The following is a 56,255-nucleotide window of genomic DNA, read 5'->3' on the forward strand; positions in this document are numbered from 1 at the left end:
GTAATGCCACGTCGATCACTCCAATTCCCCACTCAATGTCATGAGTAGGATTGTGAATTAAACGTGGGTCAGTTTCGTGTGCAAATTATGCGGCAAAGTGGGTCAGTTTTGGATGCAAATCAACAGTAAAATCCCTCGGATGTCCTGACCAATGCCCAATTTTCCGAGTGTCTATCCTGGTTCGCAATCAACGCGTCGAACAAAAGGTAACCAATAAAGACCCCTAGCGGTGAGTGTACGCCTTCTATGGGCTGGTACGCTTGAGGAGGCATAATAATATCTGCCGCCTGATGCAGAAATTGGAAGACGCGTGTGGCAAGGTGATTGCGTAGCGCGTAATTGTTTACTTTTTCGTCCGCGTTGGCAACGGTGACCTTCCCGCCTACCAATTCGTTACCGTGTATTAGCCTCGCACCGTCAGGAACTACAGAGGGGCATATGACGCCGTGGCGAATAACACCATCTCGCCCCTGCCACTGCGCTAACTCATAGTGTGCATGTGGTATACCGAGTAGCTCTGCAAACTCGCACGCGAGTTTTTCGGCCCAATTCTCACCTGTGCCTGGGCGCCCTTGTTTGAAGAGAGTTTTACCGTAGACCTCGTCTTGGTACCAAAATTTGAATTTGGTCCCCATTTGCTCAGACAATTCATCTGCCCCAGGCGGGACCACCACGATTTCAAACATAGAGTCCAATTTTGGTTGGAGAATGAGCGGAAATGCCTACACAGTGCCTACACGGAATATCAGAACAAGAAAAAAGGACTCAGATTTTCATCTAAGTCCTTGTTTTTATTGGTAGGCCCTCGCGGAGTCGAACCGCGCACCAAAGGATTATGAGTCCTCTGCTCTAACCAAGCATGAGCTAAGGGCCCGAAGAACACGGGAGCATATAGGCTCCCCCTATCTCAGTCAAGCCTTAGTTACCTTCCAGGAAACTCTTCAGCTTGTCCGAACGGCTCGGGTGGCGCAGCTTGCGCAAAGCCTTGGCTTCGATCTGGCGAATCCGCTCACGCGTGACGTCGAACTGCTTACCGACCTCTTCCAGCGTGTGGTCGGTCGACATTTCGATGCCGAAGCGCATGCGCAGCACCTTGGCTTCGCGCGGCGTCAACGAGTCCAGCACATCCTTGACCACGCCACGCATCGACGCGTGCAGCGCAGCGTCGGACGGCGCCAGCGTGTTGTTGTCCTCGATGAAGTCGCCCAGATGCGAATCGTCGTCGTCGCCGATCGGCGTTTCCATCGAGATCGGCTCCTTGGCGATCTTCATGATCTTGCGGATCTTGTCCTCGGGCATTTCCATCTTGATGGCCAGCGTTGCCGGGTCCGGCTCGGCGCCGGTCTCTTGCAGGATCTGGCGCGAGATGCGGTTCATCTTGTTGATGGTCTCGATCATGTGCACCGGAATCCGGATGGTGCGCGCCTGGTCGGCGATCGAGCGGGTGATGGCCTGACGGATCCACCACGTGGCATAGGTCGAGAACTTGTAGCCGCGGCGGTATTCGAACTTGTCCACCGCCTTCATCAGGCCGATGTTGCCTTCCTGGATCAGGTCGAGGAATTGCAGGCCGCGGTTGGTGTATTTCTTGGCGATCGAGATCACCAGGCGCAAGTTGGCCTCGGTCATTTCGCGTTTGGCCTTGCGCGCCTTCATTTCACCGGCCGCCATCTGGCGGTTGATGTTGCGCAAGTCCGGCAGCGGCAGCACTACGCGCGCTTGCAGGTCGATCAGGCGCTGTTGCAGCTCCTTGATGGTCGGGATGTTACGGCCCAGGATGGCGCTGTAGGCGTGGCCGGCGGCCACTTCGCCATCGACCCATTCCAGGTTGGTTTCATTGCCCGGGAATACTTTGATGAAGTGAGCGCGCGGCATGCCGCACTTGTTCACCGCCACGTCGAGGATTTGCTTCTCGATGTGGCGCACTTCGTCCACCTGGCCGCGCAGCGTGTCGCACAGCTTCTCGACCACTTTGGCGGTGAAGCGGATGCCCAGCAGTTCCGAGGAAATCGCTTCCTGCGCCTTGACGTAGGCCTTGGAGTTGTAGCCTTCCTTCTCGAAGGCGCGGCGCATCTTGTCGAATTGCAGGGAGATGGTGTCGAATTTATCCAGCGCAGCGTTTTTCATCGCTTCCAGCTGTTCGGCCGAGTAGCCGGCGGCAGCACCGGAAGCGCTGGCTTCTTCCTCTTCCTCTTCTTCCTCTTCCTCTTCTTCCTCTTCTTCTTCGTCCTCGTCGCTGGCGGCGGGCGCCGGCGCCGGTGGCGCATCTTCGTTATCGTCTACCAGACCGTCGACAATTTCGTCGATCTTGATCTCATCGGCACGGATGCGGTCCGACGCGGCGATAATTTCCGCAATCGTCACCGGGCAGGCCGAGATCGCCTGGATCATGTCCTTCAGGCCATCTTCGATGCGCTTGGCGATTTCGATCTCGCCTTCGCGGGTCAGCAGCTCGACCGAGCCCATTTCGCGCATATACATGCGGACCGGGTCGGTGGTGCGGCCGAAATCGGAATCGACGGTGGACAGCGCCGCTTCGGCAGCAGCCTCGGCTTCGTCATCGCTGGTCACGGTGGCGACATTGTCGGACAGCAGCAGCGTCTCGGCATCGGGCGCGTGCTCGTAGACGGCGATGCCCATGTCGTTGAAGGTGCCGATAATGCCTTCGATCGCTTCCGGATCGACGATATTGTCTGGCAGATGGTCGTTGATCTCGGCGTACGTGAGGAAGCCGCGTTCCTTGCCGAACTTGATCAGGGTCTTGAGTTTCTGGCGGCGGCGTTCGAGCTCTTCCTCGGTCGCTTCCGTATCCGACGAGAACGCATCTTTGAGCAGCGCTTTTTCCTTGGCCTTGCGGTCCTTGGCCTTGGCCTTGTCGACTGCCTTCAGTTCGGCGCGTTCGACCGCGTTGAGCGCGGCGACTTCGTCGTTCTCAGGTTGGAATTCTTTAGGTTTGCGCCCGCGCCGGCCCGGCACTTTGACCGAAGGCAACACGTAGCCCGACGTGTCGATGGCTGCCAGCGTGGCCGCGTCGGTGGTCTGGTTGACCGCCGGCGGATTGCTGGCAACACGCGTCTCCGGCTTGTCAGCCGTTTTAGCGGATTTTGCGCTCACTTTAGTCGGCTTTTCAGCCGCTTTGGATTCAGGTTTCTTGATTGGCACAGGCGCTTTCGATTACGGATAAAGTTTCGATCCTTAGATCACTACGTCTTCGAACTTGCCGACTACACAAGTCCGACAATACTACGACTTACTTACACCTGGGTCAGGCCGACCGCCCTCTATAGAACTCCAAGGAATTCTACTGCATCAGACACGTGCGCGGGGGCAAGAAACCGTGACTCGGTGAGATAGCAAACAGACTATTTGCTCAACCGTAGCTGGCCCTGGCCGCCGACACCCATCCTTCTGCGTCGATCAAGAGCCTAACTCACTGAAAACAAACACACTCTGAACAGAAAAACGATGCCAAAACATACAACACTTAGCGTTTTATTATAGCACGTCACTTTTCAATTTCCAGAGGGAAGACCGGTACTTCCCGCGTTGGAATAATGACAGAAACGTTACGCTACAAAACGAACAACAACTTAACGGGTGGGCAACTCCGCTTGCGCCTCGCGCAACAGCTGATCTTGCTGTGCGGTCAACTCGCGGTAGCGCACCCCAATCTCATCGGACGACAGCCCGGCCGCAAACAACTGGCTCAACTCATGCTTGAGCGCATCGTGCTTGACCTGGCGGATCGCCGCCCGCAATACCACGCGCTCGGTATCGCGCTCGGTCTCCGGTTCCTTGACGATTTCGGCGATGAGGCTGTCGTAATCGTCGCCCAGCGACTTCAGGTGCTGGGCAAAGGCGGCAAACGCCCCGCCCTCGCCCATCTCGCGCGCCGTCGCCACCAGCTGCGCCAGCCGCTCGGCCGATTCCTGGCCGAAGAAACTGAAGGCCGCCTGCGCCGCTGCGTCGATCTCCAGCGCCAGCGCCGGATGCGCCACCAGCACGCGCATGATTTGCAGCTCCAGCCCTTTCGGCTGCGGCCGGCCGCCACGTGGCGGCGCAATCTTGTTCAGCGCCACCGGCTTGGACAGCTCGAACAGCACCTCGATTTCCGACGGCGAAGTCTGCGTCAACTGCGCCAGTCCGCGCACGATCTGCAGGCGCAGCGCCGTCGGCGTCATCGCCTGCAACATCGGCTTGGCGTCGAACTGCGCGCGGGCGCGGCCTTCGAGACTGTTCATATCATGCTCGCCGCACGCTTCCTTGATCAGGAATTGCGACAGCGGCATCGCCTCGTAGATTTCCTGCTCGAACGCTTCCTTGCCGTGTTCACGCACATAGCTGTCCGGGTCGTGCTCGGTAGGCAAGAACAGGAACTTGATGGTCTTGTTGTCGGTCACATGCGGCAGGCACGCTTCCAGCGCGCGCCGCGCGGCGCGGCGGCCGGCCTTGTCGCCGTCGAAGCTGAAGATCACCGTGTCGGTCTGGCGCAACAGCTTCTGCACGTGATGGGTGGTGCAGGCGGTGCCCAGTGTCGCCACCGCTTGCGGGAAGCCCATCTGCGCCAGCGCCACCACGTCCATATAGCCTTCCGTCACCAGCACATAGCCGGCGTCGCGGATCGCCTGGCGCGCCTCGAACAAGCCATATAGCTCGAAGCCCTTTGAAAATAAAGGCGTTTCGGGAGAATTCAAGTATTTGGGTTCACCCTGATCCAGCACCCGGCCGCCGAAGGCGATCACCTGGCCCTTGGTATTGCGGATCGGGAACATGACGCGTTCGCGGAAGCGATCATAGCGCTTGCGGTTGCCGCCATCCTCGTCCACCTTGTCGATCACCAGGCCGGACTCGGCCAGCGCCACCACCTCGTAGTCGGGGAACACCGAACGCAGATTGTCCCAGCCGTGCGGCGCATAGCCGAGGCCGAAGCGGGCAGCGATTTCGCCGGTCAGGCCACGGCGTTTCAGGTAGGCGATGGCTTCCGGCGCGCTGCGCAGTTGCAGCTTGTAGAAGTCGGTGGCGCGCGTCATGGCTTCGGTCAGCGCCAGGCTCTGGGCCTGCATTTGCGCGCGTTGCGCCGGCGGAATCTTGTCATCCTGGTCCGGCACCACCATGCCGACGTTCTGCGCCAGCTCCTTGACGGCATCGACAAAGCCCATGCCCGAGTATTCGATCATGAAACCGATCGAGGTGCCATGGGCGCCACAGCCGAAGCAATGGTAAAACTGCTTGGTCGGGCTGACGGTGAAGCTGGGCGACTTCTCGTTGTGAAACGGGCACAGCCCCATGAAGTTCGCGCCGCCTTTTTTCAGCTGCACGTAACGGCCGACCACGTCGACGATATCGACGCGGTTCAGCAAATCGGCGATAAAAGATTGTGGTATCACTGGGCTGGACGGTCTCGGAGTGGATCAGACTATACCGCCGCCGCCGATGCGCCTTGATGCACATCAAACGGCGGCGGCGGTGTTGCTTACGCTGGGGTCAGCGCTTTCTTGACCAGGGCGGACACCACGGTCATATCGGCACGGCCGGCCAGCTTCGGCTTGACGATGCCCATCACTTTGCCCATGTCCTGCGGACCGGCGGCGCCCGAGGCGGCCACGGCAGCAGCCACTTCGGCGGCGATTTCCTCGTCCGACAGACCGGCAGGCATGTAGGTGACCAGCACGCTCAGTTCGGCTTTTTCGATATCGGCCAGGTCAGGACGGTTACCCGCTTCAAACTGGGTGATCGAATCCTTGCGCTGCTTGATCATTTTTTCCACGATGGCCACAACCTGCTCATCGCTGACTTCGATCTGCTCGTCCACTTCCTTGCGCTTGATGTCGGCCAGGATCAGGCGAATCGTCGCCAGACGACCGCTGTCCTTGGCGCGCATGGCGTTTTTCATGTCTTCGGTAATTTGTTCTTTCAAGCCCATGAGGTTTCCTTGAGAAAATGTGGCGGTGAAAAAGCGAAAACCCGCTGCGGACCAAGCCGGAGCGGGTATCTCTTAGATGCCGCTAAACACAACCGGCGTGTGCCAGGTTGGCCTGCGTAAGCAATCTTAGAAGAGTTTTTTCGGCAGCTGTTGGCTGCGAATGCGTTTGTAGTGACGCTTTACGGCTGCAGCCAGCTTGCGCTTACGTTCAGCCGTTGGCTTCTCGTAGAACTCGCGTGCACGCAGTTCGGTCAGCAGACCGGTTTTTTCGATGGTGCGTTTGAAGCGACGCATTGCGACTTCGAACGGCTCGTTTTCTTTAAGGCGAATAGTGGTCATGTAAAAATTCAAACCGTTGGAGGTTATAGGGAGACAGAGACTATAGCAGGTTTTTCTCAAAAATGGAAGCCATGGACTGTCGGGAACAGCCCGCCATGCGGCTTTCGCAGGAAAAACAACAACGTGCAGGCGCTCAGTATATCAGACCGCCTGTCCCGCCGCCACTCCAGACGCCCACGCCCACTGGAAGTTGTAGCCGCCCAGCCACCCGGTAACGTCGACCGCTTCACCAATGAAATACAGGCCCGGCACCTTGGTCGCCATCATGGTCTGCTGCGACAGTTCGCGGGTGTCGATGCCCCCGCGCGTAACTTCGGCCTTTTTGTAGCCTTCCGAGCCGTTCGGCGTCAGCGTCCACTGGTTGATCACGGCGCCCAGCTTGCGCAGCTGCGCGTCCGGCATGTCGGCCAGGCGGGCGTCCAGCGCAAAACCATGGGCCAGCAGCAAGCCTTCCGCCAGGCGCGTCGGCAGCCATTGCGACAACACATTGCCCAATTGCTTCTTGATGGTGCCCTTGCCTTCGATCAGCGTCGCGGCCAGATCCAGCTCCGGCAGCAGGTTGATGACGATCGGCGTGCCCGGCAGCCAGTACGAAGAAATCTGCAAGATCGCCGGGCCGGACAGGCCGCGGTGGGTGAACAGCAAATCTTCGCGGAAGCGCGCACCGGTCGGGTTGCGGCCTTTCAGCGAACCGGTCTCGACATTGACTTCCAACGCGATGCCGGCCATTTCCACGAACGGCGCCCACTGCTGCGGGTCGAAAGTCAGCGGCACCAGGGCCGGACGCGGCTCGACCATGCGCAGGTCGAACTGCTGGGCGATGCGGTAGCCGAAGTCGGTGGCGCCGATTTTCGGGATCGATAGGCCGCCGGTGGCGATCACCACGCTGGTCGCTTCGATCTCGCCGCTATCGGTCTGCAACACGAAACCTTGTTCGCCCTGCTCCACGCTCTCGACCTTGCACGGCATGCGCCAGTGGACGTCGCCGCCGGCGCACTCGTCCTTGAGCATCTCGATGATCTGCTCGGCGGACTCGGTGCAGAACAGCTGGCCCTTGTGCTTCTCGTGGTAGCCGATGCGGTGGCGTTTGACCAGCGCGACGAAATCGGCCGGCGTGTAGCGCGACAAGGCGCTTTTGCAGAAATGCGGATTTTCCGACAGGAAGTTGGCCGGGCCGGCGTTCACATTGGTGAAGTTGCAGCGGCCGCCGCCGGAGATGCGGATTTTCTCGGCCAGTTTGGTGGCGTGGTCAATCAGCACCACGCGCAGGCCGCGCTGGGCGGCAGTGGCCGCGCACATCATGCCGGCCGCGCCTGCGCCGATTATCGCTACATCAAACTTTGCCATGGGATTCCCGTCGTTTCAGTGAAGGGGCGAGATTCTACTCTATCGGCTCGCTCACATGCTGGCGCGAGGCCACCGTCCGCGCCACCAGCAGGCATTGCGCCACCTGTTCGGCGATCGGCGGCGGCACCGGCACGTCGCCGTTCAGCACCGACTGTATCCATGCCGCCGTGGTCGCCGCATTCTTATTTTCCGGCAGCAGCGGCAGTTCGCCGACCAGCGTTTGCTTCGGCACCAGCGTGGTGCGCAGGCCACCGTGGAACCAGTCGATCTGCTGCGCCTTGTTGGCGTTGGCCACCGTCTCGCCTTCCGTACCGCGCATCAGGAAGGCATCGCCGCGCTCGTGCAGCGCCGCCGTGGTGAAGTATTCACCCAGCATTTCCAGGTATTCCGGATGGGTGTACGACACCAGCCGCAGCGCCGGACCGGCAAACGGCTGCATGATCTTGACCAGCGTGTGGGTCGAGTTGCGCACGCCCAGCTTGCGGCGCAGCGACAGCAGGTACGCCAGCTTGGGCGCCATGGTGTCGATGGTGATGAAGGCCGGTTTGCCCTGCGACATGGCCTCCTCCGCCTCCGAGCGGTGACGCGCCGTCACCACGCCCAGCTCGGCCAGCACTTCGGCCGACGCCACTCGTCCCAGGTCGGTGGCGACGCCGTGCAACAGCACCGGCACACCCTCGCGTGCCAGCAGCAGGGCCAGCAGCGGCGTCAGGTTGGCCATCTTGCGCGCGCCGTTGTACGACGGAATCGACACCGGCGCAAACTGGCCCGGCGGCGCGTTGAACGGTTCAAATGATGCCTCGGCCGCGTCGAGGAAGCCGGCGATCTCGTCCACCGACTCGCCCTTGATGCGCATCGACAGCAAAATACCGCCCAGTTCCAGGTCGGAAACCCGGCCGTCCAGCATGGCCTGGTACAAATTATGGGCGTCGTCGCGGCTCATGCTGCGGGCGCCGTCCTTGCCGCGGCCGATTTCTTTGATGAAGCGCGCGGCGGGGAAAGGTTCGGTATGAATAATGGTCATGGCAGCAAGCTTAAACCACTGGCGCGCATTTCGGCTACACTATCTGTCCCCAGAAATAAAACCATTGTAGAGATCATGATTTCCCCAGACATTGAAAACGTCAACGTCACCTCGTTTGCTCCGATGCCGTCGCCGGAAGCCTTGCATAGCAAGCTGCCGCTGACCGATCTGGCCTCCGAGACCGTGATGCAGGGCCGCGAAGCCCTGCGCAACATCATCGACCGCCAGGACAAGCGCCTGTTCGTGGTCGTCGGCCCATGCTCGATCCACGACCCGGTAGCCGGTCTGGACTATGCGCGCCGCCTGAAGGCGCTGCAGGCCGAAGTGGCCGACACCATGCTGCTGGTGATGCGCGTGTATTTCGAAAAGCCGCGCACCACCACCGGCTGGAAGGGGTATATCAACGATCCCGACATGGACGATTCGTTCCGCGTCAACGTCGGCATGGAAAAGGCGCGCCAGTTCCTGCTGGACGTGTGCGAACTGGGCCTGCCGACCGCCACCGAGGCGCTCGACCCGATTTCGCCTCAATACCTGGGCGACCTGATCGCCTGGACCGCCATCGGCGCCCGTACGACTGAATCGCAGACCCACCGCGAGATGTCGTCCGGCCTGTCGACCCCGGTCGGCTTCAAGAACGGCACCGATGGCGACATCAGCATCGCCGTCAACGCCATCCTGTCGTCGGCGCACCCGCACTCTTTCCTGGGCATCAATGCGCAGGGCAATGTGTCGATCGTGCGTACCCGCGGCAACGCCTACGGCCACGTGGTGCTGCGCGGCGGCGACGGCCGTCCGAACTACGATTCGGTGTCGATCGCGATCGCCGAGCAGGCGCTGGCCAAGGCCAAGCTGCCGGCCAACCTGGTGGTCGATTGCTCGCACGCCAACAGCTACAAGAAACCGGAACTGCAACCGCTGGTGATGGCGGACGTGATCCATCAAATCGTCCAGGGCAACAAGTCGCTGGTCGGCGTGATGATCGAGTCCAACATCGTCGGCGGCAACCAGAAGATCCCGGCCGACCTGAGCCAGCTGAAGTACGGCTGCTCGGTCACCGACGGCTGCATCGACTGGGACACCACCGAGCAGATGCTGCGCGACGCGCACAAGCAACTGCTGGGCCGTCCATAAGCACTCAGTAGCAGTAGGCCACCAGGCTGGTGGCCACGCCAAACGTCCCCGCCAGCGCCGCCTCGGCCTTGCTGGCCGGGGCGCTCAGTTCTTCCAGGTCCAGATAGACCCGGCAATTCTCCACCTTCACCGAATACCGGCGCGCGCCACTGAAGCGGGCATCGGCGCCCTGGCATTCCAGCACCGCATGCACGCTTTCCTCATCGGAGCGGTATAGCGCCACGCCCGGCAACTCTTGCCAGCCCAGCCCGCGCGGCACCAGGCGCACGCCGCCGTCAAGGGGCACTTCCTTCACTTTGCAGATCAATTTCCATTGTGCGGACATGGTTTCCTCCTACGCTTTGCCTACTTTATAAGCAAAAGCGATGCCACGAAAAAACGCCCGAATTTCTGTCCATTTGGCAAAATTCCGCACCCGGCCAGTGCGGTGTGGCGCAGTGCTGGTGCATGCTTGCACGCACTTTCCTTTACAATGGCGGATTCCCCTTTAGACTTGTGCTGCTTCCATGATCGTTCTTGGCGTTGAATCTTCCTGTGACGAAACCGGCCTGGCGTTGTATGACACGCAACACGGCCTGCTGTCCCACGCCCTGCACTCGCAGGTCGCCATGCACGAAGAATACGGCGGCGTGGTGCCGGAACTGGCCTCGCGCGACCACATCCGCCGCGCCATCCCGCTGCTGACGCAAACGCTGGCCGGCGCCGGCAAGACGCTGGACGACATCGACGCCATCGCCTACACCCAAGGCCCGGGCTTGGCCGGTGCGCTGCTGGTCGGCTCCTCCGTGGCATGCAGCCTCGGCCTGGCGCTGGACAAGCCGGTGCTGGGCGTCCATCACCTGGAAGGCCATTTGCTGTCGCCGCTGCTGGCCTCGGAGCCGCCGGAATTCCCGTTCATCGCGCTGCTGGTGTCGGGCGGCCATACGCAACTGATGCGGGTGGACGGCGTCGGCCAGTACACGCTGCTGGGCGAAACGCTGGACGATGCGGCCGGCGAAGCCTTCGACAAGTCGGCCAAACTGCTGGGCCTGGGTTATCCGGGCGGCCCGGCGATTTCGCGTCTGGCCGAGTTCGGCGACCCGCTGGCCTACAAGCTGCCGCGTCCGATGATGCACACCAAGGATTTCAACTTCAGCTTCTCCGGCCTGAAAACGGCGGTGCTGACGGTGGTGAAGAACCACGAAGAGAAAGTCGTTGCCAACATCTGCGAGCAGGACAAGGCCAACATCGCCCGTGGTTTCGTCGATGCGATTGTGGAAGTGTTGACGGCGAAGTGTGTCTCGGCGCTCAAGCACACCGGCCTGAAGCGGCTGGTGATTGCCGGCGGCGTCGGCGCCAATGCGCAGCTGCGCGCCTCGCTGAACGCGGCGGCGGCCAAGAAGAAATTCAAGGTCTACTATCCTGAGCTGGAATTCTGCACCGACAACGGCGCGATGATCGCCTTCGCTGGCGCGCGTCGCTTGATGATCAATCCAGACGCGGCCAAGAAGGATTACTCGTTCAACGTGCGGCCACGCTGGCCGCTCGACGAGCTGAAAGTAATTTAAGCCTGGGCGAACGCCATGCCGGCTAGCACGGCAAGGCCGACCAGCGGAATCAGGTACTTGGCTTTGCCCTTGCTCAAGCTCACGCCACGCGCGGCGATGCGCTCGCTGCGCAGACGATGTTCGTCAACTGGCGACTCATGCGCCACGGTTTTATTGTCTTTTTCAGTTACGGTATTCATAACAGCCTCCATGTGAATCGATCATCGTCCTTTCTGGAGGGCAATGCAATTGTTGTGCCAACCAAATAGGCAGTAAGTCGCCTAGTCAGCTCGATTCTAGGCGCTTTTGTGGTGAACTTGCCACACGATATAACGTTTCTGGCACTAAAACCGTGCACAAACACACACTATCTTGCTTTGGCCGCATTGACAGCCCGCCGCTGCCCTTGCAGCCGTGGCGGCGCGTGTTCCGCCACATAATCGATGAAATGCCGCACCCTTAGCGGCATCTGGGTGCGCTGCTGGTAGTACATAAACACGCCGTTGTTGACCGTGATGGTCGGCGTCAACAACGGCACCAGCGCGCCGCTGGCCAATTCCTGCTCGATCATGAACACCGGCACCTGGCCGATGCCAACGCCGCTGAGCACCGCCATCAACTCGCCTTCCACCGTATTGAAACTGGCCACCGCCGGCACATCCTGGTAGACGGTAGCGCCGTCCACATGGAATTCCCACGGCAACAGGCGGCCGGTGTTCGGCTGGCGGAAGCCGGTGCAGCGATGCCCGGCCAGATCGGCCACGCGCTTCGGCGTGCCATGTTGCGCCAGATAGGCCGGCGACGCGCAGGTTAGCAGCGTGATCTCGCCCAGCTTGCGCGAGATGAGGTTGCGCTCGGGCGGACTGCCGGCGCGGAAGCCGACGTCGATCTTGTTTTCCACCAGATCAGTGAAGTGGTCATCCAGTTGCAAATCGAAATGCGCGCCGGGATAGAGTTGCTGGAAACCCTGCAACAGCGGCACGATGATGGCGTTGCCGATCGACGTTGGCGCCACCAGCCGGATCAGGCCATCGACTTCCAGCCGGCTGCTCTGCACCTGTTCCAGCGCCTCGTCCAGCAGCCGCAGGCCGGGATTGGCCAGCTCGAACAGCCGCGTGCCGTCGTCGGTCAGACTGAGGCTGCGCGTGGTGCGATGAAACAGCCGCACGCCCAGATGCTCCTCCAGCTGCCGCACCGCTTTGCTGACCGCCTGCGGCGTCAATCCGGCCTCCACCGCAGCCTGGCTGAAGCTCTTGGCGCGCACCACGCCGATGAACAAACTGATGACCCGCGCTTTATCCATGCATTTTCATTTACAACTAAAAGGTGAAAATCAAACAGCTTTCCTATGGCTAGTGTAGCAGGTGACGGAAGCCTAAACTGGCCTTCATCAACTCACACACCGAAAGGAAATCATCATGAATAGCACTGCACAAAAAGTATGGTTCATCACCGGCGCATCGCGCGGCTTCGGCGCTCTGACCGCACAAAAAGCGCTGGAACGCGGCGACCTGGTGGTGGCCACCGCGCGCGATCCGCAAACCGTCATCGCCGCGCTGGGCGAGCATCCCAACCTGCTGGCGCTGCGGCTGGACGTCAAGCTGGAAGCGCAGACCATCACCGCCGCGCAGCAGGCCGTGACGCGCTTCGGCCGCATCGATGTCCTGGTCAACAACGCCGGCTACGGCCTGCTGGGCGCGGTGGAAGAAGCTAATGCCGAGGAAGTACGGGCACTGTACGAAACCAACGTCTTCGGCCTGCTCAACGTCACCCGTGCAGTGCTGCCGGTGATGCGCCGCCAAGGCAGCGGCCATGTGATGAACATTTCGTCGGTGGGCGGCTACGCGTCGTATCCCGGCTGGGGCGTGTACTGCTCGACCAAGTTTGCGGTGGAAGGCTTGAGCGAAGCCATGTCGGCCGAGCTGGCGCCGCTGGGCATTCATGTCACGGTGGTGGAACCGGGTTTCTTCCGCACCGACTTCCTGGATGCGTCGTCACTAGTGGCGATGCGTAGCCAGATCGACGCCTACAGCGGCACGGCCGGCGCCACGCGTGAATTTGCGGCGGGCGCCAATCACACCCAGCCCGGCGATCCGGCCAAGCTGGCCAGCGCCCTGCTGCAACTGGCCGACAGCGCCACGCCGCCGGTACGCCTGCAACTCGGCTCGGACACGGTGCAGCGCGTGCGCGCCAAGAACCAGTTCGTCGAGCAGGAGATGACGCAATGGCTCGACGTCGCCCTCTCTACCGACCGTGACGACGCGGTGAAGCAGGCCGCCTAAAACAAGTCGGCACGCGGATAGCCCCATGCCGGCACGCCCGATGGGCATGGGGCCGGCGTAATATGCAGCGTGGTGAAGTTACCGCGCGGCGTGCTGGCAAAGCGATAGTCGGACAACGCGTCCTTCGCCAACTCCGGCATGCGGCCGAAGCGCAACCACGCATCGGCTTCGCAGTTGGACGCCTTCAGCGCGCGCAATTGCGACAGGCTGGCATCCGCGCTACCGTGTTGCAGCACCCCCGCTCCCAGCGCCTGCGCCGGCTTCTTCTCCACCAGTCCTGCGGGACAAGCCGCAGGCGCCAGCCAGTCCGGCGCGATGCTGGCAACGCCGCGCCGCAAGCGATAGCGGTCTGCCGCCGGATTGCTCTCCACGCTGGCGTAGGCCCAGCACAAAGGCTGCGAAGGAAACGCCGTCATCGCCACATCCAGCATGCGCGACGCAGGGTCGATGCGCTGCAAGTCAGCGGTAATTTGCGCTCGGCCGATATGCGACGCCACGCCCTGCACCGCGATAAAGCCAACGCTGATCCCCAGCGCCAGCAGCAGGCCGCCGCGTCCCTGTGGGCCGGAACGCATTTGCGCCCAGCCGCACACCAGACCAATCACAAACAGCGCCACCAGCGACGGCCAGCCCAGATAGCCGAACGCCGTAAACGCCACCAGCGCCGCAACCAGCAGCGCCAGCCCGGCGATGCGCAAGCCGCGCCAGCGCATGATCAGCGCCATCGGCACCGCAATCGCCACCCAGAACAACGGCTCGACGATAAACACCATATCGCCATACAGCCAGCGCGCATCAAGCGGATACCACGGATGCAGGCCATACGAATTGGTGTAGTCCATCAGCAGATGCAGCGCAAAGCCGATGCCGATACTCAGTGCAAGCCCCAGCCTAGCCGTGCGACTGGCCGCCAGCAGCCTGCGCGCCGACGGCCAGCATAACCACAGCAATGCCGCCAGCAGTAACGCCTGCGGCACCGCCCACGCCACCGTATGCGTGTGGCCGCGATGATTCAGCAGATAACCCAGCGGATCGGGTAGCAGCTTGGTCAGGAACAGATCCAGATCGGGAAAATTGCTGGCCAGCGGGCAAGCCACCAGTAGCAGTCGATGCCGAACGCGCTGCGCCACGGTGTCCGCTTCCGCCGGCAGGCTGCGATGTACTACCTCGCCAACGCCAAAACCGATAATGCTATGGGTGATGTTATCCATCCGAGTCCGGGGCAAGCAGCTGTTGCAGCCGCTGTGGGTAGTGGTTAAGAAAATCGCGCGTGATCGCGTAGTGCTCCGTGTCTTCGTAAGTCACCTCGGTGAGGCCGGTGCCGTCGAACAGCATGATCTTCGCGTTGGGATACGCCAGCAGAATCGGCGAGTGGGTGGCGATGATGAACTGCGAATCCTGCTGCACTAGCTGGTCAATCACGCGCAGCGCCGCCAACTGGCGATTGGGCGACAGCGCCGCCTCCGGCTCATCCAGCAGATACAGGCCATGGCCGCGAAAAGTATTCAGCAGCACCGACATGAACGCCTCGCCATGCGAACGCGCATGCAGCGAATCGCCGCTGGACGCGCCGCGACCGTAATATTGATCCATGCGCGTGGCGACATTATGGAAGCTCTCGGCGCGGAAGAAGTAGCGGTCGCGCGGCGTCTTGAAGCTCTTGGACAGCCGCAGCGACTGGAACAGCGGCGACGCCTCCTGCGCCGTGTTCAGGTTGCTGACATTGCGGCTGCCGCCATCGATGCTGAAGCCCAGCGCCAGCGCGATCGCTTCCAGCAGCGTCGATTTACCGGCGCCGTTCTCGCCGATGAAAAAGGTCACGTCCGGATGAAAATCCAGCGATGACAAATCGCGCACCGCCGGCACGCGATAAGGGTGGCGCTCCCAATCCACATCGTCACCGAACAGCGCGGTGATCCTTTGCAGATAGGGCCTGGCCTGCAATCCCACTAGCGCTGCACCTCGACGCCGCGCCAGAACGCCACGTGGTCCTTGATCTGCGCCGCCTTCTCGGAAGGCTCCGGGTAGTACCACGCGGCGTTTTCGTTGACCTTGCCGTTGACGTTGAGCGAGTAGTAGCTGGCCAGTCCCTTCCACGGACAGCGCGAGGTGTGGCTGCTGTCCTGCAGGTACTCGCGCTTCACGCTCGACGGCGGGAAGTAGACATTGTTCTCAACGATTTCAACCTCGTCGTCATTCGCCTGCGCGATGACGACGCCATTCCAGCTAGCGGTAGGCATGACCAGTCTCCTTTATGTAGTGCCGCACTCCACGCGATTGCGGCCGCCGTGCTTGGCGCGATACAGCGCGGTGTCGGCCTGCCGCAGCAGGCTTTCCGCATCATCGATTTCCATGTGATCGAACGAGCCCACGCCCAGGCTGGCCGTGATGTGTAGCGGCCGCGTGCCGGCGTAGTGCACCTGCGCCTCGATCTTGGCGCGCAGCGCTTCGGCGAACTTGCAGGCGCCGTCCAGCGGCGTATTCGGCAGGATCACGCACAGCTCCTCGCCGCCGTAGCGGCCGGGTATGTCGATCACCCGCACGTTATCGCGCAGCAGCCGGCCCAGCGCGGTCAACACCTGGTCGCCCACGGCGTGGCCATGGTCGTCGTTGACCTTCTTGAAGTGATCGAGATCGATCATCACCGCCGACAGCGGCGCGCGGAAACGCTTGGCGCGCGCGGTTTCAAACTTCAGGCGGTGCAGCAGCGAGCGGCGGTTGTGCAGGCCCGTCAGATCGTCGGTGGTGGCCAGCAGCTCCAGCTCGCGCACCGTCGCCGACAGCGTTTTTTCGTTGGCGCGCAGTTCGATCAGCGCCATCACCTGGCGCGCCAGCTTGACCAGCATGGCGCGCTTGTCGGCGCTCAGGCCACCCGGCTTGGTATCCAGCACGCACAAGGTGCCGATGGCGAAACCGTCCGACGACGTCAGCGCCACGCTGCTGTACATGCGCATGAACGGCGCGCTGACCGTCAGCCGCATGGTGGTGGTGCGCGGGTCCAGCCGCAGGTCGGGGATTTCGGTGGCGGCATCGCCCAGCACCGCCAGCGAGCAGTAGCTCTCGCCGCGCGGCAGTTCGCCCATGTGCATGCCGGCGCAGGACTTGATCCACACGCGCTCGGCGTCCACCAGCGAAATGAAAGCGTAAGGCACCTCGCAGATTTTGGTCGCCAGCTCGGTGAGGAAGCTGAAGTCTTCGCAGGCGGGAGTATCGAGGATGTGATAGCGGTGCAGCGCGGCCAGGCGGAAATTGTCGGCCGGCGAGTGGGCGGTGATCAGCGTGTGTACTTTTTCTTCGGCCAGCATGGGCTTCCCTGGGTGGTAACGACGTGTTCTTTACCCAAGGAGTTTATAGCAAAACAAGACCGGTGGGAGCGCTCCCTCCCACCCGGCAGGTACTTTTTATGCCGATTTGGCCATAATCTCGCGCAGCGCTTTTTCAAACACCCCCGCCGGCTGGCCGCCGGAGATCAAGTGGCGCTCGTTGATGATCACGGCCGGCACCGAGTTGATGCCGTGACGGTGGAAGAATTCCTCCGCCTCGCGCACCTCGGCCGCATACTCGTTCGAATGCAGCACCTTGCGCGCCGCCTCCTTGTCCAGTCCCACTTCGCCGGCCACGTAGATCAGCACCTCGTGCGCGCTCGGGTCCAGACCCTGCGTGAAGTAGGCCTTGAACAGCCCTTCCTTCAGCGCCTTCTGCTTGCCTTCCAGCCCGGCCCAATGCAGCAGGCGGTGGGCGTCGAAGGTGTTGTAGATGCGGGCGCGCTTGTCCATCGCGAAGTCGAAGCCGACATCGGCGCCGCGCGAACGGATCATCTCGCGCGCCTGTTGCTGCTGCTCCGGCGTCGAACCGTATTTCTCGGTCAGGTGCTCGGTGATGTCCTGGCCTTCCGGCGGCATCGCCGCATTCAGCTCGAACGGCTGGAAGTGGATCTGCACTTCCGCGTCATCGCCGATGGCGGCCAGCGCCTGGTTCAGCGAACTCAGGCCGATCGCGCACCATGGGCACGAGACGTCCGAGACGAAATCAATTTTTATTGGAGTTGCCATGTTTGCCTTTCGATTTGCTGCCGATGCGGCTTTCTTTACCCGCGATCAGATTCGAGATATTTTTGCTGTGACGGAATACCAACAGCACGCTCATGATGAACACGGCGGCCAGCTGCGGCTCCACGCCAAACAATAAACCATAATAGAACGGCGCGAAGATCGCTGCCACCAGCGCCGCCAGCGACGAATAGCGGAAGGCGAACGCCACCACGGCCCACGTCACCAAGGTGGCGACGCCCAGCCAGACATTCAAGCCCAGCAGCACACCGGCCGCCGTCGCCACGCCCTTGCCGCCGACAAAGCGGAAGAACACCGGCCACAAATGGCCGAGGAACACGGCAATCGCCACCAGCGCGATGGTTGCATCGCCGACATTCAGGCGTTCCTGGAAATGCAGCGCCAGCCACACCGCCAGCCAGCCTTTGACGGCGTCGCCGAGCAAGGTGACGATGGCGGCCGCTTTATTGCCGCTGCGCAACACATTGGTGGCGCCGGGATTTTTCGAACCGTAGGTGCGCGGATCGGCCAGGCCGAACAACTTGCTGCTGACAACGGCAAATGAGATCGAGCCGATCAGGTAGGCGGCTACGGTCATCCAAACTGTATTCATCTTTTCCTCTAGTTATCGTTCTGGGCCCACATTAACGGGGCCGCTGAATATACAGCCTTACTCGGCCAGTGCGCAACGCACCGGCTTGGCATTGAGCAGCTCGGTCAGCACCTGCGGCGCGATGCCGACCAGGTAACCGCGCCGCCCACCATTGATATAAATCGTTTCCAGCGCAAGAATGCTATCCTCTACATACACCGGCATGGTTTTCTTGGTGCCGAACGGCGAAGTGCCGCCGATCATGTAGCCGCTGTGGCGCGACGCCACTTCCGGCTTGCACGGTTCGACGGACTTGCAGCCGATGTTGCGGGCCAGGTTCTTGGTGGAGACCTTGCAATCGCCGTGCATCAGCACAATTAAAGGTTTAGCGGCCTCGTCTTGCATCACCAGGGTCTTGACCACGTGATGTTCGTCGACGCCCAGTTCGCGCGAGGACACACCGGTGCCGCCGTGCTCCTCGTAGTTGTACGGGTGCTCGGAGAACGCCACCTTGTGCTTGCGCAGTAGTTGAGTGGCAGGGGTTTCGGAGATATGCTCTTTTTTAGCCATGGTGCGATCGGAGTTGTTCATTATGCAGCAGGAAATTCGCTTTGCTACTTTCAATGTTTGCAATCTTTCCCAGCCTGGGGCGAAATTGTACGACAATCTGGCGCCCCTGACCGAGGCCGAGTATGAAGCGAAAGTCGCCTGGACGGCGCAACAGCTGGACCAGCTCGACGCCGATGTCATCGGCTTGCAAGAAATTTTCTCGCTCGACGCGCTGCGCGATGTGCTGGCCCACAGCCGCCGCTACCGCGAGGCCACGCTCACCGGCTTCACGCCGCCGCCCGATCCGGCCACCGGCCTGCCGCGCATGACGCCGGAACTGGCGCTGATTTCGCGCCTGCCGCTGGCGGCGCCGGCCCAGGCTTACATCATGTTCCCGGATGGCATTGCCCTGCCCGACGGCCACCGCGACGCCGACCGCTTCGCCCGCGCGCCGCTGCACGCGCAGGTAATGCTGCCGGACGAACGGATTGTCGACGTCATCGTGGTCCACCTCAAGTCCAAGCGGCCCGACTACAGCAGCGGCGACACCGGCGATGACCCGATGCTGCACGCGCAGGCCAACCTGCGCTCGCTGATCCGGCGCGGCACCGAGGCGGTGGCGCTGCGCTCGCTGCTGAGCGCGATGGACAAAGGCCCGCGCCGGCCGCGCGTGGTGCTCGGCGATTTCAACGACACCGTGGACGCAGTGACCACTCACATCGTCATGGGCGCCGGCGCCGCCTGCGAGCCGGGCGAGGAATTGCACGGCCAGTTGTTCGACAGCCGCCAGATCCAGTCAGGCCGCGAACGCCGGCGCGACAGCGGCTACACCATCGCCCACGACGGCCGCCACGCCACCATCGACCACGTGCTGGTGTCGGAGGAATTCCATCCGGCCTCGCGCCATGCGATCGGCGAAGTGGCCGAGGTGACCTACCTCAACGAGCATCTGGCGCTGGCCACGCCGGCCGCCTCCGACCACGGCCAGGTGCTGGTCAGTCTGCGGCTGTACTAAGTCACCCACGCTATTCTGCATTTCAGCCGTGCTTTTGCACGGCTTATCGCATTTTTCTGGCCCCTGCCCATGAAACTACATAAAGTGGCAAGGTGCGCAAACCTCTTCAGGCCAGAAAAACGATATGAGACTAGAAACTTTACCCCCACAAACGCAGCCTACCGTCCGCACCCGGCGCTGGCGCACGCCGGCGGCCATCCTGATTGTGGTGGCACTGGCCGGCGGCGGCTGGACCGTCTTGCGCAGCAAACCGGAAGCCGCGCCCGCCCCTGCCACCGCCGCAGCCAAGGAAAAGAAAGACATCTTCGAACTGTCGAGCGGCGACGTCGCCGCCGTCAGCTCCCGATCATTGGCGGTCAGCTTGCCCTTGTCCGGCTCGCTGGCGCCCCTGAGTTCCGCCACCATCAAGTCGAAGGTGTCGGGTGTGGTGGAAGCGACGACTTTGCAGGAAGGCATGGCGGTGCACGCCGGCCAAGTGCTGGCCCGCGTCGACCAGGCCGACCTGCGCGCGCGCCTGCAACAGCAGCAAGCCCAACTGGACGAGGCGCAAGCCAAGCTGGCCATGGCCAACAAAAATGAGACCAACAGCCAGGCGCTGCTCAAGCAAAAATACATCTCGCAAAACGCCTACGATTCCACCCAGAATTCGGTCGACCTGGCGCGCGCTTCGGTCAAGTCCGCCAGCGCCATGGTGGAGCTGGCCCGCATCGCCCTCAACGACGGCGTGATCAAGGCGCCGATCGATGGCGTGATCAGCAAGCGCCACGTGCAGGCCGGCGAAAAGCTGGCGCTGGACATGCCCGTCTACAGCATCGTCAACCTGGCGGAAATGATTTTGGAAGCGCAAGTGCCGGCCTCGGAAATCCCGCGCATCAAAGTCGGCCAGGACGTCAAATTCCGCGTCGAAGGCTACGCCCTGCGTGACTTCCACGGCAAGGTGGCGCGCATCAATCCGGCCACCGAAGCCGGCTCGCGCGCCATGCTGGTCTACATCGCCGTACCGAACGGCGACAACGCGCTGCGCGCCGGCATGTTCGCCAAGGGCAGCATCGTCACCGACCGCTCCGCCGTGGCGCCGATCGTGCCGCTGGCCGCCGTGCGCAGCGACAAGGACGGCAAGCACCTGGTCTACAAAGTGGAACAGGGCAAGCTGGTGGCGCAGCCGGTCAAGATCGGCCTGCGCAACGAAGATGAAGGCTATGCCGAAGTGACCGAAGGCCTGCAGCAAGGCGCCAACGTCATCGTCTCGCGGCTGGACAACCTGAAGCCCGGCGCCGCCGTCAAGCTGCCGGCCGCCGCTAGCGGTAGCGACGCGCCGCCATCGGCCCAGGCCAAGGCCGCTGAACCGACGAAGGGCTGATTATGTGGATCACTAAAGTCAGCATCCAGAACCCGGTGTTCGCCACCATGGTGATGGTGGCGCTGATGGTATTGGGGCTGTTCTCGTATCGCGGCCTCGGGCTGGAAGCCATGCCCAACATCAGCATTCCCGGCGCCGCCATCGAGGTGAATTACCCGGGCGCCTCGCCGGAAGCGGTGGAGAACGACATCACCCGCCCGATCGAAGAAGCGGTCAACACCGTCAGCGGCATCAAGACGCTGCGCGCCAACTCGTGGGAAGGCCGGGCCGGCGTCTACGTCGACTTCGAACTGTCGACCGATATGGACCGCGCCATGCAGGATTTGCGCGACAAGGTGGCGCAGGTGCGGCCGCGCTTCCCGCGCGAAGCCAAGGACCCGTTCATCGTCCGCTTTGAAGGCGAGAACGCGCAACCGATCGCGCAGATCGGCCTGACCGCCAGCGAGCACTCGCTGCGCGACCTGTCGACCATCGTCGACCAGGTGGTCGCCAAGCGCTTCCAGGGCGTGGCCGGCGTCGGCCAGGTGCGCACCAACGGCATGGCGGCGCGCCAGATCCTGATCCAGCTGCGCCCCAACGATCTGACCGCGCAGGCGGTCGGCGTCGACGAAGTGCTGAACGCGATCCAGAACACCAACACCAACCTGCCGGCCGGCTTCATCAGCTACGGCGCCAGCGAGCGCCTGGTGCGGGTGGAAGGCAAGATGAAAGACCCGCGCGACTTCAACAAGATCATCGTGGCGCGCCGCGCCAACGGCCCGGTCTACCTGGAACAGGTGGCGACAGTGGAAGACGGCGCCCAGGAAGAACTGTCGATCTCGCGCATCAACGGCCAGCGCGCCGTCACGCTGGATATCACCAAGGTGCAGGACGCCAACGTGGTCGAAGTGGGCCGCCGCATCCAGCAAGTGGCAGCCGATCTGAAGAAGACGCTGCCGGCCGATATCAAGCTGGAAGTGCTGAACGACGAATCGCTGAAAGTGCAAAGCCAGCTCGACAACGTCAAGGAGACGATCATCGAAGGCGCGGTGCTGACCATGGTGATCGTGTTCTTCTTCCTGCACTCGTGGCGTTCGACCATCATCACCGGCCTGACGCTGCCGATTTCGGTGATGGCCAGCTTTATCGCCATGAAGGCGTTCGGCTTCACGCTCAACTTCCTGACGCTGATGGCGCTGTCGCTGTGTATCGGCCTGCTGATCGACGACGCCATCGTGGTGCGCGAGAACATCGTGCGCCACCTCGGCATGGGCAAGAACCACCGCAAGGCGGCCGAAGACGGCACCAACGAAATCGGCCTGGCGGTGATGGCCACCACCTTTGCGATTGTCGCCGTATTCATCCCGGTGGCCTTCATGGACGGCATCATCGGCCGCTTCTTCCTGCAATTCGGCATTACGGTGGCGGTGGCGGTGATGGTGTCGCTGTTCGTGTCGTTCACGCTGGACCCGATGCTGTCGTCGGTGTGGCCGGACCCGGTGCAGGACCGCTTCAAATACCTGCCGTGGCTGGGCCGCTTCATGCACTGGCTGGAAGGCGGTGTCGAATGGCTGCACGTGGTGTACGGCAAAGTGCTGGCGCTGGCGCTGCGCTGGAAGAAAATGACGCTGCTGCTGGCCTTTGCGCTGTTTGCCGGCAGCATCCTGCTGGTGCCGAAAATCGGCGGCGAGATGATGCCGGAGCAGGACAACGGCTGGGTCAACTTCATGATCAAGACGCCGGTCGGCTCCAGCCTGGAATACACCGACAACAAGATCCACCAGGTGGAAGACGCGCTGAAGGCATTCCCGGAAATCGCCAGCGTCAACGCCGTGATCGGCACCTGGGACGGCCGCAACACCGCCCAGCTCGACATGAAGCTGCTCGACCGCAAGCTGCACAAGCGCCGCACCCAGCAGCAGATGGAAGCGGCGATCCGCGCGCGCCTGAGCCAGATCGCCGGCATCACGCTGTCGATGGGCCAGAAACCGATTTTCATCGCCATCCTCGGCACCGACGAGGGCAAGCTGGACGACGTGGCGCACCGGCTGATGGACAAGATGCGCAAGATCAAGGGCATCGCCGACCTGGAGTACAGCCAGGAAGGCGCCAACCCGTCGACCAACATCAAGATCAACAACGAGCTGGCCAGCGACCTCGGATTGACCACGCAGCAGATCGGCGCCGCGCTGCGGCCGTTCGTGGCAGGCGACACCACCTCGCACTTCCTGGCGTCGGATGGCCAGAACTACGACGTCAACGTGCAGCTGCCGAAATCCGGCCGCCAGAAGGTAACCGACCTGGCCGACCTGTCGCTGGCGTCGAGCAAGCTGGGCCCGGATGGCCGGCCGATCATGGTGCCGCTGCGCCAGGTGGTGGAATTTGTGCCGGCCTTCAGCCCGCAGGTGCTCAAGCGCCAGGCGCTGCAACGCCGGGTGGCGGTGTACGCCAGTACCGAGGGCCGTCCGGGCGGCGACGTCGACAGCGACGTCAAGAAGGTCATGAAGGAAATCGAACTGCCGGCCGGCGTGCGCTTCGACGTCGGCGGCAATGCGCAGAGCATGGCGGAATCGATGAACTCGGCCATGGTGGCGCTGGGCATCGCGGTGATCTTCATCTACCTGGTGCTGGCCTCGCAGTTCGGCAGCTTCTTGCAGCCGGTGGCGATCATGATGTCGCTGCCGCTGTCGCTGATCGGCGTGCTGGTGGCGCTGCTGGTGACCGGCAGCACGCTGAACATCTTCTCGGTGATCGGCTTCATCATGCTGATGGGCCTGGTGACCAAGAACGCGATTTTGCTGGTGGACTTCACCAACCATGCGCAGAAGGAAGGCCAGAACCAGTACGACGCCCTGATGACCGCCGGCCAGGTGCGGCTGCGGCCTATCCTGATGACGACGCTGGCGATGGTGTTCGGGATGCTGCCGATGGCGATCGGCATGGGGGACGGCGGCGAAACGCAAGCGCCGATGGGCCGCGCGGTGATCGGCGGCGTGCTGACCTCAACCCTGCTGACGCTGGTGGTGGTGCCGGTGGCCTATACCTACCTGGACAGCTGGGGCAAACGCTGCGCGCGCTTCTTCAAGGGGAAACACGAAGAAGAACACGTGCTGCGTGAGGTAGCCTAAGCCGGGTTTATTCGGTGTCGGGGGTGGAAGCTTCGCCCTCGGCAACGTCTTCCTCTCCTTCCTGCGCCAAATCCGGATTATTCTTCAACTCGGCCTTGCGCCGATTCTTCTCTTCCTGCTTTTTCTTCTTTTCCAATTCCCGCTGCCGCTTTTCATATGCGAAGTTTGTTTTGGCCATTTGCTTCTCCTTCTTTAAAAGCGTTGCACTGCACAACCCTCATTATGAACCAAGTTGCTCACCCGCGAGGATGATGTTGCGCATGCAAATGTTTGAGGCGTTCGCGGGCGACGTGCGTATAGATCTGCGTTGTTGAGATATCGGAATGTCCAAGTAGCAATTGAACAACACGCAAGTCGGCGCCGTGGTTCAGCAAATGGGTGGCAAACGCGTGCCGCAGGGTGTGCGGCGACAGCGGCGTCTTGATCTCCGCCTTCAGCGCGTGTTTCTTGATCAGGACCCAGAACATCTGCCGCGTCATGCCGGCGCCGCGCGCGGTGACGAACAGCGCGTCGTCCTGCTGGCCGTTGAGGATGATGCCGCGCGCGCCTTTGACGTAGCGCTCGATCCAGACCCGCGCCTGCTGGCCGAACGGCACCAGCCGCGTCTTGGCGCCCTTGCCGGTCACCCGCAGCACGCCGTCGTTCAGGCTCAGTTCCAGCATCTTCAGGTCGACCAGCTCGGACACCCGCAAGCCGCTGGCGTACATCAACTCCAGCATGGTGCGGTCGCGCAAGCCTAACGGGGTATTGACATCCGGCGCCGCCAGCAAGGCCTCCACCTGCGCCTCGCTGAGCGTATGCACAAAGCGTTGCGACTGCTTGGCCGACACCAGCTTCAGGCTGGGATCGTCCTCGATGCGGCGCTGCCGCTGCAACATCTGGTAGAAGCGCCGGATAACCGATAGTCTCCGATTCGATGATGTCGCCTTGCCCTGCTCATGGCGCGCGCCGATATAGCTTTCGATATCGTGGGCGGCCACCGCCAGCAGGCCGCCGACTTCCGGCCGCTTCTTTTCCAGCCAGCCGGCGAACAAACGCATATCGCGCCGGTAGGCTTCCAAGGTGTTCTTCGACAGCCCGTCTTCCAGCCACAGGCTGTCGCAGAACTCGTCAATCAGAGCAAGGTTGTCTGCTGCCATGCGTATTCACTCGATCCTTCATGTGCCAGCAACCAGCGCTTGATGCCCAGCAAATAGCCGTTGGGATCGTCGCTGTTGGAGAAGCCGCCCAGGCCAGTAGCGGCGGTGACGCGGTGGCACGGCACCACCACCGGGAACCAGTTGGCGCCGCACGCCTGCCCCACCGCGCGCGGCGCCGAGCCGAGGTGCCGGGCCAGTTCGCCATAGGTGCGGGTGCTGCCGCGTGGAATCGCGCACAGCTCGTCCCACACCTTCTGCTGGAACTCGGTGCCGCTGCGCTTGAGCGGCAAGGTGAACTGGAAATCGGCGTCGTCGCAATACTTGCCAACCTGGTAAGCCAGCAATTCGGCCGCCGCGTCCTGTGGCGCTTTCGCCTCAAAATGGGGCGGCAGGTAGCACAGCTCGGTAATCAGGCCTTGTGCCGTGCGGACGCCCAGTTTCCCGAACGGAAACGCTACGACAGCGGAAAAAAGCTCACTACCTTGTTGTATTTTCATCACAGTCACTTGCACCAAAAAAGTACCAAAGTTGTCGGAACGCACCATTTTGTTGCGTCCTTGCTACAGCAAAAAAACCACGTTTAATGAATTGTAAATGCTAAGGACGAAAAAAAACGCACCCTCAGGTGCGTTTTCAAATCCTGCTTCACGTTCCCGGTCGCTTGCCTGGTTCCGTAGCACGCTTGTGGCGGCCTGCAGACCCTATAACAGCAACATTCTGTAAAACGTGTGTCTCCTCGATCTATTGCCGGTATTAGTTACCGTTTCTATACACACTCCCCACTTACAATTCTTTGCTACAAGGTCGCATATCGATATGCATGTTTCCCTGAGAGCGACGCCATCATAACGTATTCATTAAGCTTTTTCTCAATTTTTTTATGTACGGAACCGAGCTTACTTTAAACATGAAACATATTTGACGCAGATCAAATTAGTTGTGGTATGCGGCAACTCTGACACTGTAGCTAACTTAGTAATAGTCCTTATTGCCACCTCGCAAACAGCTAGTTAAGTTAGCACTATGCTGGATTCCCCAGCACTAATAATTCTTAGAGACATATTATGCTGACAAAAATACTTGATCATCTGGAGGAGTGGATCATCACCCTGCTGATGGGCGGGGCGACGTTGCTGATCTTCCTGTCCGTGGTGCACCGCTACGGCACCGGCCTGTCGATTCCCTACGTCCAGGACTACCTGCTGTCGCTGCACTTCGAGTGGGCGCAGGAACTGTCCATCATCATGTTTGTGTGGATGGCCAAGTTCGGTGCCGCCTATGGCGTGCGCAAGGGCGTGCACGTCGGCGTCGACGTGCTGGTCAACCGCATGCCGACCGAATGGCGCCGCTTCATCGTGCTGCTGGCCCTGGGCTGCGGCATGCTGTTTACCGGCATCGTCGGCACCCTGGGCCTGACCTTCGTCTGGGACAACGGCCTGCACCACGCCGCCTTCACCCTGCTGGGCCTGGACGTGACCGATGTGCCGGAAGGCCCGACCACGCCGGACCTGGAATGGCCGACCTGGTTCATCTACTCCGCCGTGCCGCTGGGTTCCTACCTGATGTGCTTCCGCTTCATCCAGGTGGCTTACACCTACCTGGTGCATGGCGAACTGCCGCACCATGACGAATCCCACGTCGAAGGCCTGGACGACGCCGACGACGATGAGCTGTTCGCCGCCGCCCCGCCCCATCCACAACCAGCCCACGGAGGTGCACGATGAGCGGCGCCGTAGCCATGCAGGGCGTCCAGCCCTGGACCAAAAAGAAGGCCAGCACCATCCTGGCCGTGATCGCCGGCATTCTGCTGGCAGTGTGCATCATGGGCGGCAAGGTCGGCATCGTGTTCGCGCTGCTGATCCTGCTAATGCTGACCGGCATCCCGGTCTCCATCGCGCTCGGCCTGACCGTGCTGATGTTTATGTACCTGCTGACCCAGGTGCCGGTGGAAGCGGTGGCGCTGAAGCTGTTCAGCGGCATCGAGAAGTTCGAGATCATGGCCATCCCGCTATTTATCCTGGCCGGTAACTTCCTGACCCACGGCGGCGTCGCCAAGCGCATGATCGCCTTTGCCACCAGCCTGATCGGCCACTGGCACGGCGGCCTGGCGCTGGCCGGCATCATCGCCTGCGCCATGTTTGCGCTGGTGTGCGGCTCGTCGGTGGCGACGGTGGTGGCGATCGGTTCCATCATCCTGCCGGCCATGGTCAAGCAGGGTTATCCGAAAGCCTTCGGCGCCGGCGTCATCATTACCGCCGGTTCGCTCGGCATACTGATGCTGCCGTCGATTCCGAAAGTGATCTACGCCATCTCGACCAACACCTCGATCGGCGCGCTGTTCCTGGCCGGCCTGTTCCCCGGCATTTTGCTGACCGTGATGTTGTGCGGCACCACCTGGGTGCTGGCCAAGAAAAACAACTACCCGCGCATGCGCAAGGCCAGCTGGAAACAGCGCTGGACCGCCTTCCGCAAGAGCGTGTGGGGCCTGATGCTGGTGGTGATCATCATTGGCGGCATCACCAAGGGCATCTTCACGCCGACCGAAGCGGCGGCGATGAGCGCGGTGTATGCGTTCCTGATTTCGGTATTCGTCTACAAGGACATGCCGCTGTCGAAAACGCCGGAGGTGCTGAAGAAGTCGGCGGCGCTGAGCGCGATGCTGCTGTACATCATCACCAACGCCGTGCTGTTCTCCTTCCTGATGGCGCACGAGAATATTCCGCAAGCGATGGCGGACTGGATTCTGGCCAAGGACCTGGGTCAGGCCGGCTTCCTGTTCTTCACCAACATCCTGCTGCTGTTGGCCGGTAACGTGATGGAGCCGTCGTCGATCATCCTGGTGATGGCGCCGATCCTGCACCCTGCCGCGATCCGTCTGGGGATTGATGCGGTTCACTTCGGCATCATGATCGATGCGAACATGGAAGTGGGCCTGTGCCATCCACCGGTGGGCCTCAACCTGTACGTGGCCAGCGGCATCTCGAAGATGAGCATCTCCGAGCTGACCGTGGCGGTCATGCCATGGCTGCTGACGATGCTGGTGTTCCTGGTGATTGTGACCTACTGGCCTGGATTGTCGCTGTGGCTGCCCAAGGCAATGGGACTGATGTAGAAATGAGAAAGGAGGCCTAGGCCTCCCTTTTTTATTACTTGGCTGCTTCCTTGTTAATCGCCGAAATCAGATCCTTGCCAATGCGGCCTTCCATCTGCTGCTGCACCGGCAGCAGCGCCTTGCGCCAGTCAGCCTGCTCTTTCACGCTGAGGGTGTAGATCTCGGTCTTGCCGGCCTTCTTGATCGCGTCCAGCGCCAGATCGTTGTCGCGTTGTGCGATGGCTTTCTCGAAGGTGGTCGCGTCCTTCATCGCCTTATCCAGCGCGGCGCGGATATCCGGCGGCAGACCGTCCCAGAACTTCTTGTTGACGATCACCGCATAGCCCAGGTAACCGTGGTTCGACACCGTCACATACTTCTGCACCTCGTGCATCTTCTGCGTGTACATATTCGACGGCGGATTCTCGGTGCCATCCACCACGCCGGTTTGCAGCGCCTGGTACACCTCGGAGAACGCCAGCACCTGCGGATTGGCGCCCAGCGCGCGCATCTGCGCGTCCAGCACCTTGGACGACTGGATGCGCATCTTCAGACCTTTGAAGTCGCTCGGATTGCGCAGCGGCTTATTGGCCGACATCACCTTGAAGCCGTTATCCCAGAACGCCAGGCCGGTAATGCCCTTCGGTTCCAGCTTCTTCAGCAGCGACTTGCCGATTTCTCCTTCGGTCACGTTGTACAGCGCCGTCTTCGACGGGAAGATGTACGGCAGGTCGAACGCCTCAAACTCCTTCACGCCCAGCGGGCCGAATTTGGCCAGCGACGGCGCCAGCATCTGCACCGCGCCCAGTTGCAGCGCCTCCAGCTCTTCCTTGTCCTTGTACAGCTGACTGTTCGGATACACCTCGATCTTCACGCGGCCGTTGGTGGCCTTTTCGGCCAGCTGCTTGAAACGCTCTGCGGCCTGGCCTTTCGGCGTATCGGTCGCCACCACGTGGCTGAATTTGATGACGATAGGCGCCTGGGCGTACGCGTTGAAGCTCAGGGCCGCGCTCAGGACGAGCAGGACGGGTTTCAGTTTCATGAAGTCTCCTGGTGGGTTTAAAGTTACACTATTGTTCTATTCTGACCGATTCTTATAAATAGCTGCAACACTGGCAAGTGTGGATAACCACAATGACCGCACAATCGTGACAAGCTACCCTGACCGCCCATGACACCATCGCCCTCCACCGCCCCGGCCACGCGCCGCAGCCGCCACTCCAGCACCTCGCTGCGCTGGCTGCTGCCGATCGTGCTGGTGTTGTTTTTTCTGGCGATCCTGATCTGGCTGCCGTGGCAGGCGCGCCAGATGGAAAGCAACGAGCGCCAGGAACAGTTGATCGCGGATACCCTGTGGGTGGAACAAACCATCCGATTCCAGATGGGCCGCGACGAGGAAAGCCTGCGCAGCCTGGGCGTGGAAATCTCCGCCGGCCATCTGTCGCCGAACGAACTGCACGAACGCATGGCGCGGCTGCTGAAGAATGGCCACGAACTGGTACGCGTAGTCTGGATCAAGCCAAACGGCGAATTGGGCAGCAGCAGCGATCCCCTCGCCAATCCGGTCGAACTGACGCCCGCTTCCAAGGCCACCGCCGAGATCACGCGCAAGACCAAGCGGCCGATGTACACCCAGCCGGAGGCGCAGTCGCATGTGTCGTCGGCGGCGCCGTCGGCAGTGCTGATGGACTACCACGTGCCGCTGTTCCGTGGCGACGAGTACCTGGGCGACCTGGTGGCCACTTATCAGACCGTGGCGCTGCTGGACGAAATGGTGCCGTGGTGGTTCGCGCAGGACAACCAGGTCACGCTGGTGGACCGCGACGACAAAGTGCTGGCGCGGCGCGCAGCGGCCGGTCCGGGTCACGGCATCTACACCCACAAGCGCGCGCTGGATTTGCCCGGCGCCTCGGTCACGCTGGTGACCGACAGCGTCAAGAGCGAACCGCAACTGCTGCCCAACCTGCTGGTCGGCTCGGTGATCGTGCTGTCGCTTGGCCTGTTATGGAGCTTGCTGGCGTTGTGGGGCCACATCTCCAAACGGCTGGCGGCGGAAGGCGCGCTGCGGCAGCAGATGTCGTTCCGCACCGCGATGGAAAACTCGCTGGTGACCGGCCTGCGCGCGCGCGACCTGGAAGGCCGCATCACCTATGTGAATCCGGCCTTCTGCCAGATCGTCGGCTACCCGGCCGAGGAAATCGTCGGCAAGCTGCCGCCCATGCCTTACTGGGCGGAAGAAGCGATGTCCGAATACCAGGCGCGCTTTGCCTCGGTATTGGCGGGCAAAGTCACGCCGCAATTCGAAACCTTCTTCCAGCGTCCCAACGGAGAACGCGTGCCGGTCCTGGTGTTCGAAGCGCCGCTGGTGGACAACAACGGCAAGCAGACCGGCTGGATGGGCTCCATCCTCGACATCTCCGACCGCAAGCGCATCGAAGAAGTCAACCGCCAGCAGCAGGAAAAGCTGCAATCGTCGGCGCGTCTGGCCACCATGGGCGAAATCGCCTCGATGCTGGCGCATGAACTGAACCAGCCGCTGGCCGCCATTTCCAGCTACACCACCGGTGCGCTGAATGTGTTGGACCGTGACGCGCCGGTCGACCGCAGCATTCTCAAGCCGGCGCTGGAACAGGCCAGCGCGCAGGCGCAACGGGCTGGCCAGATCATCCGCAGCGTGCACGAATTCGTCAAGAAGCGCGAACCGCTGCGGCAGGCGCTGGCCATTCCGTCGCTGCTGGATGGCATCCGCGCGCTGATCGAGCTACAGGCGCGCCAGAGCTACGTCACCTTCCGCACCGAGATCCCGCCCGACCTGCCGCCGGTGCGTGCCGACCGCGTGATGATCGAACAGGTGCTGCTCAACCTGACCCGCAACGGCATCGAAGCCATGCAGCACATCCCGCCGCAGCGCCGCATCCTCAATGTGGTGGCGGCCTACGACGCCGACACCGACAAAGTCAGCGTGGCCGTCATCGACCAGGGCCACGGCATCCCGGAGGACGTGGCGGCGCGGCTGTTCTCGCCGTTCTTCTCGACCAAGGCCGAAGGCATGGGCATGGGCCTCAACATCTGCCGGACTGCGATAGAATTCCACGGTGGAGCCTTGACGTTCCACGCCAACCCGCAAGGCGGGACTATATTTACGTTCGTGCTGCCGGCTGCGCCGGTCGCCACGACACAGGAGACATAAGAAAAATGCTGCATATCGTCGACGATGAAGCGGTCGTGCGCGACGCACTGACCTGGCTGGCCACATCCCGGGCGATACCCGCGCGCGCCTACGAATCGGGGGCGCAGTTCCTGCAGCAGATTGGCGACTTCGACGCCGCCGGCGACTGCGTGCTGCTCGACGTGCGCATGCCGGACATGAACGGCGTGGCGGTCTTCGACCAGCTGCTGACGCGCGGCCTGGCGCAGCGCATGCCGGTGATCTTCCTGACCGGCCACGGCGACGTGCCGATGGCGGTCGACACGCTGAAGCGCGGCGCCTTCGACTTCTTCGAAAAGCCCTTCAACGACAACCAGCTGATGGACCGCGTGCAGGAGGCGCTGGCCAACTCGCGCCGTGCCAGCGACACCGCCGCCGTCCACGCCCGCCTGGCCACGCTGTCGACGCGCGAGCGCGAAGTGCTGGACCTGATCCTGGCCGGCAAAATGAACAAGGTGGTGGCCGACCAACTGGGCATCAGCATGCGCACGGTGGAAGTCCACCGCGCGCACATCTTCGACAAGATGCAGGTCAAGACGGCTGTTGAACTGGCCGGCCTGCTCAAATAAGCCCCGCTCACCGGCGCATCAGAATCCGGTGGTCTACATCTGGCGGCCATTCAGCAGATAGCCATGCATGCCGAGCCAGCGCACATAGCTATCGAACCAGCCGGTGCTGGTGGTGGTTTTCTGGTACATGCCGAAGCCGTGGCCGCCCTGCTCGAACAGGTGCAGCTCCACCGGCCGCCTGGCGTTGCGCCAGCTGTCCACCAGGCCGTAGCCGCTATTGCCGAAGAATGGATCGTCGGCCGCCAGGGCGATGAACAACGGCGGCGCATCAGCCGGCACGGCGACCGCCGTGATCGGTCCATAGATATTGCCGATGAAGGCCGGCTTGGCGTCCTGCCCGTGCAACGTAGTGGCCATGGTCAGCATGGCGCCGGCCGAAAAGCCCAGCATGCCGATGCGCTGTGGATCGACATGCCATTCGCCGGCGCGCGCGCGTACCAGCGCAAAGGCGGCGCGGGCGTCGGCGATCTGCGGCGCGTAGGCAGCGGCGCCATCCGGCGGTGGCGGTGGCCGCTTGGCGGTGCCTGAAAACAGTTCCGCCATCGAGCGCTCGAAGCCTGCCATATCGGCCGGCGTCTGGTTCAGGCGGTACTTCAGCACGAAGGCCGCCACGCCCTTGTCGGCCAGCGCCTGCGCCACCTGCCAGCCCTCGTTTTCCATCGACAGCGTGCGGAAACCGCCGCCGGGAGCGACGATCACCGCCGCGCCGCTGCCCTTGCCTGCCGCCGGCAGGAACGGCGTCAGCGTGGCCACCGTAACGTTGCGGGCGAACACGCTGTTGTACTGGCTATGCCAGGATTCCTGCACCGTGGCGCCCGGTAGTGGGCCGGTGTTGAGGGTGATCTCGGCCGGCTGGGCCGGTGTGGCGATCGGTGTCATCTTGTCGTTCTGCGCCATGGCCGGCGACCCCAGCGCGTATGCCAGCGCCAGCGCTACACATCCAGCTTTGTTCATTTCGTCTCCTTTTTTTATAGTTCCAATCCCACTGTGTGGCTCAACACGATGGGCGTCTGCTGCCCTGCCACGCCTGTGCCCGGTTGTCCGGAACCCACGCTGAGCTGGTACTGCCCTTGCATCAGTTGCCGCGTGCCGTCGCGCGTGACAAAACTCAGGTCGCGCGGCGTCAAACGGAAGCTGACCTGGCGGCTCTCGCCCGCTTTCAGCGTCACGCGCTGGAAGCCACGCAGCGCCAGCCGTGGCGCGCCGTCGAAAGCCGGCGGCGTCAGATACAGCTGCGCCACCTCGTCGCCGTCGCGGCCGCCGGTATTGGTGATTTGGGTGGTGACGATGACGCCGTTTTCCGGCGCGCCATCCACCGGCTCCACTTGCAACGGCGCGTAGCTGAAGCTGGTGTAGCTGAGACCGGCGCCAAAGGCGTACACCGGCGTGCCGTTGTAATAGCGATAGGTGCGGCCCTGCATGCGGTAGTCGTCAAACGGCGGCAGGTCGGCCAGGCTGCGGTAGAAGGTCAGCGGCAGGCGGCCGCCCGGGTCGGCGCGGCCGGTCAGCACGTCGGCAATCGCCAGCCCGCCAGACTGTCCGGGGTACCAGGCTTCCAGGATGGCGGCGGCGTTGTCCTTGGCCCATGACAGATCAAGCGCACTGCCGTTCATCAGCACCACCACCAGCGGCTTGCCGAGCGCCTTGGCGCGTTCCAGCAATTGCCGCTGTTCGGCCGGCAGGTCGAGCGAGGTCTTGTCGCCGCCGGAAAAGCCTTCGACCTTGATCGCCATTTCCTCGCCTTCCAGATCCGAGGTCAGGCCGACCACGGCGACGATGACGTCAGCGTCCGCCGCGGCGCGTTGCAGGTCGGCGTCGGCGTCGCTGGAAATGCGCTTCCAGAACAGGCCGGGCACGCCGGTACTGCCGGTCTCCGCCGTGAAGTGCAGCGGATAGCGCTGGCCCTTCTCCAGCTGCACCGTGTTCAGTTGCAGCGGCTCGCCCCACTGCGAATACGCATTGGCTTCGACCACCGCCTTGCCGCCCACCTTCAGCGCGCCTTTGACGCCGCTGACGCCGAGGCGGTACAGCCCGGACTCCGGCACTGTCAGGTAACCGTCCCAGCTCACCTTGTGGTGATCGGCCACAGCCTTGAATTGCAGGCCCTGCGCTTCCAGACCCGGCTCGATGCGCGTCAACACCGGCTTGCTGTCGTACTGTTCGCCGTTGCGGTTGGTGTAGGTCACCCGCAAGCCGGGCTTGCCATCCGGCGTCAGCAGGGCCGACGTGGGCACGGGATCGCCATCGGTGATCGAGGCGCCGGCCGGCGCCAGCTTGATATGCGCCTGCGGCAGCACGCGGCGCAAGCCCTCCAGCACCGATACCGGCGGCGCCGATTGCGTCGATGAGTAATTGCCGCGCAACACGCGGGTGGCGTCGGCCAGCGGTCCGATGACGGCCAGTTTCAGGCCCGACTTGAGCGGCAGTATGCCGTCGTTCTTCAGCAACACCATGCTGCGGGTCGCGGCCTGCAACGCCAGCGCCTGGTGCGCGGGCGTGCCGATGGCGCTGACCGGCACCGTTGCGGCTTGGCGCTGCGGCAGGCCGGCCAGGTCGCCGGTGCGGTAGCGCGCCGAGAACAGCCGCACCAGCGCCTGGTCGATGTCGGCCATGTTGATCAGGCCGCGCTGCCAGGCTTCGCGGTAGCGCGCGCTCAGTCCCGGCGTTTCGCCCAAGGTCCTGGTGTTGCACTCGTTGTCGGTGCCGGCCTTGAGCGCCACCGCCACTGCCGCCGCCGGATCGGTGGCGTACTTGTGCTGTTCGGCGATGTCGGTGACGGCGTCGCAGTCGGACACCACATAGCCCTTGAAACCCCAGGCGCCGCGCAGATGCTGCTTCATCAGCAGTTCGCTGCCGCAGGCCGGCTGGCCGTTGATACGGTTGTAGGCGCACATGATGGAGCCGGCCTGGGCATCAACAATCGCGGCGCGGAAGGCCGGTAGGTAGGTGTCTTCCAGGTCGTGCGCCGAGACCGTCACGTCGGCCTTGTGGCGGGTCGATTCCGGTCCGCTATGCACGGCGAAGTGCTTGGGCGTGGCCACCACGTCCGGCAGCTCGGGATTGCTGCCCTGAATGCCGCGGATGAAGGCGACGCCCAGCGCCGCCGTCAGGTGCGGGTCTTCGCCATAGGTTTCCTGGCCGCGTCCCCAGCGCGGGTCGCGGAAGATGTTGATGTTGGGCGACCAGGTATCGAGGCCGGTGCCGATGCGGCCCAGGTGCCCGGTCTCGCGGCCCAGCGTGTGCAAGGCGCGCACTTCGGTGCTGATGGCGGAAGCCACCTGTTGCAGCAGCGGTGCGTCGAAGCTGGCGGCCAGCCCTATCGGTTCGGGAAAGTTGGTGGTCGGCAGCGGCCCCAGTGCGCCGTGCAGCGATTCGGTCCACCAGTTGTAGGCGGGGATGCCCAGACGCGGCACGGCCGGCGCCACATTCAGCAGCTGGTCGATCTTTTCGTCCATGGTCAGCTGCGCCACCACGCTGCGGGCACGGGCCTCGGCGTCGCTGCGCGCATCGGCGCCAAGCACCGTCAACGGGATAGCAGCGGCCAGCACGAAAGCACGCGCGGCGCCCCGTACCATCCCGCTTTTCTTGTCTCCTGCATGACCCTGTTGGTGGGTCTTTTTGATCGCCATGTTAGTCTCCATGTTAGCGAAGTCGAAAATGTTTGCGGTAACATTTCTCGACGTGACCAATGTAATCTTTGCATTAGCAACAAACCAATAACTTTTTTTGCATCCTTCATACCGAAATCGATATCAGCCGCAGTGCGTCATGCGAAAAATAATGCATAAGCACTTATGTGTTGTGCTAAAGTTCCAACATGAGACAAGGACTTGGAACCCAATTGCGCCATCTGATCGACTTGCTGGACGGCGCCGTCAGCGCCGCCTATGAGGAGGCCGGCATCGACTACCGGCCGCGCTACACGCCGGTGATGCGGGCGCTGGAGGGCGGCGAGCCGCACACCGTCAGCCAGATCGCCGAAGCGGCCGGTATTACCCAGCCGGCCGCCACGCAGACGGTCGCGCTGATGATCAAGGAAGGCCTGCTGGAATCGTCGCCCGGCGTGCATGACGCGCGCCAGAAAGTGGTGCGCCTCAGCGCTCGTGGCCGAGACCTGCTGCCGCAACTGCACCTGTGCTGGCAAGCCACCCGCGCCGCCGCCGACAGCCTCGATGGCGACCTGCCCTACCCCTTGTCCGACGCCTTGGCGGCCGCCATCGCCGCCTTGCAGCAACAGCCTTTCGGCACCCGCATCCGCACAGCGCGCGCCGCCATCACCAAGGAGACATCATGAGCATCGCCCAACCGGCAGTAACGCCCATCCCTTCTTTCCGCGCGCGCCTGTTCACGCATCCGCTGCTGCGCATCGTGCTCGGCGTGGTCGCCGTCATGCTGCCGATTTCGCTGACGCTGGCGCTGATCCATGCCCTAGTGCCGCAGCCGTTGCGCGTGGTATGGCCGATGCCGCTGGCCGCCTTGCTCAGCTTCCTGAGCTACCGCCTGTTCACCACCCGCATCGAAAAACGCTTGCCGACCGAACTGGCGTTCCCCGGCGCAGCGCGCGAAGTCGGCGCCGGCGTCGGACTTGGCGCTTCACTGGGCCTGGCGGTGGCCGGCGTGCTGGCAGTAGCGGGCGCGTTCGTCATCACCGGCAGCAGCGCCGGTTGGGAGTTCCTGATCAAGTGCCTGCCGGAGCAGATCATGGTGGCAACGTTTGAGGAGCTGATGTTCCGGGCGGTACTGTTCCGCATCGTCGAACAACGCTGGGGCATGCGCGTGGCGCTGGCGGTGTCGTTTGTGCTGTTCGCACTGGTGCACCTCCAGAACGACAACATCAGCGCACTGGCCGTCCTTAACACCGGCGTCGTCTCGCTGACGCTGTGCGGCGCCTACATGCTGACGCGCCGCGTCTGGCTGCCGATCGGCATCCACTTCGGCTGGAACTTCCTGTACGACGGCGTCTTCGCCGTGCCGCTGTCCGGCCACGCAGCGCGCGGCTGGCTGCAAGTATCGCTGCCCGGCCCCGAATGGCTGACCGGCGGCGCCTACGGCGTCGAAGCCTCGGTGCTGACGCTACTGGTGTGGGGTATCGCCACGGTGCTGGTGCTTAAACGCGCTCAACTGCATCACCTCGCTTGATAGCGCTCAAATGACGGTCTATCATCAAATGACAAGATCGTCCCATGATTACCTGGGACGAAAACAAACGCAAACGTAATATCCTGGAGCATGGGATTGATCTTGCCGATCTGGAAGTTGTCTTCGATTTCCCGATGCATACAACTGAAGATCGGACGACCGACCACACCGAAAGACGGCACCGCAGTCTTTGTCTGTTTCAGGGCAGAGTTGTGGTGCTGATTTGGACGGAGCAAAACGACACTGCCAAACTCATCTCTTGCCGAAACGGTGATAAACGTGAGCACGAAACCTACTTCCAAAACGCCTTCTTTTAGCCCGCAGGAAATCAAAGCGATGATCGAGGCCGCCCCCGATCGTGTCGATGATCCCGATTGTCCCTACGATACAAATGATCCAGAGGCTTTCAAAGCATACTGGGAGGACGCGAAAACGATTCTCCCTGGCCAGCATGCTTTCCAAAAAGCCGAACGTTTAAAGCTCAAAAAGGCTAAACGCTAGTAGCGCCATCATTTCAGGCATGGCAAGCCAGCGCCCACGCCACGTGCTCGCGCACTAGTTCGGACGGATCGTCGCGGCGCGCTTCCAGTGCCGCGACGATGGCGGCGTCGCCGCGCGCGCCGGCGGCGGCTGCATTTCCCAGCCCCACCGCGATATTCCGCAGCCATCGTTCATGGCCGATGCGGCGTATCGGGCTGCCTTCCATCTTGCGGTTGAATTCTTCGTCGCTCCACGCAAACAGCTCGATCATCGACGCGCTGCCCAGGCCATGGCGCTCATCGAAGTCCGGCAGCACCGCGCGCTGCGCGAACTTGTTCCATGGGCAGGCAGTCTGGCAATCGTCGCAGCCGTAGATGCGGTTGCCGATCAAGGGCCGCATCTCCAGCGGAATCGCATTCTTCAATTCGATGGTCAGGTAGGAGATGCAGCGCCGTGCATCCAGCTTGCCCGGCCCGAGAATGGCCTGGGTCGGACAGGCGGTGATGCACGCCGAGCATTGGCCGCAATGCGCGCCGGTCGGTTCATCGATCGGCAGCGGCAGGTCGACCAGGAATTCGCCCATGAAGAACATCGAGCCGGCGGTGCGCGACAGCAGCAAGGTGTGCTTGCCGCGCCAGCCCAAACCGGCCTTCTCGGCCAGCGGCAGCTCCATCACCGGCGCCGAGTCGGTGAACACGCGGTAGCCGAAGTCGCCGATTTCCGCCTTCACCTTGTCGGCCAGCTGTTGCAGGCGCGCGCGCAGCACCTTGTGGTAGTCGCGGCCGCGCGCATACACCGAGATCACCGCCGCACCGGGATCGGCCAGCCGCGCCGCCTCGCGATCGCGCCAGTCATGTTCGCCCTCGGTTTCCGTGTCCCTCGGCAGGTAGTTCATGCGGGCGCTGACCACGCGGATGGTGCCCGGCACCAGTTCGGCGGGACGCGCGCGCTTCATGCCATGCGCCGCCATGTAATCCATTTCGCCGTGCATGCCCGCGTCCAGCCAGGCCTGCAGGCCGGCTTCGGCGTGGCTCAGGTCCACGTCGGTGATGCGGATTTCGGCGAAGCCCAGCTCCACGCCCCAGCGCTTGATGCTGAGGGCAAGTTCGGCTAAATTGGATTCAGGCAGGGACATCTTGGCATTCGAGGCAGCTTAGGCGGTTACAATGGCGGTCAAACCAACATGACATTTTAATTGATGCAGCACTTCACAGCCCATCTCCACGACGAAGAAGGCACCGCAGCACTCGGCGCGGCGTTGTCGCGGGCCCTCGTGCCCGGCCTGGCGATCCACCTGCACGGCGACCTTGGCGCCGGCAAAACCGCCCTCACCCGCGCGCTGCTGCACGCCGCCGGCCATGTCGGCACCGTCAAAAGCCCAACCTACACCTTGTCCGAACCATACAGCATCCAGCTCGATGGCCGCGCCGTCAGCGTGATCCACTTTGACCTGTACCGCATGGGCAGTCCGGAAGAATTCCTCGACGCCGGCTTCCGCGAAGACTTCAACGGCGATAACATCTGCATCGTCGAATGGCCGGAAAAGGCCGACGGCGTGCTGCCGCCGCCCGATCTGAACGTATTTTTGACTGTGGCTGGCCATGGCCGTGATGTAGAATTGCAGGCGTCTACCGCCTTGGGTAACTCATGCCTTCAACGCCTCAAATTCGCTCCCAACATGTGAGCCGCCGCACCGTCCTGAAGGCCGGCGCCACCCTGCTGCTGTCCGTGACGGCGCCGCTGCGCGCCAGCGCCGCGCAAATTCTCGCGGTGCGCGTCTGGCCGGCCGACGACTACACCCGTGTCACGCTGGAAAACGACAGCGAACTCAAAGCCACCCACTTCATCGTCAAAGACCCGGAGCGGATGGTGGTCGATATCGAAGGCCTGGAGCTCAATCCCACGCTGAAAAGCCTGGTGGCCAAGATCCAGTCCAACGACCCATACATCAAGCAGGTGCGCGTGGGCCAGAACCGGCCCAACGTGGTGCGGCTGGTGTTCGACCTGAAAGAAGAAGTCAAGCCGCAGGTGTTCACGCTGCCGCCGGCCGGCAACTACAAGCACCGTTTGATCTTCGACCTGTATCCGGTCAAGGCGGCCGATCCGATCGCCGCCATGATCGAAAAAGGCGACTGGTCCACCGAAGAAAAAGTCGCCGCCGCGCCGGCGCCATCGCCGAAAGAGCAGCTGGAACAGCTCAAGCCCGACCTGAAGGCCGAGCCGCGCGAAGAACTCAAGGCCGATCTCAAAACCGCCGAAGCCCAGACCAAAGCCGATAAAACCGACAAGAACGGCAAGATGGTGCGCATGATTACCATCGCGCTCGATCCCGGCCACGGCGGCGAAGATCCCGGCGCCTCCGGCAAGAACGGCAGCCGCGAAAAGGACATCGTACTGTCCATCGCCAAGCGCCTCAAGGCCAAGCTGGAAGAACAATCGAACGTGCGCGTGATGCTGACCCGCGACGGCGACTACTTCGTCCCGCTCGGCACCCGCGTCGACAAGGCGCGCAAGGTGCAGGCCGATTTGTTCGTGTCGATCCACGCCGACGCCTTCGTGCAGCCAACCGCGCGCGGCTCGTCGGTGTTCGTGCTGTCGGAAAAAGGCGCCACTTCATCGGCCGCGCGCTGGCTGGCGGACAAGGAAAATTCGGCCGACACCATCGGCGGCGTCAACGTCAGGAGCCACGACCGGCAGCTGGCCAGCGTGCTGCTCGACCTGTCCACCACCGCGCAGATCAACGACAGCATGAAGCTGGGCCGCTCGGTGCTGGGCGAAATCGGCGGCATCAACCGCCTGCACAAAGGCTCGGTCGAACAGGCCGGCTTTGCGGTGCTGAAGGCGCCGGACATTCCGTCGATCCTGATCGAAACCGCCTTCATCTCCAACCCGGAAGAAGAAGCCAAACTGCTCGACGAGGCTTACCAGAACAAGCTGGCCGACGCCATCGTCACCGGCATCCGCCGCTATTTTTCGAAGAATCCACCACTGGCGAAGAATCGCCTGGCTTAAAAAGAGAGACCCATGGCTGTAGTTACGATGACCACCTACGGCGACCTGCCGGCCGTCCACCTGACCGCAGCCGATGGCGCGCAGGCCACCGTGTCGCTATTCGGCGCGCACCTGCTGTCGTGGAAAACCGCCGACGGCAAGGAACGCCTGTTCGTCAGTTCGCAAACGCCGCTCGACGGCAGCAAGGCGATACGCGGCGGCGTGCCGGTCATCTTCCCGCAGTTTAATGTGCGCGGTCCGGGCCTGCGTCACGGCTTCGCACGCGTCAGCACATGGCGCCTGACCGGGCAAGGTGATTCGTTCGTGGAATTCAGCCTGGCACCATCCGACCTGTCGGCCGAACACGCGCAAGCCTGGCCGCACGACTTTACGCTGACGCTGCGCTTCACGCTGCGCACCGGTGCGCTGGACATCAGCTACAGCGCCCACAATCCGGGCCAGCAGGCTTACGATTTCGGCGTGGCGCTGCACACTTACTATGATGTCGGCCGCCTGGACGCGACCAGCATCAGCGGCCTGCAGCACCAGCAGTTCCTCGATCACCACAATCAAACGCTGGTACAGGATACGCCAACTCTGCACTTCACCGAGAAGCACGACCGCATGTACCAGTCCACGCCAAGCGTGACGCTGAACACGGCCGACGCCACGCTGCGCCTGCAACAGCAAGGCTTCGATCAATGGGTAGTGTGGAATCCGGGCAAAGACGATGCCGCTGCGCTGACCGATTTGGCCGATGACGAATACCTGCGTTTCGTCTGCATCGAACCGGCGCGCATCTACCAGCAGCCGCTGGCCGCCGGCGCCACCTGGACCGGCCAGCACACCATCAGCGTTTAATTGGATTCTTTGATGATGCGGCCACCGCTAGGCTGGACCGGCCGCGCATTCAATGGATAGAGGCGGCTGAACAGCGCCATCTGCTGCGGCGACGCCTGCAGCGGCTCCTTCATCACCAGCCACAACACGCCCTCGTTACACGGCGGCGTAGTCATTGATCCCATGAAGGTGTAGTACTCTCGCTTGGCCGGCAGCAGGTCCTGCGGATCGAGCGGCTCCGACGGCGCCGCCGTATCGAACTTCTCCAGCGGAAGATTGTTCCACACGGTCTGGATCACCGGCTGCGGCTTGCCGCGTTCCAGCAGCAGCGCCAGCATGGCGATACGGCCTTCCGGATCCTTGTGCACCATGTGCACCACCATCTCAAAGCCCTTGCCGTTGATGCGCTCTTCCGACGGACGATGGAAGTGGAACTGAATCAGCTCATAGGTGCGATTGCCGACCGTGAGGAAATTGCCGCTGCCGACCATCACCTGCACCGTATGGCCGTTGTCGGTCACATTGAACGACGATGGGTGATAGTCAAACGTGATCTGCTCCAGATCCACCTTCATGCCATCGCGCAGGTCGATCGGCGACTGGCGGTTGCCGCTGCCGCACTTGGCCCACGCCGGATTGATCTTGCCCCAGTTAGCCGGGCCGGTCTCGCCTTCATACGACCACACATTGCTGTACACCTTGGGAATAGCCGCCACGGCGGCTTCCTTGACGGCAGCCTGCTTCTTGGCCTTGGCTGCTGCGGCGACGCGCGCGGCCTGGTTGGCGCGCATGATGGCCAGACGCTCCTGAATGCGGGCCGTCAGATCGGCCTCCGCCTGGGCTTCTTTTTCGCGCTCGGTCAGCTTGCGCGGTGGCGCGCTCGATGCGGCAGACGAAGCCGACGACGCACCGGACGCCGCCGCCATGGACGCAGTCACGCCGGCAGCCCCCACCACCGCCGATTTCGTCGAAGGCGAAAGCAGCGGATCTTTTTCAGTGCCGGCGGCTGCGGAAACCACGCAGCAACAGGCAATCAGGGTCAGGAGGGAGCGCATGAAGTATCCAGAAGTAACAGTTACAGTCTGGTATACGGATGCATTTGGGCAAAACTTGAGGGCATCGCCTTGGCGAGGCGCGAAGAAAATAGCAAAAAATCATGCTGCAGTGGCCGCGCAGCATGGCTACATGCGGGTTTCAGCGGCTTTGCAGGCGCCGAGTTAATTTCCACACGGCGCCGATCACCATCGGCACCACGGCCAGAGCAACGCCGAACAGCACGATTTCGGTCAGGTGCTCGCGCACGATCGGGATGTTGCCGAAGAAGTAGCCGGCCGAGGTCAACAACAGCACCCACAGGATGGCGCCGGTGAAGTTATACAGCTGGAAGCGGGCAAACGTCATGTCCGAGACGCCGGCAATGAACGGCGCAAAGGTGCGCACCACGGGAATGAAACGAGCCAGCACAATGGTCTTGCCGCCGTGTTTTTCGAAGAAGTTGTGGGTGCGCGTGAGCGCTTCTTTATTGAGCCAGCGGTAGTCATGGGTAAATACCCGCTGCCCGACCTTCTCGCCGATCCAGTAATTGACCGTGTTGCCGGTGACGGCGGCCGTGGTCAACAACAGCATCAGCAGCGGCAGATTCATCTCGCCCACCGCGCATAGCGCGCCGGCGATAAATAACAACGTATCCCCGGGGAAGAAGAACAGGACCACCAGACCGGTTTCGGCGAAGATAATGGCAAATAGAACAACGTAGATCAGCGTACCGTACTGCTGGATCAACACTTCCAATGTCTTATCGACATGCAGGATCATGTCAAAAAATTGCACTAAGTCCATATTCTTTCCATAAGGTGAGCCGGCATCATACACTACCACCAGTCACTGCGGCAGCGGTTTCCGAGCTGGTCATATCCAGTTTACAATCGTCGCAGGCCCCGCAGCAAGCGGGTTCGTTCAACCAAGGAGATTTGGATGGCTTTGTTCCGCACTTTACGTGTTTTATCCCTGCCAGCACTGGCGTTGGGCCTCGGCGCTGCCAGCGCCGTCGCCGCCGATCTGCCGGAGCGCCCGAGCGCCGGCGACATCATCAAGACGTCCAAGCCGGCCGACTGGCGGCCGACCGATCCGGCCAACACGCTGTATATGGATCTGCCGACCGGCCGCGTGGTCATCGAACTGGCGCCGGACTTCGCGCCGCTGGGCGTGGCCAATATCAAGACCATGGTCAAGGAACACTACTTCGATGGACTGGCGGTGATCCGTTCGCAGGATAACTACGTGGCGCAGTGGGGCGATCCGAATGCCGAGACCAAACCGAAGTCGCTGGGCACGGCCAAGGCCAAGGTGCCGGGCGAGTTCACCGCGCCGCTGGCGAACGACAAGCACTTCGTGCTGCAAAAGGATGCGGATGGCTACGCGCCGCAGATCGGCCACTCCAACGGCTTCCCGGTGGGACGCGATCCGAAAGCCAAGACCACCTGGCTGGCGCACTGCTACGGCATGGTGGGCGTGGGCCGCGACAACGATACCGACAGCGGCAGCGGTTCGGAGCTGTATGCGATCACCGGCCATGCGCCGCGTCATCTGGACCGCAATATCACGCTGCTGGGTCGCGTAATCTCGGGCATGCCGTTGCTGACCACCCTGCCGCGCGGCAGCGAAGCGCTGGGCTTCTACGGCCCGAACGAGCCGCGCATGCCGATCGTCTCGGTGCGGCTGGAAGCGGACGTGCCGGAAGCGGAGCGCAGCCACTTTGAAGTGATGCGCAGCGAAGCGCCGATCTACGAGCAGGTGCTGGAAGCGCAACGCAACCGTGGCGGCCCGTGGAACAAATACGCCGCCAACTATCTGGAACTGTGCAACGCCGCCATCCCGGTGCGCGAACGTCCAAAGCAGTAAGCCCAAACGGGGGACAAGTTATAATCTGGTGATGAACGCGCCCGATAACGTCCCCCGCCCCCCACGCCCCATCCTGGCCCTGCCTGACCAGCTGATTTCCCAGATCGCCGCCGGCGAGGTGGTGGAACGTCCGTCAGCCGTGGTCAAAGAGCTACTGGAAAACGCGCTGGACGCCGGCGGCACGCTGATCGCCGTGCGCCTGGAAGAAGGCGGGGTCAAACGCATCTGCATCACCGACAACGGCCGCGGCATCCCGCCCGAGCAAATGCCGCTGGCATTGGCGCGCCACGCCACCTCCAAGATCGCCTCGCTGGACGATCTGGAAAACGTCGGCACCCTCGGCTTCCGTGGCGAAGCGCTGGCCTCCATCGCATCGGTAGCGCAAGTGACCATCACCTCGCGCACCGCCGATGTCGCCCACGCGTGGGAAATCGCCGGCTCGCACAACGCCACGCCAACGCCATCGTCCGGCGCGCTGGGCACCACCATCGACGTCAAAGACCTGTACTACAACACGCCGGCGCGCCGCAAATTCCTCAAGTCCGAGCAGACCGAATTTGGTCATTGCGCCGAAGTCGTGCGCCGCATCGCGCTGGCGCGGCCCGACGTCTCGTTCTCGCTGACCCACAACGGCCGCACCGTCGATCACTGGAACGTCAGCGAAATCGCCCGCCGCAGCGCGCAGATTCTCGGCGACGGCTTTGCCGAAGCGCGCCTGCCGGTTGACGAAACCATCGGCCCTTTGCGCTTGCACGGCTACATCGGTTTGCCAACCGCCTCCAAGGCACGTGCCGACGGCCAGTTCTTCTACGTGAACGGCCGCTTCGTGCGCGACAAGGTGCTGGTGCATGCGGTGAAAGCGGCTTACCAGGATGTACTGCACGGCGACCGCTTCCCGTCGTACGTGCTGTCGCTGGACATGGATCCGTCGCTGGTGGACGTCAACGTTCACCCGTCGAAAATCGAAGTGCGCTTCCGCGATGGCCGCGCAGTGCATCAATGCGTCTTCCACGCGGTGCAGCGCGCGCTGGCGCAGACCTCGGCCACCGCGCACGGCAGCGTGCCGTCGCCTTTGCCGGCGGCCGATAGCCTGAGCACCACGCCGATGTGGCGCGGCGAGCAGACCTCGTTCGGCCCATTGCTGGCGCCTGATTACGCACCGACGTTCTCGCCATCGCCATTCGGCGCGCGCGGTACGGAAGTCGATGCGGCAGCCGGCGGCAGCGCGGGCAGCGGCTTCGGCGCCGGAGATGGCTACGGCGGCGCGCCTGCTGGCGGCGGTTTTGGCGGCAACTACGCCGGCCCACGCTTCGGCGCCGGCGGCGGCGTCGCCCAAAGCACCGAACGATACGGCGCCATGTTCCGCGACAGCGACCGCCCTGCCGGCGACCGTGCCGCCGACATGACGCTGCCGCAAACCAGCTCCTTCACTGTCTCCGCCGCCGCCATGGCGCAGGAAGAATTCCCCCTCGGTTTCGCACTGGCGCAGCTTCACGGCATCTACATCCTGGCGCAGAACGTCAAAGGCCTGGTGCTGGTCGACATGCACGCCGCGCACGAACGCATCCTGTACGAGCAACTGAAAAACGCGCTGGATAGCCGCGTGGCCGGCGAAGAAATGCAGGTGCAGCCGCTGCTGATCCCGATCACCTTCTACGCCGACGCGGTGGAAGTCGGCACCGCCGAAGAACACCAGGAGACCTTGCAGACACTGGGCTTCGACATCGCCGTGCTGTCGCCGACCACGCTGGCGGTACGCTCGGTGCCGGTGCTGCTGAAGAACGCCGACGCCCAGACGCTGGCGCGCGACGTGCTGCGCGACGTGCGCGAATTCGGCGGCTCCCGCGTGCTGATCGAACGCCAGAACGAACTGCTCGGCACCCTCGCCTGCCACACGGCGGTACGCGCCAACCGCATCCTGTCGCTGCAAGAGATGAACGCCCTGCTGCGCCAGATGGAAATCACCGAACGCGCCGACCAGTGCAACCACGGTCGTCCGACCTGGGTGCAGGTGGAAATCGGCGCACTCGATAAGCTCTTCCTGCGCGGTCAATAATCATGAACACCAAACCACTGGCCGTCGCCATCATGGGGCCGACGGCGTCGGGCAAGACCGCCTCCGCGCTGGCGATTGCAGCACGCATCCCGTCCGAAATCATCTCCGTCGATTCTGCGCTGGTCTACAAAGGCATGGACATCGGCACCGCCAAGCCGACCAGGGAAGAACTGGCCGCCGCACCGCATCACCTGATCGACATCCTCGATCCGCTGGATTCGTATTCGGTAGCGCAGTTTCGCAAGGACACACTGCGGCTGGTGGACGACATCAGCGCGCGCGGCAAACTGCCGCTGCTGGTGGGCGGCACCATGCTGTACTTCAAAGGCCTGGCTGATGGCCTGGACGATTTGCCGGGCGCAGATCCCGCCGTGCGCGCCGCGCTGGATGAGGAAGCAGCCCGCATCGGCTGGCCCGCCATGCACGCGCGCCTGGCCGCTGTCGATCCGGAGACCGCCGCGCGCCTGGCGCCGGCTGATTCGCAACGCATCCAGCGCGCGCTGGAAATCCATGCGCTGAGCGGCAAGCCGATGTCCGAGCTGCTGGCGCTGCGCGAGAAAACCGAACTGCCGTTTGATCTGCTGTCGTTTGCGCTGGAGCCGTCGGACCGCGCGGTACTACATCAGCGCATTGCGCGCCGCTTCGACATCATGTTGGAAGAGACCCCGCACGGTAACCTGATCACCGAAGTGGAAACCCTGCGCCGGCGCGGCGACCTGCATCTGGGCCTGCCGTCGATCCGCTGCGTGGGCTACCGCCAGGCGTGGGAATACCTGGATGGCACAATTGACTATCCGACCATGCGCGAAACCGGCATCATCGCCACGCGCCAATTGGCCAAGCGCCAACTGACCTGGCTGCGCTCAATGCCGGATCGCGTGGTGCTCGACTGCCTGGCGCCGGACCCGGCCAGCACCATGCTGGAGCAGATCGCCGACCGTCTGGGTTAAGTCTTGGGCGGCTCGCCGCTCATGTAGACCAGTTCCCACAAGTGGCCGTCCAGATCCTGGTAGCCGTGGCCATACATGAAGCCATGGTCCTGCGGCTCCTTGTAGGCGCTGCCGCCGGCCTCGATGGCCTTGTTGACCAGCGCCGTCACCGCCTCGCGCGACTCCATCTGCAAACACACCAGCACCTCGGTTGAAGTGTGCGCGTCGCTGATAGGCTTCGGCGTAAACTCCTTGAAGCGGGTTTCGGTCAGCAGCATCACAAAGATATTCTCGTCCACGATCATGCAGGTGGCGGAGTCATCCGTGTAATGCAGGTTGAAGCTGTAGCCCAGATGGGTGAAGAACTGGATCGACTTCTGCAGATCCCGCACCGGCAGGTTGATGAAGATATTGGTGGCCATATCGTCTCCATTGGAAAATGGTTATGCGGTCAGAATACCAATATGCCAACGTTTTGACGACCGCCACACGATAACGGGCATTTTTTTCAAAAAAGTTTTGGGGCGTTCTTGACAGTTCGGGCGCCATCCCCGATAATGCTTCGCGTTGCAGGTGATATAGCTCAGTTGGTTAGAGCACAGCATTCATAATGCTGGGGTCGGTGGTTCAAGTCCACCTATCACCACCAAGATTCCGAAAGCCGTAAATCATACTAAATGATTTACGGCTTTTTTGTTTTTACCGGCACGCCACCGCGAAATCCACGTGATAGTGCTCGTCGTGCCGTATCCATGGCCGTTCCTTCATGAAGTGCAGATGCTGGCGCAGATACGCGCCGCGTCTGGTGGCAAACAGGGGCGGCGTCAGAACAGGATCGAAGATCACGCGGGTGATGCCGATCTTGTGCAAATCGGCGGTGCGGGATAGCTGGTACAGGTGCTCGGCCATTGCCTCGTAGTCAATTCGCAGATCCTCAAACCTGCCGGCCTTGTCGAACTCAATGCCGTAGCCGAACTTGTTGGTGACATTGCCCGGCAGCGGCACCGATGCAGCAGCGGCGTTCAGCACCGGCACCATGAAGTCCACCGACAATCCGGCCTGATGCGTTTTGTGCGGCCGGATCGGTCCGCCTTGCGCGAGGCCGGTCTCGCCATAGACGAAGGTCTTGCCAGGCGCTGCCTGCTCCAGTGTGCGATACGTCGCCACCACCACGTCACGCACAGCATCATGGACATAGGTTCGGCCCAGTTGCACGCCTAGCGTACTGTAAGCAGCAAAGTTAGGGCCGTCTTTTGACAGTTGTACACCCTGCTCCAGTCGGCCATCCGCGACCGTGCCATAACAGGTGCTACCAAGTCCGATAGACGGAAGTGCAATTAAAAAGCAAACCAGCCAACGACGCATAGCGCATCCTTTCTCAGAGCGATCCCTGTTGTAACACGCCTGCGCGAGATCAAGCTGACCGCGCGCAAGCGGTCTCTCCGGCGCCGACGCTACTGTGAAATGGCGCGTCGGTTTTTCCCCACATCGACGTATGGGAAATTTGCATCGGCCTATACGATGTCGGCATACCTGAGCGTATAAAACTGCCCATCGCCACGTTTTCCAAGCTAACCACACCACCAAAATCACCCGATTTCATAGCGAAATCGCCCTCGCCGCGCCTCTGCCGCACTGCAATAAAACGTTTTCCCAGGCGTGTTGCCCATGCTTGCCGAAATGGCTAGTCTTGACTGTGACAGGTCATCAGACAACCTGCACCCTCCCAGAACTAACCGACTGAGGAAGACATGAAAAAGAAAATAATGGAGACCATGGTTCCGCTCGCTCTGGCGGCCATGTATGCGCCTGCGGCTTCGGCCCAGGCAACACAAGCAGAACCGCCGGCCGCTACCGAAGATCCCGGCACCACCGTGGTCGTCACCGGCTTCCGCTCCAGCCTTCAGAAAGCGCTTAATCTGAAGCAGCAGGCGATCGGCGTGCGCGATTCCATCGTCGCCGAAGACATCGGCAAATTCCCCGAGGCGAACGTGGCCGAATCGCTGCAACGCGTGCCCGGCGTGATCCTCAACCGCGACGAATCGTCCGGCGAAGGCCAGCGCATCTCGATCCGCGGCCTGCCTACCGAATACTCGGTCACCACGCTGAACGGCGCGCCGGTCAACACCACCTCCACCGCCACCATCGGCTCGGCGGCGCGCGGCTTCAACTACGACGTCTTCGCGTCTGAATTATTTGGCCGCGTCGACTTCTACAAATCGCCGCTGGCCGAACTGACCGAGGGCGGCCTCGGTGGCATCGTCGACCTGCAAACGCCCCGCCCCTTCGACAATCCCAAGCGCACCATCCGCTACGGCCTGACCGACACCTACAACACCAGCTCCAAGCACAATGACCCGAATGGCTTTGTGCTGTACTCAAACACCTGGGACAATCTAGGCTTCCTGATCGGCGCTTCGCACAGCGGCAGCATCAACACCCGCTCCGGCTTCGAAGCCACCGGCGGCTACAACAGCTCCTTCAACGGCAGCCAGAATCCGGTCAAGGGCAACTTCGCCCTCGCACTGGACTTCGACAGCCCGCTGGCCAACCTCGGTGGCTACACGCGCGACCAGGTGGCGCAAGCCCTGCTGCCGCGCATCTACCGGTTCTACGGCTCGCAGAACGAGCGCACGCGCGACGGCCTGGTGTCGTCGCTGCAGTGGAAAACGTCCACGCTCAACGTCAGCTTCGACACCCTGTACTCGAAGCTGGAGAACACGCGCGCGGAACAGCTGTTCGGCATCCTGGTGCGCAGCACCGCCACCACCAACCGCAACGCGCCGGTCGGCGCCAGCGGCAACAACGGCCTGATACCGCTCGACGTCCACATCGACCCGGGCACCAATCTGCTGACCGGCACCTTCGGCAACACCACCTACAACGCCGGCGCCGCCTACACCAAGGACGACACCAAATTCGGCTACGGCGCATTGAACGCCAGCTGGAAGGCCAGTCCCAAGCTGACGCTGAGCGGCCAGGCCAGCCTGAATCAAAGCACCGCCACCAGCGCCACCGGCCAGCTGTCAGGCTACATCTACGGCGCCACCTCGACCATCGATTACGGCAGCGATCACGTCTACCCATCGATCTCCTCGCCGACCAGCTACACCGATCCGAATAGCTGGAGCGGCTTCACCATCGGCACCGGCTGGACCAAGGAAACCGACAAGGGCAAGCAGGCGCGCGTGGCCGCCGACTATGACTACGACCTGCCAGGCGGCTGGACCGGCCACCTGAAAACAGGCCTGACCTACGTCGCCACCATCAAGGGCGTCAACAAGCGTAACGGCACTGCGCTGGCCACCGCGCACCTGAACAGCATCGGCGCGGCCGGCTTGCGCAGCGCGATGACGTCGCAACTGCCGATCAATAACCTCGACTTCGGCGCCGGCTGGCCGCATAGCTGGGCGACGTGGAACAGCAACTACTTCTACTCGCAGTTCGATCCCAATGTGTACAACCCGGAGTCCACCTTCACGCCATCGCAAAGCTTTGCGGCGGAAGAGGATGTGAAGACGGCCTTCGTGCAGTCCGATTTCAAGGGCGACATCGGCGGCCACGAATTGCGCTTCAATGCCGGCGTGCGCTTTTCCAAGACCGAAACCGACATCGACAACTTCAAGCAAAAAGGTGCGGGCCTGGTCTACTCGCCGAATCACGAACAAGGCTCGTACAGCAATGTGCTTCCGGCTTTCAGCAGCGCGTTCGACCTGACCGATGATTTGATGTGGCGCGCCTCGTGGGGCAAGACCATCACGCGCGCGTCGCTGTCGATCATCGCCGCACAGACGGTGATCCCAAACCAGTTCGATAACTCGGCCACCTCCGGCAATCCGAGCCTGCGCCCGCAGCAATCGAAGAACCTGGACACCAGCCTGGAATGGTACTTCAAGCCAGGCAGCCTGCTGTCGGCCGCCGTGTTCCAGAAGAAGCTGACCGACGCCACGGTCGCCAACACCACCGTGGTACCGTTCTCCTCGCTCGGCCTGCCGGATACCGCACTGGGTCCGCTGTTCCAGGACGCGAATGGCCACGTCGATCCCAACCTGGCAATGACGCTGCGCACCTACACCAACGCCGGCGAACAAACGTTGAAGGGCTACGAGCTGGCTTACCAGCAAGCCTTCAACTTCCTGCCGGCGCCGTGGAGCGGCATGGGCGCCATCGCCAGCTACACCCACATCAATCCCTTCAACAGCACGCCGTGGATTACCAACGCGGGCAAAGTCATCGACGTCAACTCGGTACCGAAGTACGCCTACAGCACTACGGTCTACTACGAACAAGGGCCATGGGCGGCGCGCCTGTCCTACAACTACAAGGACAAGTCGCTACACCCGGACAACCCGCGCAACCTGGGCGATGATTTGATCCGTTGGCGCGCAGGACGCGGCTACCTCGACGCCAACATCAGCTACAAGATCAACGAGAATCTCGAATTTCGTATCGATGCGCTCAACCTGAGCAACACGCTGGCCTACGATTACTTTGAAGACGCCAGCGGCAAATACGGCAGCGGCAAGAAGACTCGCATGGACTATGCGAAGTATGATGGCCGCACGATCAAATTCGGCATCCGGGGAAAACTCTAAATGATGAAACGACTCTACGCCGCTGGCCTGCTGGTGGCCAGCGTGACCGTATTGGCCGGCTGCGCTTCAGCGCCGCCGGCGGTCGACACGTCCGAACAGGAAGTGATCGGCATTATCAACAAGGTCAATGGCTACTGGCAGCAGCGCGAAACGCCGCAGAAGTGGGCCTTCTGGGACATCGCCGCCTATCACACGGGGAATATGGAGGCGTACCAGATCACCGGCAATCCAGCATGGCGCAAATATTCGGAAGACTGGGCGGCGCATAACAACTGGCAGGGCGCCAAGTCCACCGACAAGGCCACATGGAAATACCAGTACGGCGAGACCGACGATCATGTGATGTTCGGCGACTGGCAGATCTGCTTCCAGACCTACGCGGATTTGTACAAGCTCGATCCCGATCCAAAGAAAATCGCCCGCGCGCGCGAAGTGATGGAGTACCAGATGAGTACTCCGAACAAGGATTACTGGTGGTGGTCGGATGGCTTGTACATGGTGATGCCGGTGATGACCAAGCTGTATGCAATCACCGGCAATCGCCAGTATCTCGACAAGCTACACGAGTATTTTGAATACTCGAACAGCATCATGTACGACAGCGACGCGCAGCTGTACTACCGCGATGCACGCTACGTCTATCCCAAACATCAAAGCGTCAACGGCAAGAAGGACTTCTGGTCGCGCGGCGATGGCTGGGTATTCGCCGGCCTGGCCAAGGTACTCAAGGATCTGCCGAAAGATGATCCTTATCGCGCCGACTACATCGCCAAATTCAAAGGCATGGCGCAGGCACTGAAGAAAGCCCAGACCGACGACGGCTACTGGACCCGCAGCCTGCTCGATCCGCAGCACGCACCCGGACCTGAAACCAGCGGCACCGCCTTCTTCGTCTACGGCTACCTATGGGGCATCAATAACGGCCTGCTGGAGCGCGACGAGTATCTGCCGGTGGTGCGCAAAGGCTGGCGCTACCTGAGCAAGACCGCGCTGCAAGCGGACGGGAAAATCGGCTACGTGCAGCCCATCGGCGACCGCGCCATACCGGGTCAGGTGGTGGACCAGAATTCGACCACGGCGTTCGGCGTTGGCGCCTACCTGCTGGCGTCCTCGGAGCTGGTGCGCCTGCTGCGTCAATAACAACGGAGACTGAATGCAACGACGACACTTTATCCAGACCCTCGCAGCGACGGCGGGCGGCGGCATCGCCAGCGCGCAAGCCACGGCAGCCACTTTGGCCACCACGAGCGCCGACACCAGCGGTGCCGCAGCCCGCACACAACTCGCCACACTCGCGCAGAAAATGTCCGAACCAGTGCTGACCAATATGGCGGCCGGCACGCTGAAGAAAAACTTCGCCCTCGAAGTCAGTCCCACCTGGGATGGCCGCGACAAAGGCGTGGCCTACCTCGAATGCTTCGGCCGGCTGATCGCCGGCATCGCGCCATGGCTGGCCCTCGCCGACGATGGCACGCCCGAGGGCCGCACCCGCAAGCGCCTGCAACAACTCGCGCTGCAAAGCTATACCAACTCGGTCGATCCATCCAATCCAGACTACCTGCTGTGGCAAGGCCCCGGCCAAACGCTGGTCGATTCCGCCTACTTCACCAATGCCCTGATCCGCGCGCCGCAAGCGCTGTGGGAACCGCTGGACGCCAAAACCAAGCAGCGCATCATCACCGAAATCAAATCCCTGCGCCGTATCGAACCGCCGTACATCAACTGGATGCTGTTCGCCGCCATGAACGAAGCCTGGCTGATGTCCATCGGCGAAGAATTCGACCCGCTGCGGATGAACGTCGCCATCCGAAAAATCAACGAATGGTACTTCGGCGACGGCTGGATCAAGGACGGTGACGCCTTCCACTTCGACTACTACAACGCCTTCGTCATGCACCCGATGCTGGTCGAAATCCTCGACGTGCTGGATGCGAAAAAAGGCGCGTTCTGGAACGGCAAACCGGAAGAGCTGCGCGCGCAAGCCATCAAACGCATGCAGCGCTACAGCGAACACCTGGAGCGCTTCATCTCCACCGACGGCAGCTTCCCGCCGATCGGCCGGTCGCTCACCTACCGCACCGCCGCCTTCCAGCCACTGGCACTGCTGGCGCTGCGCAAGCAGCTGCCGCAAAGCCTGCCCGAAGGCCAGATCCGCGCCGCACTGCAAGCGGTGCACAAAGCCGTGTGGTCGGCGCCGTCCAATTTCAGCAAGGAAGGCTATCTCACCATCGGCTTCGTAGGCCATCAACCGGAGCTGGGCGACTGGTACTCCAACAACGGCAGCATGTACATCGCATCCGCCAGCCTGCTGCCACTCGGCCTGCCGCCGAACGACAGTTACTGGACTTCGCCCGCGCAAGACTGGACACAGAAGAAAGCCTTCTCTGGTGCCCGCTTCCCTAAAGACTACCCGGTAAACTACTAATGACGATCAAGTCCACCTCCCGCCGCACCATGTTGCGCGGCGCCAGTGCCGCCGCAGCAGCAACCACGATGGGCAGCCTGATACTGCCGCTGTCCGCGCAAGCCGCCGCCCGCTTCACCATCAGCGACACCGACTTCATGCTGGACGGCCAGCGCCTGCAAATCCGCTGCGGTGAAATGCACTTCGCCCGCGTGCCGCGCGAATACTGGCAGCACCGCCTGAAAGCCATCAAGGCCATGGGCCTCAACACCGTCTGCGCCTACCTGTTCTGGAATTACCATGAGTGGCGCGAAGGCCGCTACGACTGGCAAGGACAGCGCGACGCCGCTGAATTCTGCAAGCTCGCGCAGCAGGAAGGCCTGTGGGTCATCCTGCGTCCCGGCCCCTACGCCTGCGCCGAGTGGGAAATGGGCGGCCTGCCATGGTGGCTGCTGAAGAAACCCGGCGACGCCTTCCTGCGCACGCGCGACGCCAACTTCGTGCAGCCGGCGCGCCGCTACATGAAAGAAGTCGGCCGCATCCTCGGACCGCAGCAGATCACGCACGGCGGGCCGATACTGATGGTGCAGGTCGAAAACGAATACGGCTTCTTCGGCGAAGACCTGGACTACATGCGCGACATGAAAAGCATGCTGCAAGATGCTGGCTTCGACGTGCCGCTATTCCAGTGCAATCCGACCAACGCGGTGGTCAAGTCGCACATTGACGGCTTGTTCAACGTCGTCAATTTCGGCAGCGATCCGCAGACCGGCTTCAAGGCGCTGGACCAGGTGCAGAAAGGCCCGCGCATGTGCGGCGAATACTACTCCGGCTGGTTTGACACCTGGGGTGCGCCGCACCGTCGCGGCTCCGCCAACGGCGCCGTGGCCGACATCCAGATCATGTTGAAGGCCAACGGCTCCTTCAGCCTGTACATGGCGCACGGCGGCACCAGCTTCGGCCTGTGGGGCGGCTGCGACCGGCCCTTCCGTCCCGACACCAGCAGCTACGACTATGACGCGCCGATCAGCGAAGCCGGATGGACCGGTGAAAAATTCCAGGCCTACCGCGACGGCATCAAACCCTTCCTGCCAGCGGGCGAAACACTGCCGCCGCCTCCCCCGAAAAATCCGGTCATCGCCATCAAACCGTTTGCGTTCAAGGAGTCCTGCACTGTGGCCGCCGCGCTGCCGGCCAAGACACTCAGCGTGGCCTCGCCGCAGCCGATCGAACAGTACGACATCAGCCGCGGCCTGGTCTCCTACCGCGTCACGCTGCCCGCCGGCCCGGCCGGAAAGCTGGAAGCGGCAAAGGTGCGCGACCTGGCCTGGGTCAGCATCGACGGCAAACAAATCGGCACGATGGACACGCGCTACCGCCGCTTCAGCGTCGACCTGCCGGCGCGCAGCAAACCGGCGACGCTGGAGATCCTGCTGTACACCATCGCCCGCGTCAACTTCGGCGTCGAAATCCACGACCGTAAAGGCCTGCATGGGCCGGTGCTGCTCAACGGCCAGCCGCTGGAAAACTGGGACATCCGCGCCATCGACTTTGACGCCGACGCCGTGCTGCCACCGCTGACGTGGAAGACCGGCCGCGCACAGGGCGCCGCCTTCTGGCGCGGTGGTTTCGACGTCACGCAAAGCGGCGACACCTTCCTCGACCT

Annotated in this window: 52 protein-coding genes and 2 tRNA genes (1 of these 54 running past the window's edge); 25 read left to right on the forward strand and 29 right to left on the reverse strand. The window is 62.3% G+C overall.

Going from position 1 to position 56,255, the window contains the following annotated elements; translation table 11 throughout:
* Nucleotides 1-119: 119 nt before the first annotated feature.
* The 8 genes from GTP69_RS16275 to ybiB form a co-directional block, all read right to left on the reverse strand.
* Complete coding sequence (locus tag GTP69_RS16275) at nt 120-686, reverse strand: HipA domain-containing protein (protein ID WP_161055855.1); 567 nt, start codon at nt 684-686, stop codon at nt 120-122.
* Between the two features lie 109 nt (nt 687-795).
* Nucleotides 796-874: transfer RNA gene (locus GTP69_RS16280), tRNA-Ile, on the reverse strand.
* Between the two features lie 44 nt (nt 875-918).
* Nucleotides 919-3,162 carry an RNA polymerase sigma factor RpoD gene (rpoD, locus tag GTP69_RS16285; RefSeq protein WP_161055856.1) on the reverse strand — a complete coding sequence of 748 codons (2,244 nt, stop codon included), beginning with the start codon at nt 3,160-3,162 and terminating at the stop codon, nt 919-921.
* A gap of 428 nt (nt 3,163-3,590) precedes the next feature.
* On the reverse strand, nt 3,591-5,387 hold the full coding sequence (gene dnaG / locus GTP69_RS16290) for a DNA primase (RefSeq protein WP_161055857.1): 1,797 nt from the start codon (nt 5,385-5,387) through the stop codon (nt 3,591-3,593).
* An 86-nt stretch (nt 5,388-5,473) separates the two neighbouring features.
* Nucleotides 5,474-5,923 (reverse strand): GatB/YqeY domain-containing protein, encoded by a 450-nt coding sequence (locus GTP69_RS16295; RefSeq protein WP_110845079.1) that lies wholly within the window; start codon nt 5,921-5,923, stop codon nt 5,474-5,476.
* 126 nt (nt 5,924-6,049) lie between these two features.
* Nucleotides 6,050-6,262: a 30S ribosomal protein S21 gene (gene rpsU / locus GTP69_RS16300; RefSeq protein ID WP_008451879.1), complete on the reverse strand. Its 213-nt coding sequence runs from the start codon at nt 6,260-6,262 to the stop codon at nt 6,050-6,052.
* 141 nt (nt 6,263-6,403) lie between these two features.
* Complete coding sequence (locus tag GTP69_RS16305; protein ID WP_161055858.1) at nt 6,404-7,609, reverse strand: BaiN/RdsA family NAD(P)/FAD-dependent oxidoreductase; 1,206 nt, start codon at nt 7,607-7,609, stop codon at nt 6,404-6,406.
* A gap of 34 nt (nt 7,610-7,643) precedes the next feature.
* The gene (ybiB, locus tag GTP69_RS16310; RefSeq protein ID WP_161055859.1) at nt 7,644-8,633 is read right to left on the reverse strand and encodes a DNA-binding protein YbiB; all 990 of its coding nucleotides are present in this window, start codon (nt 8,631-8,633) and stop codon (nt 7,644-7,646) included.
* A gap of 75 nt (nt 8,634-8,708) precedes the next feature.
* On the opposite strand from ybiB, the gene GTP69_RS16315 reads away from it, so the two are divergent.
* On the forward strand, nt 8,709-9,767 hold the full coding sequence (locus GTP69_RS16315; RefSeq protein ID WP_161055860.1) for a 3-deoxy-7-phosphoheptulonate synthase: 1,059 nt from the start codon (nt 8,709-8,711) through the stop codon (nt 9,765-9,767).
* A gap of 4 nt (nt 9,768-9,771) precedes the next feature.
* On the opposite strand, the gene GTP69_RS16320 is transcribed toward GTP69_RS16315, so the two are convergent.
* Complete coding sequence (locus GTP69_RS16320) at nt 9,772-10,092, reverse strand: hypothetical protein (RefSeq protein ID WP_110845083.1); 321 nt, start codon at nt 10,090-10,092, stop codon at nt 9,772-9,774.
* 181 nt (nt 10,093-10,273) lie between these two features.
* Between GTP69_RS16320 and tsaD the strand changes: the two genes are divergently transcribed.
* Nucleotides 10,274-11,314: a tRNA (adenosine(37)-N6)-threonylcarbamoyltransferase complex transferase subunit TsaD gene (gene tsaD / locus GTP69_RS16325; protein WP_110845084.1), complete on the forward strand. Its 1,041-nt coding sequence runs from the start codon at nt 10,274-10,276 to the stop codon at nt 11,312-11,314.
* Here tsaD and GTP69_RS16330 read toward each other — a convergent pair.
* Together GTP69_RS16330 and GTP69_RS16335 are read right to left on the reverse strand one after the other, a co-directional pair.
* Entirely contained in the window at nt 11,311-11,493 is a 183-nt protein-coding gene (locus tag GTP69_RS16330) for a hypothetical protein (protein ID WP_110845649.1), read from the reverse strand. The genes tsaD and GTP69_RS16330 overlap by 4 nt on opposite strands.
* A gap of 167 nt (nt 11,494-11,660) precedes the next feature.
* Nucleotides 11,661-12,596, reverse strand: coding sequence for a LysR family transcriptional regulator (locus GTP69_RS16335; protein WP_161055861.1), 936 nt, complete (start codon nt 12,594-12,596; stop codon nt 11,661-11,663).
* Nucleotides 12,597-12,711: 115 nt separating this feature from the next.
* Here GTP69_RS16335 and GTP69_RS16340 point away from each other — a divergent pair, with 115 nt between their 5' ends.
* A complete protein-coding gene (locus GTP69_RS16340) occupies nt 12,712-13,575 on the forward strand; it encodes an oxidoreductase (RefSeq protein WP_161055862.1) in 864 nt (287 codons plus the stop codon).
* Here GTP69_RS16340 and GTP69_RS16345 read toward each other — a convergent pair.
* The 7 genes from GTP69_RS16345 to ybaK form a co-directional block, all read right to left on the reverse strand.
* Nucleotides 13,572-14,786 (reverse strand): metal-dependent hydrolase, encoded by a 1,215-nt coding sequence (locus GTP69_RS16345; protein ID WP_161055863.1) that lies wholly within the window; start codon nt 14,784-14,786, stop codon nt 13,572-13,574. The genes GTP69_RS16340 and GTP69_RS16345 overlap by 4 nt on opposite strands.
* Entirely contained in the window at nt 14,779-15,525 is a 747-nt protein-coding gene (locus GTP69_RS16350; protein ID WP_371867971.1) for an AAA family ATPase, read from the reverse strand. The genes GTP69_RS16345 and GTP69_RS16350 overlap by 8 nt, the downstream gene beginning before the upstream one ends.
* Nucleotides 15,525-15,815: a DUF427 domain-containing protein gene (locus GTP69_RS16355; protein WP_161055865.1), complete on the reverse strand. Its 291-nt coding sequence runs from the start codon at nt 15,813-15,815 to the stop codon at nt 15,525-15,527. The genes GTP69_RS16350 and GTP69_RS16355 overlap by 1 nt, the downstream gene beginning before the upstream one ends.
* Nucleotides 15,816-15,827: 12 nt before the next feature.
* The gene (locus tag GTP69_RS16360) at nt 15,828-16,880 is read right to left on the reverse strand and encodes a GGDEF domain-containing protein (protein WP_161055866.1); all 1,053 of its coding nucleotides are present in this window, start codon (nt 16,878-16,880) and stop codon (nt 15,828-15,830) included.
* A gap of 96 nt (nt 16,881-16,976) precedes the next feature.
* On the reverse strand, nt 16,977-17,627 hold the full coding sequence (locus GTP69_RS16365; protein ID WP_161055867.1) for a DsbA family oxidoreductase: 651 nt from the start codon (nt 17,625-17,627) through the stop codon (nt 16,977-16,979).
* The gene (gene plsY / locus GTP69_RS16370) at nt 17,605-18,237 is read right to left on the reverse strand and encodes a glycerol-3-phosphate 1-O-acyltransferase PlsY (RefSeq protein ID WP_161055868.1); all 633 of its coding nucleotides are present in this window, start codon (nt 18,235-18,237) and stop codon (nt 17,605-17,607) included. Before plsY ends, GTP69_RS16365 begins: the two co-directional genes overlap by 23 nt.
* Nucleotides 18,238-18,294: 57 nt before the next feature.
* Nucleotides 18,295-18,786, reverse strand: coding sequence for a Cys-tRNA(Pro) deacylase (gene ybaK / locus GTP69_RS16375; RefSeq protein WP_161055869.1), 492 nt, complete (start codon nt 18,784-18,786; stop codon nt 18,295-18,297).
* A gap of 22 nt (nt 18,787-18,808) precedes the next feature.
* On the opposite strand from ybaK, the gene GTP69_RS16380 reads away from it, so the two are divergent.
* From GTP69_RS16380 to GTP69_RS16390, 3 genes are all read left to right on the forward strand, one after another.
* A complete protein-coding gene (locus GTP69_RS16380; RefSeq protein ID WP_161055870.1) occupies nt 18,809-19,780 on the forward strand; it encodes an endonuclease/exonuclease/phosphatase family protein in 972 nt (323 codons plus the stop codon).
* A 124-nt stretch (nt 19,781-19,904) separates the two neighbouring features.
* A complete protein-coding gene (locus GTP69_RS16385; RefSeq protein ID WP_161055871.1) occupies nt 19,905-21,140 on the forward strand; it encodes an efflux RND transporter periplasmic adaptor subunit in 1,236 nt (411 codons plus the stop codon).
* A gap of 2 nt (nt 21,141-21,142) precedes the next feature.
* Entirely contained in the window at nt 21,143-24,247 is a 3,105-nt protein-coding gene (locus GTP69_RS16390; protein WP_161055872.1) for an efflux RND transporter permease subunit, read from the forward strand.
* Between the two features lie 7 nt (nt 24,248-24,254).
* Here the strand turns inward: GTP69_RS16390 and GTP69_RS31100 are convergent, their stop codons facing one another.
* The 3 genes from GTP69_RS31100 to GTP69_RS16400 are packed head-to-tail and all read right to left on the reverse strand — an operon-like array spanning nt 24,255 to nt 25,883.
* A complete protein-coding gene (locus GTP69_RS31100) occupies nt 24,255-24,425 on the reverse strand; it encodes a hypothetical protein (RefSeq protein ID WP_202424452.1) in 171 nt (56 codons plus the stop codon).
* 58 nt (nt 24,426-24,483) lie between these two features.
* Nucleotides 24,484-25,386, reverse strand: a complete 903-nt coding sequence (gene xerD, locus GTP69_RS16395; protein ID WP_161055873.1) for a site-specific tyrosine recombinase XerD — start codon at nt 25,384-25,386, stop codon at nt 24,484-24,486.
* Nucleotides 25,362-25,883, reverse strand: a complete 522-nt coding sequence (locus tag GTP69_RS16400; RefSeq protein ID WP_161055874.1) for a methylated-DNA--[protein]-cysteine S-methyltransferase — start codon at nt 25,881-25,883, stop codon at nt 25,362-25,364. Before GTP69_RS16400 ends, xerD begins: the two co-directional genes overlap by 25 nt.
* 567 nt (nt 25,884-26,450) lie before the next feature.
* Between GTP69_RS16400 and GTP69_RS16405 the strand changes: the two genes are divergently transcribed.
* On the forward strand, nt 26,451-27,110 hold the full coding sequence (locus GTP69_RS16405; RefSeq protein WP_161055875.1) for a TRAP transporter small permease: 660 nt from the start codon (nt 26,451-26,453) through the stop codon (nt 27,108-27,110).
* 98 nt (nt 27,111-27,208) lie between these two features.
* A complete protein-coding gene (locus GTP69_RS16410; protein WP_161055984.1) occupies nt 27,209-28,498 on the forward strand; it encodes a TRAP transporter large permease in 1,290 nt (429 codons plus the stop codon).
* 34 nt (nt 28,499-28,532) lie between these two features.
* Here GTP69_RS16410 and GTP69_RS16415 read toward each other — a convergent pair whose 3' ends face one another.
* Nucleotides 28,533-29,519, reverse strand: a complete 987-nt coding sequence (locus GTP69_RS16415; protein ID WP_161055876.1) for a TRAP transporter substrate-binding protein — start codon at nt 29,517-29,519, stop codon at nt 28,533-28,535.
* 129 nt (nt 29,520-29,648) lie between these two features.
* On the opposite strand from GTP69_RS16415, the gene GTP69_RS16420 reads away from it, so the two are divergent.
* Both GTP69_RS16420 and GTP69_RS16425 read left to right on the forward strand, forming a co-directional pair.
* Nucleotides 29,649-31,667 (forward strand): two-component system sensor histidine kinase NtrB, encoded by a 2,019-nt coding sequence (locus GTP69_RS16420; protein WP_161055877.1) that lies wholly within the window; start codon nt 29,649-29,651, stop codon nt 31,665-31,667.
* Between the two features lie 5 nt (nt 31,668-31,672).
* Complete coding sequence (locus GTP69_RS16425; protein ID WP_161055878.1) at nt 31,673-32,254, forward strand: response regulator transcription factor; 582 nt, start codon at nt 31,673-31,675, stop codon at nt 32,252-32,254.
* A 33-nt stretch (nt 32,255-32,287) separates the two neighbouring features.
* Here GTP69_RS16425 and GTP69_RS16430 read toward each other — a convergent pair whose 3' ends face one another.
* On the reverse strand, nt 32,288-33,208 hold the full coding sequence (locus GTP69_RS16430; protein ID WP_161055879.1) for an alpha/beta hydrolase: 921 nt from the start codon (nt 33,206-33,208) through the stop codon (nt 32,288-32,290).
* 14 nt (nt 33,209-33,222) lie between these two features.
* On the reverse strand, nt 33,223-35,883 hold the full coding sequence (locus tag GTP69_RS16435) for a glycoside hydrolase family 3 C-terminal domain-containing protein (protein ID WP_202424453.1): 2,661 nt from the start codon (nt 35,881-35,883) through the stop codon (nt 33,223-33,225).
* Nucleotides 35,884-36,095: 212 nt separating this feature from the next.
* Here GTP69_RS16435 and GTP69_RS16440 point away from each other — a divergent pair, with 212 nt between their 5' ends.
* The 4 genes from GTP69_RS16440 to GTP69_RS16455 are packed head-to-tail and all read left to right on the forward strand — an operon-like array spanning nt 36,096 to nt 37,894.
* The gene (locus GTP69_RS16440) at nt 36,096-36,548 is read left to right on the forward strand and encodes a MarR family winged helix-turn-helix transcriptional regulator (RefSeq protein ID WP_229260984.1); all 453 of its coding nucleotides are present in this window, start codon (nt 36,096-36,098) and stop codon (nt 36,546-36,548) included.
* Nucleotides 36,545-37,393, forward strand: coding sequence for a CPBP family intramembrane glutamic endopeptidase (locus tag GTP69_RS16445; protein WP_161055881.1), 849 nt, complete (start codon nt 36,545-36,547; stop codon nt 37,391-37,393). The genes GTP69_RS16440 and GTP69_RS16445 overlap by 4 nt, the downstream gene beginning before the upstream one ends.
* 44 nt (nt 37,394-37,437) lie before the next feature.
* Nucleotides 37,438-37,710, forward strand: coding sequence for a BrnT family toxin (locus tag GTP69_RS16450; RefSeq protein ID WP_161055882.1), 273 nt, complete (start codon nt 37,438-37,440; stop codon nt 37,708-37,710).
* A gap of 19 nt (nt 37,711-37,729) precedes the next feature.
* Nucleotides 37,730-37,894 (forward strand): hypothetical protein, encoded by a 165-nt coding sequence (locus GTP69_RS16455; protein WP_161055883.1) that lies wholly within the window; start codon nt 37,730-37,732, stop codon nt 37,892-37,894.
* 13 nt (nt 37,895-37,907) lie between these two features.
* On the opposite strand, the gene queG is transcribed toward GTP69_RS16455, so the two are convergent.
* Nucleotides 37,908-39,008 (reverse strand): tRNA epoxyqueuosine(34) reductase QueG, encoded by a 1,101-nt coding sequence (queG, locus tag GTP69_RS16460; protein ID WP_161055884.1) that lies wholly within the window; start codon nt 39,006-39,008, stop codon nt 37,908-37,910.
* A 63-nt stretch (nt 39,009-39,071) separates the two neighbouring features.
* On the opposite strand from queG, the gene tsaE reads away from it, so the two are divergent.
* The 3 genes from tsaE to GTP69_RS16475 are packed head-to-tail and all read left to right on the forward strand — an operon-like array spanning nt 39,072 to nt 41,725.
* Nucleotides 39,072-39,557, forward strand: coding sequence for a tRNA (adenosine(37)-N6)-threonylcarbamoyltransferase complex ATPase subunit type 1 TsaE (gene tsaE, locus GTP69_RS16465; RefSeq protein ID WP_161055885.1), 486 nt, complete (start codon nt 39,072-39,074; stop codon nt 39,555-39,557).
* A complete protein-coding gene (locus GTP69_RS16470; protein WP_161055886.1) occupies nt 39,521-40,885 on the forward strand; it encodes an N-acetylmuramoyl-L-alanine amidase in 1,365 nt (454 codons plus the stop codon). Before tsaE ends, GTP69_RS16470 begins: the two co-directional genes overlap by 37 nt.
* A 12-nt stretch (nt 40,886-40,897) precedes the next feature.
* Nucleotides 40,898-41,725, forward strand: coding sequence for a D-hexose-6-phosphate mutarotase (locus GTP69_RS16475; RefSeq protein ID WP_161055887.1), 828 nt, complete (start codon nt 40,898-40,900; stop codon nt 41,723-41,725).
* On the opposite strand, the gene GTP69_RS16480 is transcribed toward GTP69_RS16475, so the two are convergent.
* Together GTP69_RS16480 and GTP69_RS16485 are read right to left on the reverse strand one after the other, a co-directional pair.
* Nucleotides 41,722-42,759, reverse strand: coding sequence for a carbonic anhydrase (locus GTP69_RS16480; protein WP_161055888.1), 1,038 nt, complete (start codon nt 42,757-42,759; stop codon nt 41,722-41,724). The genes GTP69_RS16475 and GTP69_RS16480 overlap by 4 nt on opposite strands.
* A 139-nt stretch (nt 42,760-42,898) precedes the next feature.
* Nucleotides 42,899-43,543, reverse strand: coding sequence for a VTT domain-containing protein (locus GTP69_RS16485; protein ID WP_161055889.1), 645 nt, complete (start codon nt 43,541-43,543; stop codon nt 42,899-42,901).
* Between the two features lie 135 nt (nt 43,544-43,678).
* Here GTP69_RS16485 and GTP69_RS16490 point away from each other — a divergent pair, with 135 nt between their 5' ends.
* The 3 genes from GTP69_RS16490 to miaA are packed head-to-tail and all read left to right on the forward strand — an operon-like array spanning nt 43,679 to nt 47,611.
* Nucleotides 43,679-44,605 (forward strand): peptidylprolyl isomerase, encoded by a 927-nt coding sequence (locus tag GTP69_RS16490; RefSeq protein WP_110845109.1) that lies wholly within the window; start codon nt 43,679-43,681, stop codon nt 44,603-44,605.
* A gap of 31 nt (nt 44,606-44,636) precedes the next feature.
* Nucleotides 44,637-46,661 (forward strand): DNA mismatch repair endonuclease MutL, encoded by a 2,025-nt coding sequence (gene mutL, locus GTP69_RS16495; RefSeq protein ID WP_161055890.1) that lies wholly within the window; start codon nt 44,637-44,639, stop codon nt 46,659-46,661.
* Nucleotides 46,662-46,663: 2 nt separating this feature from the next.
* Nucleotides 46,664-47,611 carry a tRNA (adenosine(37)-N6)-dimethylallyltransferase MiaA gene (miaA, locus tag GTP69_RS16500; protein WP_161055891.1) on the forward strand — a complete coding sequence of 316 codons (948 nt, stop codon included), beginning with the start codon at nt 46,664-46,666 and terminating at the stop codon, nt 47,609-47,611.
* Here miaA and GTP69_RS16505 read toward each other — a convergent pair.
* Nucleotides 47,608-48,012: a VOC family protein gene (locus GTP69_RS16505; RefSeq protein WP_110845112.1), complete on the reverse strand. Its 405-nt coding sequence runs from the start codon at nt 48,010-48,012 to the stop codon at nt 47,608-47,610. The two genes, miaA and GTP69_RS16505, sit on opposite strands and share 4 nt — an antisense overlap.
* Before the next feature lie 150 nt (nt 48,013-48,162).
* Between GTP69_RS16505 and GTP69_RS16510 the strand changes: the two genes are divergently transcribed.
* Nucleotides 48,163-48,239, forward strand: a tRNA-Met gene (locus GTP69_RS16510).
* 50 nt (nt 48,240-48,289) lie between these two features.
* Here the strand turns inward: GTP69_RS16510 and GTP69_RS16515 are convergent.
* A complete protein-coding gene (locus GTP69_RS16515; RefSeq protein WP_161055892.1) occupies nt 48,290-48,955 on the reverse strand; it encodes a penicillin-insensitive murein endopeptidase in 666 nt (221 codons plus the stop codon).
* A gap of 410 nt (nt 48,956-49,365) precedes the next feature.
* Between GTP69_RS16515 and GTP69_RS16520 the strand changes: the two genes are divergently transcribed.
* The 4 genes in view from GTP69_RS16520 to GTP69_RS16535 are tightly spaced (at most 13 nt apart) and all read left to right on the forward strand, a layout consistent with a single transcriptional unit that may run on beyond the window.
* Nucleotides 49,366-52,185, forward strand: coding sequence for a TonB-dependent receptor (locus GTP69_RS16520; protein WP_229260985.1), 2,820 nt, complete (start codon nt 49,366-49,368; stop codon nt 52,183-52,185).
* A complete protein-coding gene (locus tag GTP69_RS16525) occupies nt 52,186-53,325 on the forward strand; it encodes a glycoside hydrolase family 88/105 protein (RefSeq protein ID WP_229260986.1) in 1,140 nt (379 codons plus the stop codon). It abuts the gene before it with no gap.
* A 13-nt stretch (nt 53,326-53,338) separates the two neighbouring features.
* Nucleotides 53,339-54,610, forward strand: a complete 1,272-nt coding sequence (locus GTP69_RS16530; RefSeq protein WP_161055894.1) for a DUF2264 domain-containing protein — start codon at nt 53,339-53,341, stop codon at nt 54,608-54,610.
* Nucleotides 54,610-56,255 carry the 5' portion of a beta-galactosidase gene (locus GTP69_RS16535; RefSeq protein WP_161055895.1) on the forward strand. The gene runs 721 nt beyond the window's last position, so the window shows 1,646 of its 2,367 coding nt (coding positions 1-1,646); its start codon is at nt 54,610-54,612; its stop codon lies off the right edge, out of view. The genes GTP69_RS16530 and GTP69_RS16535 overlap by 1 nt, the downstream gene beginning before the upstream one ends.

Source organism: Duganella levis, from assembly GCF_009857605.1.
GTDB classification, from domain to species: Bacteria; Pseudomonadota; Gammaproteobacteria; order Burkholderiales; family Burkholderiaceae_D; genus Rugamonas; species Rugamonas levis.

Excerpts from the sequence above, each read along its gene's own strand:
- GTP69_RS16320 (WP_110845083.1), bottom strand. The coding sequence starts at position 10,092 with ATGTCCGCACAATGGAAATTGATCTGCAAAGTGAAGGAAGTGCCCCTT.
- ybiB (WP_161055859.1), bottom strand. The coding sequence starts at position 8,633 with ATGACCATTATTCATACCGAACCTTTCCCCGCCGCGCGCTTCATCAAA.
- GTP69_RS16450 (WP_161055882.1), top strand. The coding sequence starts at position 37,438 with ATGATTACCTGGGACGAAAACAAACGCAAACGTAATATCCTGGAGCAT.
- tsaD (WP_110845084.1), top strand. The coding sequence starts at position 10,274 with ATGATCGTTCTTGGCGTTGAATCTTCCTGTGACGAAACCGGCCTGGCG.
- GTP69_RS16410 (WP_161055984.1), top strand. The coding sequence starts at position 27,209 with ATGGGCGGCAAGGTCGGCATCGTGTTCGCGCTGCTGATCCTGCTAATG.
- GTP69_RS16480 (WP_161055888.1), bottom strand. The coding sequence starts at position 42,759 with ATGCGCTCCCTCCTGACCCTGATTGCCTGTTGCTGCGTGGTTTCCGCA.
- GTP69_RS31100 (WP_202424452.1), bottom strand. The coding sequence starts at position 24,425 with ATGGCCAAAACAAACTTCGCATATGAAAAGCGGCAGCGGGAATTGGAA.
- GTP69_RS16365 (WP_161055867.1), bottom strand. The coding sequence starts at position 17,627 with ATGGCAACTCCAATAAAAATTGATTTCGTCTCGGACGTCTCGTGCCCA.
- GTP69_RS16405 (WP_161055875.1), top strand. The coding sequence starts at position 26,451 with ATGCTGACAAAAATACTTGATCATCTGGAGGAGTGGATCATCACCCTG.
- GTP69_RS16525 (WP_229260986.1), top strand. The coding sequence starts at position 52,186 with ATGATGAAACGACTCTACGCCGCTGGCCTGCTGGTGGCCAGCGTGACC.
- GTP69_RS16385 (WP_161055871.1), top strand. The coding sequence starts at position 19,905 with ATGAGACTAGAAACTTTACCCCCACAAACGCAGCCTACCGTCCGCACC.
- GTP69_RS16380 (WP_161055870.1), top strand. The coding sequence starts at position 18,809 with ATGCAGCAGGAAATTCGCTTTGCTACTTTCAATGTTTGCAATCTTTCC.
- ybaK (WP_161055869.1), bottom strand. The coding sequence starts at position 18,786 with ATGGCTAAAAAAGAGCATATCTCCGAAACCCCTGCCACTCAACTACTG.
- GTP69_RS16515 (WP_161055892.1), bottom strand. The coding sequence starts at position 48,955 with ATGCGTCGTTGGCTGGTTTGCTTTTTAATTGCACTTCCGTCTATCGGA.
- rpsU (WP_008451879.1), bottom strand. The coding sequence starts at position 6,262 with ATGACCACTATTCGCCTTAAAGAAAACGAGCCGTTCGAAGTCGCAATG.
- GTP69_RS16420 (WP_161055877.1), top strand. The coding sequence starts at position 29,649 with ATGACACCATCGCCCTCCACCGCCCCGGCCACGCGCCGCAGCCGCCAC.
- GTP69_RS16355 (WP_161055865.1), bottom strand. The coding sequence starts at position 15,815 with ATGCCTACCGCTAGCTGGAATGGCGTCGTCATCGCGCAGGCGAATGAC.
- GTP69_RS16470 (WP_161055886.1), top strand. The coding sequence starts at position 39,521 with ATGCCTTCAACGCCTCAAATTCGCTCCCAACATGTGAGCCGCCGCACC.
- GTP69_RS16330 (WP_110845649.1), bottom strand. The coding sequence starts at position 11,493 with ATGAATACCGTAACTGAAAAAGACAATAAAACCGTGGCGCATGAGTCG.
- GTP69_RS16490 (WP_110845109.1), top strand. The coding sequence starts at position 43,679 with ATGGCTTTGTTCCGCACTTTACGTGTTTTATCCCTGCCAGCACTGGCG.
- GTP69_RS16390 (WP_161055872.1), top strand. The coding sequence starts at position 21,143 with ATGTGGATCACTAAAGTCAGCATCCAGAACCCGGTGTTCGCCACCATG.
- mutL (WP_161055890.1), top strand. The coding sequence starts at position 44,637 with ATGAACGCGCCCGATAACGTCCCCCGCCCCCCACGCCCCATCCTGGCC.
- GTP69_RS16475 (WP_161055887.1), top strand. The coding sequence starts at position 40,898 with ATGGCTGTAGTTACGATGACCACCTACGGCGACCTGCCGGCCGTCCAC.
- GTP69_RS16305 (WP_161055858.1), bottom strand. The coding sequence starts at position 7,609 with ATGGCAAAGTTTGATGTAGCGATAATCGGCGCAGGCGCGGCCGGCATG.
- GTP69_RS16400 (WP_161055874.1), bottom strand. The coding sequence starts at position 25,883 with ATGAAAATACAACAAGGTAGTGAGCTTTTTTCCGCTGTCGTAGCGTTT.
- GTP69_RS16360 (WP_161055866.1), bottom strand. The coding sequence starts at position 16,880 with ATGCTGGCCGAAGAAAAAGTACACACGCTGATCACCGCCCACTCGCCG.
- GTP69_RS16275 (WP_161055855.1), bottom strand. The coding sequence starts at position 686 with ATGTTTGAAATCGTGGTGGTCCCGCCTGGGGCAGATGAATTGTCTGAG.
- GTP69_RS16435 (WP_202424453.1), bottom strand. The coding sequence starts at position 35,883 with ATGGCGATCAAAAAGACCCACCAACAGGGTCATGCAGGAGACAAGAAA.
- GTP69_RS16455 (WP_161055883.1), top strand. The coding sequence starts at position 37,730 with ATGATCGAGGCCGCCCCCGATCGTGTCGATGATCCCGATTGTCCCTAC.
- GTP69_RS16335 (WP_161055861.1), bottom strand. The coding sequence starts at position 12,596 with ATGGATAAAGCGCGGGTCATCAGTTTGTTCATCGGCGTGGTGCGCGCC.
- GTP69_RS16415 (WP_161055876.1), bottom strand. The coding sequence starts at position 29,519 with ATGAAACTGAAACCCGTCCTGCTCGTCCTGAGCGCGGCCCTGAGCTTC.
- GTP69_RS16425 (WP_161055878.1), top strand. The coding sequence starts at position 31,673 with ATGCTGCATATCGTCGACGATGAAGCGGTCGTGCGCGACGCACTGACC.
- xerD (WP_161055873.1), bottom strand. The coding sequence starts at position 25,386 with ATGGCAGCAGACAACCTTGCTCTGATTGACGAGTTCTGCGACAGCCTG.
- GTP69_RS16340 (WP_161055862.1), top strand. The coding sequence starts at position 12,712 with ATGAATAGCACTGCACAAAAAGTATGGTTCATCACCGGCGCATCGCGC.
- queG (WP_161055884.1), bottom strand. The coding sequence starts at position 39,008 with ATGTCCCTGCCTGAATCCAATTTAGCCGAACTTGCCCTCAGCATCAAG.
- plsY (WP_161055868.1), bottom strand. The coding sequence starts at position 18,237 with ATGAATACAGTTTGGATGACCGTAGCCGCCTACCTGATCGGCTCGATC.
- GTP69_RS16430 (WP_161055879.1), bottom strand. The coding sequence starts at position 33,208 with ATGAACAAAGCTGGATGTGTAGCGCTGGCGCTGGCATACGCGCTGGGG.
- GTP69_RS16445 (WP_161055881.1), top strand. The coding sequence starts at position 36,545 with ATGAGCATCGCCCAACCGGCAGTAACGCCCATCCCTTCTTTCCGCGCG.
- GTP69_RS16520 (WP_229260985.1), top strand. The coding sequence starts at position 49,366 with ATGGTTCCGCTCGCTCTGGCGGCCATGTATGCGCCTGCGGCTTCGGCC.
- GTP69_RS16485 (WP_161055889.1), bottom strand. The coding sequence starts at position 43,543 with ATGGACTTAGTGCAATTTTTTGACATGATCCTGCATGTCGATAAGACA.
- GTP69_RS16295 (WP_110845079.1), bottom strand. The coding sequence starts at position 5,923 with ATGGGCTTGAAAGAACAAATTACCGAAGACATGAAAAACGCCATGCGC.
- tsaE (WP_161055885.1), top strand. The coding sequence starts at position 39,072 with ATGCAGCACTTCACAGCCCATCTCCACGACGAAGAAGGCACCGCAGCA.
- GTP69_RS16530 (WP_161055894.1), top strand. The coding sequence starts at position 53,339 with ATGCAACGACGACACTTTATCCAGACCCTCGCAGCGACGGCGGGCGGC.
- GTP69_RS16345 (WP_161055863.1), bottom strand. The coding sequence starts at position 14,786 with ATGGATAACATCACCCATAGCATTATCGGTTTTGGCGTTGGCGAGGTA.
- miaA (WP_161055891.1), top strand. The coding sequence starts at position 46,664 with ATGAACACCAAACCACTGGCCGTCGCCATCATGGGGCCGACGGCGTCG.
- GTP69_RS16505 (WP_110845112.1), bottom strand. The coding sequence starts at position 48,012 with ATGGCCACCAATATCTTCATCAACCTGCCGGTGCGGGATCTGCAGAAG.
- GTP69_RS16315 (WP_161055860.1), top strand. The coding sequence starts at position 8,709 with ATGATTTCCCCAGACATTGAAAACGTCAACGTCACCTCGTTTGCTCCG.